The sequence below is a fragment of the Metabacillus sp. 22489 genome, from assembly GCF_052044855.1.
Lineage (GTDB): Bacteria > Bacillota > Bacilli > Bacillales > Bacillaceae > Metabacillus > Metabacillus niabensis.
Genome location: NZ_JBQENT010000029.1, coordinates 1 through 57,671 on the forward strand (window position 1 = coordinate 1; position 57,671 = coordinate 57,671).

The 57,671-nt window shown below is 35.9% G+C and carries 53 protein-coding genes, 4 pseudogenes and 1 riboswitch (1 of these 58 running past the window's edge); of the genes and pseudogenes, 14 read left to right on the forward strand and 43 right to left on the reverse strand.

Translation table 11 applies throughout. The features are described 5' to 3' along the window. Nucleotides 1-631: 631 nt before the first annotated feature. Entirely contained in the window at nt 632-1,078 is a 447-nt protein-coding gene (locus tag ACTJJ9_RS16305) for a hypothetical protein (protein ID WP_145580386.1), read from the reverse strand. A gap of 25 nt (nt 1,079-1,103) precedes the next feature. Next, nucleotides 1,104-1,229, reverse strand: coding sequence for a hypothetical protein (locus ACTJJ9_RS16310; protein ID WP_255451764.1), 126 nt, complete (start codon nt 1,227-1,229; stop codon nt 1,104-1,106). Between the two features lie 250 nt (nt 1,230-1,479). On the opposite strand from ACTJJ9_RS16310, the gene ACTJJ9_RS16315 reads away from it, so the two are divergent. The 3 genes from ACTJJ9_RS16315 (at nt 1,480) to ACTJJ9_RS16325 (ending at nt 4,502) form a co-directional block, all read left to right on the forward strand. Further along, nucleotides 1,480-2,646, forward strand: a complete 1,167-nt coding sequence (locus ACTJJ9_RS16315; protein WP_145580387.1) for an MFS transporter — start codon at nt 1,480-1,482, stop codon at nt 2,644-2,646. A 522-nt stretch (nt 2,647-3,168) separates the two neighbouring features. Next, on the forward strand, nt 3,169-3,759 hold the full coding sequence (locus tag ACTJJ9_RS16320; protein WP_095301982.1) for an SMI1/KNR4 family protein: 591 nt from the start codon (nt 3,169-3,171) through the stop codon (nt 3,757-3,759). A gap of 164 nt (nt 3,760-3,923) precedes the next feature. Beyond that, on the forward strand, nt 3,924-4,502 hold the full coding sequence (locus ACTJJ9_RS16325; protein ID WP_095301981.1) for a hypothetical protein: 579 nt from the start codon (nt 3,924-3,926) through the stop codon (nt 4,500-4,502). 216 nt (nt 4,503-4,718) lie between these two features. Here ACTJJ9_RS16325 and ACTJJ9_RS16330 read toward each other — a convergent pair whose 3' ends face one another. After that, nucleotides 4,719-5,210, reverse strand: a complete 492-nt coding sequence (locus ACTJJ9_RS16330) for a hypothetical protein (protein WP_095301980.1) — start codon at nt 5,208-5,210, stop codon at nt 4,719-4,721. Nucleotides 5,211-5,375: 165 nt separating this feature from the next. On the opposite strand from ACTJJ9_RS16330, the gene ACTJJ9_RS16335 reads away from it, so the two are divergent. From ACTJJ9_RS16335 to ACTJJ9_RS16345, 3 genes are all read left to right on the forward strand, one after another. Then, on the forward strand, nt 5,376-5,570 hold the full coding sequence (locus tag ACTJJ9_RS16335) for a hypothetical protein (RefSeq protein WP_095301979.1): 195 nt from the start codon (nt 5,376-5,378) through the stop codon (nt 5,568-5,570). A 105-nt stretch (nt 5,571-5,675) separates the two neighbouring features. Beyond that, complete coding sequence (locus tag ACTJJ9_RS16340) at nt 5,676-5,861, forward strand: hypothetical protein (RefSeq protein ID WP_095301978.1); 186 nt, start codon at nt 5,676-5,678, stop codon at nt 5,859-5,861. Nucleotides 5,862-5,968: 107 nt separating this feature from the next. After that, nucleotides 5,969-6,793, forward strand: coding sequence for a hypothetical protein (locus ACTJJ9_RS16345; protein ID WP_095301977.1), 825 nt, complete (start codon nt 5,969-5,971; stop codon nt 6,791-6,793). 616 nt (nt 6,794-7,409) lie between these two features. On the opposite strand, the gene ACTJJ9_RS16350 is transcribed toward ACTJJ9_RS16345, so the two are convergent. The 3 genes from ACTJJ9_RS16350 to ACTJJ9_RS16360 all read right to left on the reverse strand — a co-directional run bounded on the left by ACTJJ9_RS16350 (nt 7,410) and on the right by ACTJJ9_RS16360 (nt 11,638). After that, nucleotides 7,410-8,753, reverse strand: coding sequence for an amino acid permease (locus tag ACTJJ9_RS16350; RefSeq protein ID WP_095301976.1), 1,344 nt, complete (start codon nt 8,751-8,753; stop codon nt 7,410-7,412). A 155-nt stretch (nt 8,754-8,908) separates the two neighbouring features. Further along, nucleotides 8,909-8,986: riboswitch (glycine riboswitch) on the reverse strand. A 162-nt stretch (nt 8,987-9,148) separates the two neighbouring features. Then, nucleotides 9,149-10,408 carry a hypothetical protein gene (locus ACTJJ9_RS16355; RefSeq protein WP_145580389.1) on the reverse strand — a complete coding sequence of 420 codons (1,260 nt, stop codon included), beginning with the start codon at nt 10,406-10,408 and terminating at the stop codon, nt 9,149-9,151. 216 nt (nt 10,409-10,624) lie between these two features. Further along, nucleotides 10,625-11,638, reverse strand: a complete 1,014-nt coding sequence (locus tag ACTJJ9_RS16360) for a DnaD domain protein (protein ID WP_255451765.1) — start codon at nt 11,636-11,638, stop codon at nt 10,625-10,627. Nucleotides 11,639-11,786: 148 nt separating this feature from the next. On the opposite strand from ACTJJ9_RS16360, the gene ACTJJ9_RS16365 reads away from it, so the two are divergent. Then, complete coding sequence (locus ACTJJ9_RS16365; protein ID WP_145580391.1) at nt 11,787-12,890, forward strand: PD-(D/E)XK nuclease family protein; 1,104 nt, start codon at nt 11,787-11,789, stop codon at nt 12,888-12,890. Between the two features lie 129 nt (nt 12,891-13,019). On the opposite strand, the gene ACTJJ9_RS16370 is transcribed toward ACTJJ9_RS16365, so the two are convergent. The 15 genes and pseudogenes from ACTJJ9_RS16370 to ACTJJ9_RS16440 form a co-directional block, all read right to left on the reverse strand. Continuing rightward, entirely contained in the window at nt 13,020-13,754 is a 735-nt protein-coding gene (locus tag ACTJJ9_RS16370) for a DUF4261 domain-containing protein (protein ID WP_095301973.1), read from the reverse strand. A 248-nt stretch (nt 13,755-14,002) separates the two neighbouring features. Beyond that, nucleotides 14,003-14,242: pseudogene (locus ACTJJ9_RS16375) on the reverse strand (DUF4180 domain-containing protein); the annotation flags it as partial. Between the two features lie 359 nt (nt 14,243-14,601). Then, nucleotides 14,602-15,234 (reverse strand): LysE family transporter, encoded by a 633-nt coding sequence (locus tag ACTJJ9_RS16380; RefSeq protein WP_174881054.1) that lies wholly within the window; start codon nt 15,232-15,234, stop codon nt 14,602-14,604. Nucleotides 15,235-15,926: 692 nt separating this feature from the next. Next, a pseudogene (locus ACTJJ9_RS16385) lies at nt 15,927-16,327 on the reverse strand (hypothetical protein). A gap of 13 nt (nt 16,328-16,340) precedes the next feature. Further along, a pseudogene (locus ACTJJ9_RS16390) lies at nt 16,341-16,755 on the reverse strand (tetratricopeptide repeat protein). A gap of 490 nt (nt 16,756-17,245) precedes the next feature. Continuing rightward, entirely contained in the window at nt 17,246-17,620 is a 375-nt protein-coding gene (locus ACTJJ9_RS16395; protein ID WP_095301971.1) for a hypothetical protein, read from the reverse strand. Nucleotides 17,621-17,636: 16 nt separating this feature from the next. Continuing rightward, complete coding sequence (locus tag ACTJJ9_RS16400; RefSeq protein WP_255451766.1) at nt 17,637-17,894, reverse strand: hypothetical protein; 258 nt, start codon at nt 17,892-17,894, stop codon at nt 17,637-17,639. 700 nt (nt 17,895-18,594) lie between these two features. Next, the gene (locus ACTJJ9_RS16405; RefSeq protein ID WP_095301969.1) at nt 18,595-18,927 is read right to left on the reverse strand and encodes a hypothetical protein; all 333 of its coding nucleotides are present in this window, start codon (nt 18,925-18,927) and stop codon (nt 18,595-18,597) included. 10 nt (nt 18,928-18,937) lie between these two features. After that, nucleotides 18,938-19,204 (reverse strand): CdiA family toxin C-terminal domain-containing protein, encoded by a 267-nt coding sequence (locus ACTJJ9_RS16410; protein WP_222124763.1) that lies wholly within the window; start codon nt 19,202-19,204, stop codon nt 18,938-18,940. A gap of 201 nt (nt 19,205-19,405) precedes the next feature. After that, nucleotides 19,406-19,558, reverse strand: a pseudogene (locus ACTJJ9_RS16415) (DUF2185 domain-containing protein); the annotation flags it as partial. A 62-nt stretch (nt 19,559-19,620) separates the two neighbouring features. Further along, nucleotides 19,621-20,037, reverse strand: a complete 417-nt coding sequence (locus ACTJJ9_RS16420; RefSeq protein ID WP_095301968.1) for a hypothetical protein — start codon at nt 20,035-20,037, stop codon at nt 19,621-19,623. A gap of 1,112 nt (nt 20,038-21,149) precedes the next feature. Then, on the reverse strand, nt 21,150-21,962 hold the full coding sequence (imm47, locus tag ACTJJ9_RS16425) for an Imm47 family immunity protein (protein ID WP_095301967.1): 813 nt from the start codon (nt 21,960-21,962) through the stop codon (nt 21,150-21,152). Between the two features lie 8 nt (nt 21,963-21,970). Then, nucleotides 21,971-23,878 (reverse strand): LXG domain-containing protein, encoded by a 1,908-nt coding sequence (locus ACTJJ9_RS16430; RefSeq protein WP_145580395.1) that lies wholly within the window; start codon nt 23,876-23,878, stop codon nt 21,971-21,973. Nucleotides 23,879-23,913: 35 nt separating this feature from the next. Next, entirely contained in the window at nt 23,914-24,222 is a 309-nt protein-coding gene (locus ACTJJ9_RS16435; RefSeq protein WP_145580396.1) for a DUF5344 family protein, read from the reverse strand. A gap of 211 nt (nt 24,223-24,433) precedes the next feature. Then, a complete protein-coding gene (locus tag ACTJJ9_RS16440) occupies nt 24,434-26,674 on the reverse strand; it encodes an excinuclease ABC subunit UvrA (protein WP_145580398.1) in 2,241 nt (746 codons plus the stop codon). Nucleotides 26,675-26,924: 250 nt separating this feature from the next. On the opposite strand from ACTJJ9_RS16440, the gene ACTJJ9_RS16445 reads away from it, so the two are divergent. Genes ACTJJ9_RS16445 through ACTJJ9_RS16455 form a run of 3 tightly spaced genes read left to right on the forward strand, consistent with a single transcriptional unit; the run spans nt 26,925 to nt 28,054 of the window. After that, the gene (locus tag ACTJJ9_RS16445; RefSeq protein WP_095301958.1) at nt 26,925-27,296 is read left to right on the forward strand and encodes a group-specific protein; all 372 of its coding nucleotides are present in this window, start codon (nt 26,925-26,927) and stop codon (nt 27,294-27,296) included. Nucleotides 27,297-27,312: 16 nt separating this feature from the next. Beyond that, nucleotides 27,313-27,831, forward strand: a complete 519-nt coding sequence (locus tag ACTJJ9_RS16450; RefSeq protein WP_145580571.1) for an RNA polymerase sigma factor — start codon at nt 27,313-27,315, stop codon at nt 27,829-27,831. Further along, complete coding sequence (locus ACTJJ9_RS16455; protein ID WP_145580400.1) at nt 27,809-28,054, forward strand: hypothetical protein; 246 nt, start codon at nt 27,809-27,811, stop codon at nt 28,052-28,054. The genes ACTJJ9_RS16450 and ACTJJ9_RS16455 overlap by 23 nt, the downstream gene beginning before the upstream one ends. A 64-nt stretch (nt 28,055-28,118) precedes the next feature. On the opposite strand, the gene ACTJJ9_RS16460 is transcribed toward ACTJJ9_RS16455, so the two are convergent. Next, nucleotides 28,119-29,162, reverse strand: coding sequence for a flavin-containing monooxygenase (locus tag ACTJJ9_RS16460; RefSeq protein ID WP_145580401.1), 1,044 nt, complete (start codon nt 29,160-29,162; stop codon nt 28,119-28,121). A 119-nt stretch (nt 29,163-29,281) separates the two neighbouring features. Then, on the reverse strand, nt 29,282-29,527 hold the full coding sequence (locus ACTJJ9_RS16465; RefSeq protein WP_255451772.1) for a hypothetical protein: 246 nt from the start codon (nt 29,525-29,527) through the stop codon (nt 29,282-29,284). Between the two features lie 239 nt (nt 29,528-29,766). On the opposite strand from ACTJJ9_RS16465, the gene ACTJJ9_RS16470 reads away from it, so the two are divergent. Next, the gene (locus ACTJJ9_RS16470; RefSeq protein WP_145580403.1) at nt 29,767-30,582 is read left to right on the forward strand and encodes an undecaprenyl-diphosphate phosphatase; all 816 of its coding nucleotides are present in this window, start codon (nt 29,767-29,769) and stop codon (nt 30,580-30,582) included. A 114-nt stretch (nt 30,583-30,696) separates the two neighbouring features. Here ACTJJ9_RS16470 and ACTJJ9_RS16475 read toward each other — a convergent pair whose 3' ends face one another. Beyond that, a complete protein-coding gene (locus ACTJJ9_RS16475) occupies nt 30,697-30,915 on the reverse strand; it encodes a hypothetical protein (protein WP_145580405.1) in 219 nt (72 codons plus the stop codon). 85 nt (nt 30,916-31,000) lie between these two features. After that, nucleotides 31,001-31,567, reverse strand: coding sequence for a nitroreductase family protein (locus ACTJJ9_RS16480; RefSeq protein ID WP_145580407.1), 567 nt, complete (start codon nt 31,565-31,567; stop codon nt 31,001-31,003). 225 nt (nt 31,568-31,792) lie between these two features. On the opposite strand from ACTJJ9_RS16480, the gene ACTJJ9_RS16485 reads away from it, so the two are divergent. Beyond that, the gene (locus ACTJJ9_RS16485) at nt 31,793-32,680 is read left to right on the forward strand and encodes a MerR family transcriptional regulator (protein WP_145580409.1); all 888 of its coding nucleotides are present in this window, start codon (nt 31,793-31,795) and stop codon (nt 32,678-32,680) included. Nucleotides 32,681-32,829: 149 nt separating this feature from the next. Here the strand turns inward: ACTJJ9_RS16485 and ACTJJ9_RS16490 are convergent, their stop codons facing one another. From ACTJJ9_RS16490 to ACTJJ9_RS16515, 6 genes are all read right to left on the reverse strand, one after another. Further along, the gene (locus tag ACTJJ9_RS16490; RefSeq protein WP_255451767.1) at nt 32,830-33,942 is read right to left on the reverse strand and encodes a DUF1648 domain-containing protein; all 1,113 of its coding nucleotides are present in this window, start codon (nt 33,940-33,942) and stop codon (nt 32,830-32,832) included. A 2-nt stretch (nt 33,943-33,944) separates the two neighbouring features. Next, nucleotides 33,945-34,325 (reverse strand): GntR family transcriptional regulator, encoded by a 381-nt coding sequence (locus ACTJJ9_RS16495; RefSeq protein ID WP_145580411.1) that lies wholly within the window; start codon nt 34,323-34,325, stop codon nt 33,945-33,947. Nucleotides 34,326-34,684: 359 nt separating this feature from the next. Then, nucleotides 34,685-35,308 (reverse strand): class I SAM-dependent methyltransferase, encoded by a 624-nt coding sequence (locus ACTJJ9_RS16500; RefSeq protein WP_145580413.1) that lies wholly within the window; start codon nt 35,306-35,308, stop codon nt 34,685-34,687. Nucleotides 35,309-35,962: 654 nt separating this feature from the next. After that, nucleotides 35,963-36,865: a TIGR01777 family oxidoreductase gene (locus tag ACTJJ9_RS16505; RefSeq protein ID WP_145580415.1), complete on the reverse strand. Its 903-nt coding sequence runs from the start codon at nt 36,863-36,865 to the stop codon at nt 35,963-35,965. A 252-nt stretch (nt 36,866-37,117) separates the two neighbouring features. Further along, on the reverse strand, nt 37,118-38,557 hold the full coding sequence (pdxR, locus tag ACTJJ9_RS16510; RefSeq protein WP_145580418.1) for a MocR-like pyridoxine biosynthesis transcription factor PdxR: 1,440 nt from the start codon (nt 38,555-38,557) through the stop codon (nt 37,118-37,120). 71 nt (nt 38,558-38,628) lie between these two features. After that, nucleotides 38,629-38,820, reverse strand: coding sequence for a hypothetical protein (locus tag ACTJJ9_RS16515; protein WP_095301945.1), 192 nt, complete (start codon nt 38,818-38,820; stop codon nt 38,629-38,631). Between the two features lie 327 nt (nt 38,821-39,147). Between ACTJJ9_RS16515 and ACTJJ9_RS16520 the strand changes: the two genes are divergently transcribed. After that, entirely contained in the window at nt 39,148-39,561 is a 414-nt protein-coding gene (locus tag ACTJJ9_RS16520) for a YfmQ family protein (RefSeq protein ID WP_145580420.1), read from the forward strand. Between the two features lie 57 nt (nt 39,562-39,618). Here ACTJJ9_RS16520 and ACTJJ9_RS16525 read toward each other — a convergent pair whose 3' ends face one another. The 8 genes from ACTJJ9_RS16525 to ACTJJ9_RS16560 all read right to left on the reverse strand — a co-directional run bounded on the left by ACTJJ9_RS16525 (nt 39,619) and on the right by ACTJJ9_RS16560 (nt 52,259). Beyond that, nucleotides 39,619-43,332 carry a GH32 C-terminal domain-containing protein gene (locus ACTJJ9_RS16525; protein WP_440768768.1) on the reverse strand — a complete coding sequence of 1,238 codons (3,714 nt, stop codon included), beginning with the start codon at nt 43,330-43,332 and terminating at the stop codon, nt 39,619-39,621. A gap of 145 nt (nt 43,333-43,477) precedes the next feature. Next, complete coding sequence (locus ACTJJ9_RS16530; RefSeq protein WP_440768764.1) at nt 43,478-44,437, reverse strand: carbohydrate kinase family protein; 960 nt, start codon at nt 44,435-44,437, stop codon at nt 43,478-43,480. A 92-nt stretch (nt 44,438-44,529) separates the two neighbouring features. Beyond that, nucleotides 44,530-45,987: a glycoside hydrolase family 32 protein gene (locus tag ACTJJ9_RS16535; protein ID WP_440768765.1), complete on the reverse strand. Its 1,458-nt coding sequence runs from the start codon at nt 45,985-45,987 to the stop codon at nt 44,530-44,532. Nucleotides 45,988-45,998: 11 nt separating this feature from the next. Beyond that, the gene (locus ACTJJ9_RS16540) at nt 45,999-47,615 is read right to left on the reverse strand and encodes an ABC transporter substrate-binding protein (RefSeq protein WP_440768766.1); all 1,617 of its coding nucleotides are present in this window, start codon (nt 47,613-47,615) and stop codon (nt 45,999-46,001) included. Between the two features lie 23 nt (nt 47,616-47,638). Next, nucleotides 47,639-48,517: a carbohydrate ABC transporter permease gene (locus ACTJJ9_RS16545; RefSeq protein WP_440768767.1), complete on the reverse strand. Its 879-nt coding sequence runs from the start codon at nt 48,515-48,517 to the stop codon at nt 47,639-47,641. Between the two features lie 16 nt (nt 48,518-48,533). Next, nucleotides 48,534-49,481: an ABC transporter permease gene (locus ACTJJ9_RS16550; protein WP_440768769.1), complete on the reverse strand. Its 948-nt coding sequence runs from the start codon at nt 49,479-49,481 to the stop codon at nt 48,534-48,536. Nucleotides 49,482-50,191: 710 nt separating this feature from the next. Further along, nucleotides 50,192-50,836 carry a Bax inhibitor-1/YccA family protein gene (locus ACTJJ9_RS16555; RefSeq protein WP_145580428.1) on the reverse strand — a complete coding sequence of 215 codons (645 nt, stop codon included), beginning with the start codon at nt 50,834-50,836 and terminating at the stop codon, nt 50,192-50,194. A 538-nt stretch (nt 50,837-51,374) separates the two neighbouring features. Further along, nucleotides 51,375-52,259, reverse strand: a complete 885-nt coding sequence (locus ACTJJ9_RS16560; RefSeq protein ID WP_145580430.1) for a MurR/RpiR family transcriptional regulator — start codon at nt 52,257-52,259, stop codon at nt 51,375-51,377. 281 nt (nt 52,260-52,540) lie between these two features. Here ACTJJ9_RS16560 and ACTJJ9_RS16565 point away from each other — a divergent pair, with 281 nt between their 5' ends. Next, nucleotides 52,541-53,947, forward strand: a complete 1,407-nt coding sequence (locus tag ACTJJ9_RS16565) for a 6-phospho-beta-glucosidase (protein WP_145580431.1) — start codon at nt 52,541-52,543, stop codon at nt 53,945-53,947. Between the two features lie 428 nt (nt 53,948-54,375). On the opposite strand, the gene ACTJJ9_RS16570 is transcribed toward ACTJJ9_RS16565, so the two are convergent. The 4 genes from ACTJJ9_RS16570 to ACTJJ9_RS16585 all read right to left on the reverse strand — a co-directional run. Continuing rightward, nucleotides 54,376-54,981, reverse strand: a complete 606-nt coding sequence (locus ACTJJ9_RS16570; RefSeq protein ID WP_145580432.1) for a methyltransferase domain-containing protein — start codon at nt 54,979-54,981, stop codon at nt 54,376-54,378. A gap of 180 nt (nt 54,982-55,161) precedes the next feature. Beyond that, the gene (locus ACTJJ9_RS16575) at nt 55,162-55,938 is read right to left on the reverse strand and encodes a sulfite exporter TauE/SafE family protein (RefSeq protein ID WP_145580434.1); all 777 of its coding nucleotides are present in this window, start codon (nt 55,936-55,938) and stop codon (nt 55,162-55,164) included. Nucleotides 55,939-56,227: 289 nt separating this feature from the next. Further along, the gene (locus ACTJJ9_RS16580) at nt 56,228-57,355 is read right to left on the reverse strand and encodes an MBL fold metallo-hydrolase (RefSeq protein WP_145580436.1); all 1,128 of its coding nucleotides are present in this window, start codon (nt 57,353-57,355) and stop codon (nt 56,228-56,230) included. Nucleotides 57,356-57,398: 43 nt separating this feature from the next. Further along, on the reverse strand, nt 57,399-57,671 hold the 3' portion of the coding sequence (locus tag ACTJJ9_RS16585; RefSeq protein WP_095303241.1) for a DsrE/DsrF/DrsH-like family protein. Its footprint extends 123 nt past the window's final position; only the last 273 of its 396 coding nucleotides appear in the window; the start codon falls outside the window, past its right edge — the gene reads right to left on this strand; the stop codon is at nt 57,399-57,401.

Here is a 57,671-nt window from a genome sequence, read left to right on the forward strand (position 1 = left end):
ATGCGAACACCACCTAGAGTTTATATATCTATTATAAATGAAAAGAGCGAAGGCTTCCTCATAATATCGAGGAAGCCTTCGCTTTATTAAAGATATAGAGACTTTTTCAGTGGCCTCGAACATTCTCATCTCCTTTTATAATATAAGCACCCAAACTTAAAAACTTCTTCAGCTAACCTACCCCTCTAGTTAAAGAAGGCCTAATATATTGATAATTAAAACGGCACTGAAATTGACAAGAGTTTTCGCTGTCCTTTTTAATTGTACGATTCTCATTTACAGCTTTTAGAAACTCCACAACATTTAAACCAGCTGAATCACATCTATCTAATATCAATTTGATGCTGAACAAATAATGCATGGAGTGGTGCATTAAAAAGCCTGAGAAAAGTAATTTATAATTAATGGAATTTTTTCAGAATATCAGACACCTTATTTGGTAACGTCAGATATTCTTTTTTTATGTATAGGGAAATTAAAGATACGCTTTGCAAAAGATTGTGAACTATTGTACCAAGTTATGAGTGCAAGAGCCGATGATAAAATTTGCTTCAACATCCTCCCTTTTAAAGTGCTAACAAATTAATTTAATAAGGGGTAAATGACTAACCAGTCTTTTCTTCTTGAAATACTATGAATCCATTGCGAATGATTTAGGTTTCCAATGAAACGGAACTGTTGTGTTATGATGTTTAGCCCATTGTAGAAAGCTATCTATATTTCGAATGCCAAATTCTAATACAGCTTGATAAATAAAGATTGATGAGTACTCTTCATTAAGCTGAAGTAATGCTTCTTTAATATCTAAAATTGCTTTTCTTGTATCTTCTGTTAAATTTTCTTTCATAAAAGGTACTAACTCTTTTGAAAGTGCCCCCTTCCGTTTATTTGAGAACAACCACATATCAATATTCCACTCGATTTCCCCTGCTTGATAAATCAGTTTAAAATAATGACCATTAAAATCTGTACCCGTGTAATCTCTATATTTAAGTTCTACTACGTTTTTATTTAGCGTGAGCAATGACAATTCACTCATAATATCAGAAGGATTCGGCGCTTCACAAAATGTTTCCAAGTCAATATCTGGTTTTACGATTAAATCATAAGCAGCTGCTCCGACTATAAAAACAGTTCCCTACTGCATTCCATTTCTCTATTAATTGTAATTCATTTAATATTTCCATCGCTTGCTGCTTTCGTAAGGCTGCTCTTTCTAAACTGTTCATATATCCACCTTCTCTTTAAATTTTGAGTAATATAACAGAGTACAAAATATCATCATTAAATGCAAGTAAGGTTTTTAAGATTGGCACATAGTTGAATAATTATTTATTTTCAATAACACATTTTTTCATAGTAATTTTAAGTCAGCTGCTAAATAGGTGACTTTTATCAAAAGTAGTTTACTTAAGCAAAAGTCCCTTTTTATTCCTCTAAAGAATATACATGTAACAATAATTGTAAATGGGGGATGTAATGAAGTTCAGAGGGTGGGTATGTTTAAGTGTCGGGTGGATAACTTTGTTTTTAATGGGAATTGACTTATTTGTCGTATCACCGTTACTACCGTTCATTGCGGAAGCCTATAATGTTAGTTCAGCGATGACTGGATGGATGGTAACAGTTTTTGCGGTCACATATGCTTTGGTCGCTCCTTTCTTTGGGTGGCTTTCGGATAAAAATGGACGGAGAGCAATGATTACATTTGGCTTATTGTTGTTCGTCATGTCTAACATACTAACTGCTTTTGCTCCTTCATTTTTTTGGTTAATTGTTAGTCGTATTTTAGCTGGTTTATCCGTTGCTTCCATTACTCCTTTGATATACGCAATCATTGGAGATATTGCACCAGCAAATCGGACAGGGACATGGCTTTCAATTGTTGTTTCAGGGCACTTAACAGCTCTTTGGGCAGGAGCGCCATTCGGTACGTTATTAGAGCATTTTCTAGGTTGGCGTTCAGTTTTTGTTGTTATGGCTATGATAGGAGCTATATTGGCGATCGTAAATTTCAACACGTGGAAATATGCTTCTAAAAATGATTTAACGAGGAATCTATTAGCAGGAAATCTGCTAAGAATACTAGGCTCGGTAAGTGTGACAACCTTTTGGGCGATTTCAATGTATGCTCTTTATGTATACTTAGGTGCCTCACTTTATTATGAAAATCGATTTTCAGCAACACAAATCGCATTAGCTATTACTTTTTATGGTATCGGAGCTGTGTTAGGCAGTCTTATCAGTGGACAGTTAACAGATCGATTTGGAGAAAGGAATATATCGAAGGTTACGCTCATTTTCTTGATTTTAATACTCGTTTGTTTAGGGATATTCTTCTCATCTGGTGATTGGATTTATTTCTTCTTGTTCCTATGGGCTTTGGTCGGATATGCAGGATTTACATCATACCAAGCAAGATTAGCGGTCGAATATTCAAACGAACGAGGAATTGTTATGGCGTGGAATAACACGGCTTTGTATATCGGTATTACGATTGGCTCAATGATTGGTGGTTATGTCATAACGAAATGGGGATACCCTTCCCTTCCGTATGTTTGTAGCATTGCAGCAATTCTTAGTTTTATCCTTAGTACCCAAAAAGTCAAAGAACGAAAAAAGGAAGCAGTTGTTTCAGATTCATGACCTCGAGACATGACTCACTTCGGGATGACTATGCTATAACAAGGATTTTTAATAAGAGATTTCAAGATGGGGCATTAATCGAATAAGGATTAATGCCCTTTTGTGTTGAACGAATTATAGAATAGTAGAGAAAGAATATTGGATTTTTATGGTAGAATAGAATTGAAATGGATTATAGGTTGATTAAATAAAAATGGGGTGTAAGGAAATGAAAAGTAAAGTAATAATCGTTTTTATACTTGCATTAACACTCGTAGGTATTTATCTGATTTTTAACCCAATAATTGTTTTGGAATTATTGGATTAACATTTTCCTATCCCAATCTATCATTATTACTCTACTTTCGTAGCAAGTTGAAAATTCCTTACAGAGCGCCCTATTATTATCAGCTTTATTGTTATGGTCTATTATGTTATTGATGAGATCAGGTGAACCTTTAGAGCCTGAAACTATGAATAAGATGTACTAATAGACAGATAGCCTAACATAAAAATTTCACATTTTTATTTGGAGGAAGAAATATGGATTTAATAAACGATTTTTTAAAAGGCTTGAGATCAGCATTATCAACAGATGAACTCAAGGAACTAAATAAAGCGTGCGGTGCTACTAAAGAGGATATTGCTACACTAAGAGCAGAATATCCAAATTGCCCCGAATCACTTATCTGTCTACTTGAAAATATCGATGGTACATATTGGCGGAAATATGGAGATAACAAAATTGCCGTTTGTATTTTAGGCTCAGGTGTTGAAGAAGATACATATCCATATTATTTACTGTCTACACAGCAAATGCTTGAAAGTTCAAAAGAGGAAGAAGACATCTCCTATCTTTTAGACTATCAAGATGACGAGGAAGCTGTTGATCTTAAGATAAATCGGGAAGGACTTCTCCCAGGGAAATATCTTCATTTTTCAGACTGTATGAACAATGGCGGTTCGTCAAGACTCTATATTGATTTCAACCCTTCCGATAAAGGTGTATCCGGTCAAATCATTCGCTTTATCCACGACCCTGATGAATATGAAGTGGTTGCCGACAGCTTTGATGAGTATTTACAAAATTTGATTGATGGTGGTTTTATTTATTTGGAAAACGAGGAAGGGTAATTTCTGCACTTCAAGGTGAACGAAAGATGGTACGTGCTTTTGCCTTAGATTATTTATCTAAGGCTTATTTATTTAATTAAGCCGAAAAACAAATAGTAGATATCGAGGTGCGGGTTAGTAATACATATTGAAATGATTACAATAGGCAGTTAGGAGGAAGTACAATGGAAAATTCATTATTAATGAGAACAGATGCAACTTATACTTTAAACTTTTTGATTTACCTCCAAAATATTTACATCAATCAAAATTGTAATAAAGAAAAATTAAGATTTCCGTATTATCCATCTAAATTTGTTTTTAAGGAAGAATTTGAATTAGAATTTAAAGATTTATGGGATAACGTTTCACAAAGAATATCTGACCACCATCGTAACGATCAGAAAATCTTTTATGAAGAAAAGGATTTATTTTACCAAAGTTTATTCGTGGGTAATTCCAATAGTTTTAAGAATTTTAATGAAATTTATAAATCCTACAAAGTATGGTGGGATAGCTTTGTAGGCCATTTTGCCGTAGAAAGGTCTATTGATGAAAAAGTAGAAATGATTTATGTAGAATTGGCAAAATCACTAACGCAAAAGAAAATCGTACCTAAAAAAGAATTGAGTATTAGCTTAATTTATGATGAATGCCTTTTAGTTAATTCAGAGGTTTCTTCTTACTTTGCAGTCATCTCTATCAAAGATTTTTATATTAATTATCATGAGTTGGTTCCCAGATTACAAAAGTGTATTTTTTAAGCTAACGGGCGCGCTACAACAACAAGTAGTGACACAATTTTATTCAAATAAAAGTGCAAATACTTGAATATGCACAGTGAAATAAATTGTTGTAGTGATTATTAAAGCCTATCCTTTGATATGGAAGAGATGGGCTTTTACTGAACTTCTTAAAATAGCAATTTTAATAATACTGTATAGAGTATCTATGCTGCTTATCTTTGCTAATGATCTTTTCTATTTTACTCTTATAGGAATACCACCACTTTTTTCTATAATAAATGGATCATCCTTTTTACTTGGTTTAACCTCCAATCGATATTCATAAAAAATTTCATATCTACCTGCATCTAATTTTATAGATTTAATAGATGGATAAGTATGTTTTAATTTGATCTCTTGATTATTTGCTTGATTAATTTTGTTAAAATCCGAATAAACAACTTCATTATTATCTAAGTTAGTTATCCTTATATAGGGTGAAGTACTACCTGATAATTTTTCGATTTCCTTTACTAATGACACATTGGAATCAAATTCTAAAATATTACCTTTTTTCACTCGAACTGTAAGGTTAATTTTAACAGGTATACCTTCATCTACTTGAGTATTATTATTAGTTGTTTTTGGTAGTTCTACGACTCCATCATAAGTAGTTGCATCAACATTGTAGTTTACAATTCCAATTAATAAAAAACAGAGGAATAGTATCGAATATAAACCCTTCATTATGTATCCCTACTTTTTTAATTTATTTATCTTATGTTTTTACCCAAAGAGGTGCGTTAATTCAAAAACAATACTAAAGGTACCTTCAATCAATTATATTTATACAAGGAATTACTATAATTTGGTAAAATAAAAGAAAATTGTAGAGATTGGTGATTTAATCTTATGAAAGATTTTCTTATTAGAGCAGTTTCAGGGATTGTGATTTTGCTATTTCTTTTATATGTAGTTCCTATTTTTAACATTGATTGGCTTCAAGAGGGGAATCCGAACAGAATATTCTCTGTACCAATTGCCTTAGTTGGTGGCTGGCTGAGTTTGTATTTATATAAGGCAATTAAGAAAAATAATCGAATTTAGTCATATACAAACCATTTGCTTTATTAACATGGCAGAATTGTTCAATAAAAAATGAGCTTTAATCTATGTAAAAATAAGGTTTGCTAATTTAACGGAGGTGTTTCGATGGAAAATAACATAGTGAGATTGAAGAGAACAAACATTTTCTTGGTGACACTAGCAATAATCATTACGATTATAAATCATATTGTTAATCCATTTTTATTAAAAATCCAACCTGATACTCTAGGTACAGGCTTATCTTTCATTTTTTTGGCTTCTGCCTTCTTAAATCATCTAAGGTCAAATTAAAATGCTTTTCTTTGAACTAAAGTGGGAGGTTCTGAAGAAGAAGGAATTATATTTGCATTAGTTAACAAGGTAATATTTCAAAAAAATGTACAAGGAGTTGTGATTTAATGGATAGTAATTTTGGTAAATACGTTGTACCGCCTACACTCCAACGTTTAATTGACCTACAAAATGATCTTGGTGACACTGAGGACTTTTTTAAGGGGCTTGATTTTTACCTTTCTCTGGAGAACTTTAGATATTTTAACACACCAAGTGATGTCATTGTATTTGGTAACATTGGTGCGAATGGTATACACTATGGATTTCTGACTGATTATGGATCTGTCACTGAATTGGAGGTTGCACCTATTGTTTGCGTAAGTCCAATGGATTTTGACACTCCAATTCGTATCGTTGCTAGGAATTTACGTGAATTTTTAAGAGTTAATTTGACTGACAGTGCATTGTTCTATAATCATTTTTCAAGTGAGGAGAAATATTTAGAAACGAAAGAGCGATGGACCACAGAGGAGGCGAACTCCCCGTATCAACCAACTGAAAATGAAAAACAAGTTCGGGAAAGAGTCCAAAGGTTTTTGCTGGAGAATTTTCAGTTACCTCATATTGATAATCCGTATCGTTATGTTCAGGATGTCGGATTGGCACGTCAGAGAAATGTTTGCATCCAAACAATGGATGGACTGGGCGTCACTGAACCTCTCCTTCAACACGAAAAGCACAGCCCGTTCCCGCTCTATAAAGACACAGACCCTGATTTAAAGCTATTACAGGAATATATAAATTCAGCACCATTTGCCTCAAGACTTGCCTTATTCAGAGACCTTCAGCTTTATTATATCCTGCAAGACAACCACGAACTGTATAAGATCGTAATTGATACGATGAACAATATGGGACTTACTGATGAAGCAAGCCGATTAATGCAATGAACTTTAAAAGGTAATCGTACGAGGTATTAAGCCATTGGGAATTGAGGTGAAATAATGACAACTCTAATAATATTACTCATCATATTAATATCCATTTTAGTATTTAGAGGTGTACAGAACGGAAGTATACAAGCTACATTTAAAAAGTTTGTATTGGGTTTTGCTGTAACTATCGTATTTATTAATGTCATTATGTTTTTCATATTATAAATTACCTTGTGATTTTCTTCACTTAAACAAACAGATGCTATACTTCAACAAAGGGTTATCACGGCGATGGTAGTGAAGGTATATAGCCTCATATTTACTATGGATTAGTTCAAATGGGGAAAATGTAGAGTTAGTTACGGATAGCGGTGGCTATGTGAAATTAAAAAAAGCAAGATTCAGCAGAGCTATTTGAAATTTTAACAGGAAAAGCATTACTGAAATAATTTCATCTCTATATTATTCTCCAACGAACGGGTAGCTTTATTTCAATAAGTCTTCACCTTTTGATAACAGGTATCTACTATTGCTTTTATATTTTTACACACAAAAAAATAGCCCAATTCCTATGCGAATTGGACTTATTGTAATATTACTATTTATTTTTTATTTATCAACCAAACCCGTTTTACATTGATTTCCTTCTTAATGAATACATCACATACAACAAAACAAACCACAAAGGTGTGAGCAGCAACGCCGGACGTGTCTCACTAGCAAACAGCATAATAATCAAAATCACGCCAAATAGCGTTAAAACCGCATAATTTATAAATGGGGTAAAAGGTGCTTTAAATGTTGATTTTGCATGTAATTCCGGTCTCGTTTTCTTATATTTTATATGACAAATGAGAATAACACCCCACACCCAAATAAAGCAAATCGCGCTAATCGTTGATACGATTCCAAAGGCTTGCTCTGGAATAAGCTTGCTCAAAAGGGCTCCTACTGAAACGACAATTGTTGATACCAATAACGCGTTACCAGGAACATGATTTTTATTAAGCTTTTTAAAATTTTCTGGTGCTTGATCTGTCTTGCTTAAATTAAATAAAATTCGACTTGTTGAGAACAATCCGCTGTTACAGGCAGAAGCAGCTGACGTTAAAACAACGAAATTAATTATTCCCGCAGCAATTGGGATTCCAACTAAGCTGAATGTTTTTACAAACGGGCTTTCTGCTCCATTTAGCTCTGTCCATGGGTTAATACATAATAGGATGATGATCGACCCAATGTAGAAAAATAGGATTCGTAAAGGAATCTTATTAATTGCTGATGGAATATTTTTCTTTGGATTTGCTGTTTCTGCTGCCGTTACACCGACTAGCTCCACACCAACAAAGGCAAACAGCACCATTTGGAATGAAAGCAAGAAGCCCGAAATACCATTTGGAAAAATTCCGCCATGCTCCCAAAGGTTCTGAATCGTCACTGTCCCTGCATCAGTCTTAAATCCGATCACGAGTAAAACAACACCAACAGCAATGAGAAAGAGAATTGTGATGACCTTTATAAGCGCAAACCAAAACTCTAACTCTCCAAAAAGCTTTACCGTTAAAAGATTAAAGCCTAATAAAATCAATAAACAGATAATTGCAGGTATCCATTGGGGAACATCAAACCAATAGCGGACATACACACCAACGGCAATAATGTCTGCCATCGCGATCATGATCCAGCAAAACCAATACGTCCACCCTGTGACAAACGCTGCTCGAGGTCCAAGATAGTCTTCAGCAATATCTGTAAACGATTGATAGCCAGCTTTAGACAACAAAAGCTCTCCTAGTGCCCTCATAATGAAAAATACCGCGATCCCGATGATTAAATAAGCAAAGATAATCGATGGTCCAGCTAATTGTATCGCCTTACCCGAACCTAAGAATAAACCCGTACCAATCGTGCCTCCAATTGCTATGAGCTGCACATGGCGATTCGCTAAATCCCTCTTTAATTCTTGTTGTGCCAAATCTAACTCCTCCTTAAAACCAGCCAAGCCCATTTCTTAAAAAATGAGCAAAAAACCCCTCAAAAAAAGAGATCGGAAGTCCTCCAAATCTCTTGGTCATAAGAATACTAAATAATATTTGTTATGCTAACTTAGCCAAATAACAAATAGAAATTCGATACTCTTCTGTCCTTTCGCCTGAGATAGTGAACCCTTCGGCGCCGCAAAACTGCGGTCTCTCCAGAAGCTGCTCCTGCTATAGTTTTATCCATAGCATTCATAGCTGGTAATTATTTCGTTTTATTTGCAGTAAAACTATTTTCAAATAATTTATAATTTTAATCCTACATACATCGCTTGTCAAGAAGAAGGGAATGGCTCTCTTGCACCATATTGGAAAATTAACATTACCTCTCCTATCTGACCTCAACTAACAACGCCTGAAATAGCTCATTTTTCTTTTCACCAAGCTGAAGATATGGCTGCCAGTTCATTTTATAGGAATGCGTGAGAGATATCGGTTCTTCTCGTCCTGAAGTGGTTCCTTGAGATGCTTCTTCCTTCCAAGAGCATACTCCTGCAACAACATGTCCATCATGGATATGAAATGCCTCATCGACGGGATTTTGTCTTTTTGGTTGCTGCCAGTATAAATGGTCATTTGTGATGAGAAGCGCGTAGCCTTTGACATCTGGTCTACCTTGAACCACTCGTTCCAACTTCCCAATGTCGTTTATGTAATCATACCGGGAAATATCCTGTGCACCTTGTTTCTTTAAATGCATTTCGCTATCTCCATAGATTGTTTGCAGAAGTGCTGTTTTATACCTCACTTCAATCGCCATCACTTTCGTGTCCTTTACCGCCCATAAATCAATTTTGTCCTTACCAATTTCGCGGTTTATTTGAACATTGTAGCCAATCTCATGCAAATGATTTGCTATTTTTTCAATTAAGTCTCTTTGAGAGAGCGGGATCTCTCCCTTTGTAGAGAACGATTGAAACCATGATGGATACTCAAGCTTTGCCTTATGATGAGAATCCTGTTTATATACCTGAAGCATCAGGCCGCGAAATTCACCTTTACTACTGTTGTCAAGAAGGCTGTAAGTCTCCCAGTTCATTACATACCTTCCTTTAAGATGAATAGGTTTTTCCCTGCCCTTCATTGTCCCTTTTCCTGTCTCCTCAGCCCAAAACAGACCACCGTTAACCGTCATTCCCTCATGAATGCGAAAATTCCGATCAACTGTCGTAATTTCTTGCGTAGGCATTGCATAATAGGACTTGTCGTTTGTAAGAAAAATGAGAACCCCTTCATCTGCAACACCAGCAGCGATCATTTCCTCTAACCGTTGCACATCCTTTAACACATCATATCTCCCATTATCCTGTGCTCCCTGGTTATTTAATGCAAATTCCTCATCATTAATTGTGCAATTATAGGAAAGTGTTTTATATTTTAGCTCGATCGCATATTTGCGACCTTGATAAACACATAAAATATCCAAATACACCTTTCTGTCCGCCCCAAACACTTTTGTTTCTAGGCGAATTTGACTCTCTGGATAATGCTCGCGAATTTCCCATGCTAATGATTGCTGAAAATCAGCCTCCGCATGAAAAATTGGCCTCTTTTTTGACAGTGAATCTAGTACTTTTTTTAAATTTAACATGTCTATTTCCCCCTCATAAGCAACAAAAGAAACCTCGTATTTCTGTTTATGGAATTTGCAAGGCTCCAAGCAAAATGCATAAACAATCTAATTCTATAAAAATAAATTTAATTTATACATTCTGCCAGAATTATAGGACTATTTTATCACTAGTATTCCTAGCATTATAGATGAACTTAAAAAGTCTTTCCTCACACTTTAGAAAAAAGGGCATACTTATTCCTCTTCACCAGCTGTAATATCAAGCACAAATCCACTTGGAACATCTCTTCCCGCAGAAAAGGATTCACTTGTTTGACGATGCTGTTGATAATCATATGCTTCAATTTCATCAACAGTCAGCAACGACTCATTCTCCCAGTTCCTAAGGATCCCAGCAACATAGTTCAGCCTTCGCTTATTATTAGCACAGGCTATTTCCATCGCCTTTAAAATCACATTTTTAGGCTGTAAAAAGCTAGAATTAGTTAACCACAACAACAACCGCTCTTTTGCATTTAGGTTTGAAAAACCAAAACCATTATTGTCCCAAAACTCAATAATTTCCTTCACATCATCTGTTTGTTCGGTATGTCCTTGAACCACTACGCTTGGAGTGGTATCTAAATCCTGCTCCTCCTCTATAGTTGGGGCAGGTGCTTTTTGTTTTTCTTTTTTTTGTTGTTTTTCTTTTTTATTTTCTTTTTGTTTTTCTTTTTCCCCACGTATCGTAAAATGCTGCAAAGAAGCCTCATCAGTCTCTTCACATTCTGACGCTCCAAAGATATTTTCTTCATTTTGGTTGTCCTCATCGTTATGAGATTCTTCAGGCTCACAAAACGATTCATAGAGATGGCGAACTTCTTCTTTTTCTATTGATTCTGCCACATATTGAATAAGCGAGGTATCCTTAACATCCTTTAATTCCTTCATGATGCACTCCATCACAGCCTTCCCGCATTTATGTAGGTTTTCTTTGCCCCAGTTTTTAATTGCCAGCTCTCTTGTTTCAGGATTGTAGCGAATGAGCTTGTGATGATGAATGAATCGTTCCATTAACAGTTGAACACTATCAATTGAGTATCCTAATTCAAACGCAATTTGTTTTTTCGTTATCTGATAAATACCAGTTTGTGTTGTACGTGGACCTGTTAGGAGATAAAGATAGAAATACTTATCCTCAGGAGTCATTTCTTCTAATACGATCGGATTGTCCCAAAAACTTGTCCATACCATACGATATTTTGCCATTTTCATCACTACCCTTTCTTCATAGAAATGTTATCTCATATGTTATATAGTGAGAAATGAAGAAAAAGGAGCGTTAAAACAGGGACATTTTTTCATTTTTTAAAAATTGAAACAGAAGAATCGTCCATATTTATAGGGGGAGTAATGAATGAACACATTTGATGCATTAAATATTTTTTATCGAGAGGATACGATTTCAGACTTTCTTGTGACTTGTTTCAAGGATTCACCTCCGTTTACAACTCGGTTCTTACATGAAGCTGGAATCAAGCTTGAAGAGGGTTTTTCCTTTGATGTAAAAACACGTGTAGGACTAGGTAAAACGATCGGAACTCCTGATATTGTTATCCGCGCTTCTTCTGGTGATAGAATGAAGCTAATCATAATCGAAAATAAAATGGGTGCAGCTGAAGGACATGAACAAACAAACCGTTATGAGTCTTCGGAGGCAAGAGCCCGGATTGCCAAAAGATATAAAATGCCCTTAGAGAAAATCGAATTTCATTTTATTTTCTTAGCATTGGATACAACAGCCCAACCAAAAAACTCTCAATTTATCTTTTTAAACTATCAAATTTTCTTAAAGGACAGCTGGCATGTAAATGATGAAAAGCTTCGTTTACTATTTAATGATTTTCAAGAGAAGCTAGCAATCTTCTATCGTCCAATCGAAAAGCCGCTCGAAAGCTTAGAAACAAATCTAAAAATGGACGGAATGCAGCGTAAAATATGCTGGCAGGCCATTTTATATGATGCCTTTTCTGCTAATAAGGATCTCCTTTTAAGATGGGGTGAAGTCGGAGGAGCAGGTCGAAATAACTTCCTGTTTTTAATTACGAAAACAAATTGGACAAGCAATGAATCATTCCATGAGGCAGGGCTATCCAAAACCTTTAATGTCCATATCGACACCTATATCAATATGCTAGACAACCGAAATAATAGCGTAAACGAAATCGGAATTCGTTTTGAAACATACCCTTACGTACCGCATAAAAAAATCCAAAACCACTCTGAATATCAGAGGTTTTTAGATAATAAGACTGAATTTGGTGAGAGGCTGTATGAGCTTGCTAAAAAGAAAGGAATCTCTGTTAAACGGAAAAATAGCAAATTACTTGTTTTGGCTATTCCGATTCACGGGGAAACCATTGGTGATACGGTACAGCACATGAAAACACAGGTGGAGGCGATTGAAGCTTGTGTTGATCAGGTGATTGGAGAAATGATGGGAGAGAATTTAATAAAATAAGAAAATCAGGGACAGTCCCCACTTCCAAGTCCCACTTCCAAAATGGGGACTGTCCCTTCATATTCTGGATTTCTTAATAATGGAGCATCATTATTGAGTTTTAGCTCCTCAATGGAAAATAATAAACTATTAGTCTTTTTTCACCAAAGCCCAAATGCCATACTTATTATGGAATAAGTCGTCCTCTGGGAAATGTCTACATGATGTTTGTCGCAAAATAAAACTTGGGCTGTTCTCATCAATGCTGAATGTTGAACCATCTATTAAATTTGGATTTTCTATAAGACTATACAAACAAAAAATCTGCATTAGTTCCTGTGCATAGGATGGAGATACTTGATTTTTAAAAGCAATAACATCCGGTAGCCCGAAACAGTGCATACCACATGAGTAATAAAAATCTGTATCTTCAACTACACTTACAAAGCACTCGAATAATTCCACCATGTCGTTTGCATTATTTACTTTAGACCATTTTTCTATCGTATTAGCCACTCCTGAAGATTCAACCTTAACACCAAGTCCACCAGCCTTTAATAGAGCATAGGCAACTTCTACAATTTTTGTTATCTGGTGAAACGAACCGCCTTCTCCAATTAAGTATATCGTTAAGGAATGTTTCTTTAATGTACTAAGTTCCTTTTTTGAAAAAGTTCCGTTTCCTGCTATTTCGAAAGCTTCTGCTAATTGTTCATTATAACCATCCAGCTCCACTTCAAAAAAACTATCTGTATCTTCCTTAAGCTTGCTTATGTAATTTCCTGCCAATATAAACCCATCACTTTTTCTAGCGACCGCTTCAATTAATTCACTTCTATCCTTCCATAATCCAGGGATACATAAAACTATTTTTTCATCGTTCACTCATGCTCTTCCTTTTCCCATTTATTTAGATCCCACCCTTTCTAAAGAACATAATTATATATATCTAGAATTGTACTTAGTTAATGGAGTGTTAGTTGAACAAGAATAGTGGAGGCTCTTTAAATAGAGTTTCCTTTCATTTTCTCTAATATTTATATAACGGTAATTGACTTGGTTCGAGAAATGAAAGGTAGCTATGAGAGTAATAATGGAAACGATATATTTTTCTATCCAGATGAAAAGCAGGCAATTGAAAAATTAGGTTTAGTGTTGATAAACTTTTGTAAGATTTCCCCTGCAAGCTTCGTGCTCAACTGGAAAAAATCCTCACTTATTGCCGATTTATTCAAAATGATTCGGTTACAGCCAGTTTCATACGCTACTGTCGCCATAAAATCCAATGCCGACTGAACATCTTTTATTAGTATCTCACTACTGCTTATAACAGCAATTTCAATATTATTCTGATTAACGGTTTTTATTTGCATAATAGTCCTCCACTTTGGGAATTAGTTTGTAGTACAAATCATTAATTTCTTGATTTTAGTTTGATTTTCTGGGACCTTTTGTTGAACAAACCTGCTTTCGTTTTACACATTGAATTTCGACAGTCGTAAACTGTTACCTACATATAATTAATATCATGATTGTAAAAAAATGTCATTTATCCCCTTACTCAATGTAATACCTTTGGAATGCGGAATGTGTTGCACGCATTTTTGTTGAACAATATAAAAGACAAAAGACAGATGCCTTAACACCTGTCTTTTGTCTTTTTATAGAAAATATGTATTTACTTTTCTCCTATTAGAATGGAACTGCACCACTTATTTTTTCTTTAGGTAAATCACAAAAATGCTTGAATCCCTATGTAAAATTCATATAAAAAGTAGAACCCGAATCCAAATAATAAGATTCCAGCAAGGATAGATGTCATTTTGATCATATGACGGTTCATGATTTTTCTCGTGATGGAAACGATTGTTAACAAACCAATATCATGTAATAAAATACCAGTAATAATCCCCATTGCGACAATGATGAAACTGCTAGATTCGCTGCCTGCATATGAATTTGATAAAACCGTTCCAAACACGGAAATCCAAAAAACTAAATTTCCCGGAGAAACAGCGACAAGCAAGCCATTACGATATGTTTTAAAAAGTGATTTATTGACTCTTTCTCCTGCTATCGCAATATCCTTATCCGCATTTTTTATAGAATCATAGGCAAGAAAAAATAAAAAGATAGCTCCGACAATCCATAATGGCATTTGTATATAGGGAATTGCCAATATATTGGCTAAACCAAAATACAGGGCAAAGATTAGAATCAAATCGATTGTCATTCCACCAAACCCTACTGCCCACCCATGCATAAAACCATTTTTCAAACCTTGTTTCGTCATCTCAATTGTAATGGCTCCGATTGGCATTGCAATAGCCAGACCTACCATTACATAAGCAAAATATAAACTCACTTAAACACTTCTTTCAACTTATAAGATTACTTCTTACGTCCGTTTATATGAATTATTATACATGGTATTTAATAAAAATTAAATGTGATTTATTTAGCATGGTATTTAATAAAAATTAAATGTGATTTATTTAGCATGGTATACAGTTTAAGATTTAAGAGTTGTACAACTTTTTCAAGCAACAATTTTATAATACAATGACAATCATTCCATCTCGCATGCTAACTTAGCATTCTCGTTGCTTCTTTATAGTATTTTCAAGTCTGTCTACAACCATCATGAGCTCTCAAATCTCAAACAAATCATTTTCGTATTGTCTCACGCAAATATTAGCCGATTTAATCTAAACCTAAGTAAAAAACCTTGAAAGGCATTAAGCCAATCAAGGACTAATAACTACTCAACAATTACAGAATCAAATGTAACTTCATCACTTGGAAAATCATCTGGGAATGCGTTGCATACTAATTCTTTCATAATTATTCATCATCATCAGTAAAAACTATTCCTGCATCAATAGTATCCTCATGTAACAAACTTCTAATTTAATTTTCATAACCCAAACCAAAAAACGCTCAAAAGTATTTGAGTACTCTTGATAAGCATTTGGCGATAATACAAGTCAGTAAAGAGCATTTTTATCCATGAAAATTTATTTATAACCTTATAATCGTAAATTATTGGGTTATTATTTATCCTTTAAAAAATTTTAGATACTTTCTATTTTTGCACTAAAGCATCTACCTCTTGATTTCTTATTAGCAGTATCCAAATAATCTCTAGCTTTAGATAAATCTCCTAATTCATAAGCTACTTTACCAGCCCATAATTCTCGTTCCAGTATCTCCTCTTTCAGGATCTGCAACAAATATTTTATCTACCCATTTTTTCATCCGTTCAACATCATTTAATAAATTGAAATATCTAATATCAAAAAGCTCTCGTCATAAATCACTTTATCATTTGGAAGTTCTCCCCATGCTTGCTCCAGTAAAAGAACAGACTCTTCTAAATTCCCTTTATCAAACTCTTCATTACTTTTATCCATTAACTCTTGTATATAGGCACCTTTTTCACCTGTTACATAAGCCATTATAAGCTACCTCCTAAATCTCATCTTTAATCACCTCAAAATATTTAACATCTTCACTATCAAAAATCGAATACCCTTCAAGAATATATGCCCTTAACAAATACTCTTTAGCTCTCATAGCATCTCTTAATTCATATAAACTTTCACCGAGACGCAACATAATAAACGGGTTTTCTATCCCATCAGGACAATTTATTGCATTAAATAAAAACTCTTTAGCAGCATTAAAATCTTTATTCATATAACACGTATCACCTAATGCTGTATAAATCCATGTACTCGATGCCCAATTTTTTTTAGGTTCCGGAACTAAATCTAAAGCTTTCAAGTATATTTTTATTGCATTCTCATAATCAGATAGTTCAACAAATTCATCACCTTTAGAACATAAACCTGTTATTAATATAAATCTCATCTTGTAATTCCAATATAACTACCCCCAATTATCCGATGGAATACAGTCCATCCATCAATAACATTCAGAACAAATTTTAATATAATGTTCAAAAAAATAATTATCGGTTCAAGCATCAAATCTCTACTTTTTTAGAACTTTATAAAATTGCTATAAAAATAGATATTACTTAAAAGAATCTTAGTGTAAAAATAATCAAATACTTCCTACATATAATTAATATCATTATTATAAAGAAAAAAGGTAGTTGGAAGTTCGATTGAATTGAACTTTCAACTACCTAATTTTGTTTGGGATTTTTCCAATGTACTATCAATTTATCAGAGTCATCTCATCGCTGAAAAATTATATATCTACTTTATAGGCTCAGATCATACAGTCAATAAAAGTTTTTACTATATAAGCGACCCTCGATATCAAAAACCTAAAAACCCCAACGTTATCATAACTTTTGAGATTTCCTTTAGTAATCGTAAACTTGCTTTTCAGACTTATTCATTATTTTATAATGTTTTTAAATATTCTATTTCTTCATCTGTCCATTTTTTATGAATCAACTCACAAATTTGATCGGAGAGAGAAAAAATCTCTTTCCACTCTGAACTTTTTTTTATAGAAAGACTGTTCCATACTTTCATTTGGTCTATTAAAAAGTATACACTTTGTAATTTTTTACTTTTCCCTAAAATTTCCTCGTCTATAATTCCTTCACTCCTTAGTCTGTCAAGGGTAAATTCACTTAAATAAGCTGGCGCTTCCATTGCAAACTCTTCAAGAAGATAATACTCAATTAACTCATCTGATAATGTTAAAACATTAGAGTTCGAATGTTTTAAGGTCTCTAAAAATAGTTCAAATGATTCTCCAATTGTTATCACAATTTACTCCCCTTCTTCAATCAATTTGTATTGCAGTACCTTTATCATCAACAGTAGGAACGTAACCATCCTCGATTTTATATACCTTTACTTTTTTAGTTTTCCCATTTGAAAATCCATAGTATGAACCTTTATGGACTCCTCCACCACCATGATAGAACACACTTCCATCTGGATTAGTAAACTTCCAACCAGAACCGTTTCTTCCGTAAATTCCTTCTACCCAATTTGGACCTAAAGTTGACTTAATTTCACTTTTAGTACTTCCATACAATCTTTCAGGATTTGCAATAATATCATCAAATGACGTAGGTTTCCATTGAACATTTCCATTCCCATACTTATCTTTAAAATAATTATTCCAGTCTTGTCCAAATACTGGATTCTCTGCTCCAGAATCTATTTTAGCTCCGCTGACTGATTTATTATTACCATTCCCCTTATTCCCAACACCATTCCCCTCAACACCCTTAACCTTCTCCTTAATCTTCGGTATATCCTTCTTCGGAACAGTAATCGTTTTAGGAGGTACACTCGTATTAATATTAACTCTACCACCTCTAAAACCTGAAAAACTACTAAATACTCCACTTACGATAATCGAGTATTTCGTAACGTCTGAGATTTTCTCTCCTGTCCAGTAGATATCCCTTCCTTTGCTGCTTCGATTTGTTCGAGGTTAATATCGACGGTTTGAGGGCTTTTGTTACATCTTGACCAAGTATTTCATAGAAGCCTATTCATGTTATTTTAACTCTACTACTACTTACTAATCACGTTTTCTAATCGTTTCATATCTCTTCCGTTTTGCGCATGTAAAAAAGCTCATTCCTACTCATGTTATAAGTAGGAATGAGCTCTTGAAAGTTTTATTTTGTCCCTCCAAAAGTGCTTATTTGTTGATTTTACTAAATAATCCTAGAGCAAGAGGTAACCCTGTTTACTTTTGGTTGAAATTCCGTGCTAGTTGAAGATTATTTTAAGTTTAAAACAACCTTTATTTTGTCAATAAGTAAATACACTTGATTCTTTCGCTCTGGACTTTCATCGATAAATTCCATGCATGTTTCTTTCAAGCATTCATAAAAATCTATATTTTTCATAATGATTTCGTTATAAGTAGAAGTGGTAATAAATATCATTACACCTTCTTTAAATTCAATTTCCTCAGAATGTTCTGGAAGTTCGTATCCCATCATATGATCTTGCCATGGTTCTCCCTTGGATAAACACTCAAGAACTTCAAGTAAATCACTCTTCAAAAAGGAGAAAAAATCTTGTATGACTGGTTGTTTATCTTTTAACATCAAATCACTCCTATTTACCATATTTTTTTAATTCTAAAACAGGGTACATACTTTCTATTTCTCCTGTAGTTGGATTTTTCCACCCTTCAAATTTTAATCCATTTGATGCTGTTCCTTGTACTACCTGTTGCCCACCTCTGGTTATATATTCAGTACCATTTTCCATTGCCTCTTGAGAATATTTATACATTTGTTCATCAGTAATCAGCTCTTCATCGTAAACAGTTTTTTTATGAGTAGAAGCTTTAAATTCACCTGTGTATTCACCTTGGCCCATTGTTTATCAAACTCTACTACGTACTAATCACATTTTCTATTCATTTCATATCTCTTCAATTTTGCGCTTATAAAAAAGCTCATTCCTACTCATAATGCAAGTAGGAATGAGCTTTTAAACTTTTTATTTGTTCCTTCAAAGAGAGTATTATTGTTCCTTTTAGGATGCACAATTATCTTTTCTTGCTATTTCAAAATGAACCTAATCTTCATTACCAGTCAAATTGTCAATAATTCTAATTTTCCCATTTTCAGAAACTAATTGTAAGTCACAGTCACTACCTATTGATAAATCGTATATTCCCAATATGGCTGGTTCTATATTTGCTACAGTATTCAACCCTTGCACCATCAGAAGTTTTCGTAACAGTATAACCAAACTGTATTTCTTTTATACCTATACCTTTTAAAAATGCACTACTTCTCTAGATTAAAATATGGATTGGAAATATTATCTCCAACCTCTTCTATTGCATCCTCAATTTCTACTTTAATTTCCTGAGACATATTTCCAATACTTTCTAATAAATCTTTAATTTGGTGAAAGCATTTTTCCAAACCTAGATTTAAAACAATGGACAGAATGACATCCACTACTTCATAGGAGTTGGTATTCCATAATTTACATAGTTCCTCATCAATTTTAGACTTTATATCTGTATTCAGTAATTCATATGTCATGACTTGACGGTCTGTTAATTCATTTAGTATTTTGAGGAATTTATTTTTTTCAATATTACCTTGGTAATACTTTTCAAGGACTTCCTTAAACATAAACTCAATCTCTTCGACTGACAAAATATCTGGTAATACTTCGTAATCTCTTAACTCCATTTTTTATCTCCATTTAATTGGAATATGAACTATGTCTAAATTCTGATTCTTATACCACTTACCGTCAGAACCCAGTGATTTGTTACCAATTTTTATTTGTGCAGTCCATCTCGATCCATAACCCGAATCAGGATATAACTCGGTAGCCTTTTTATCTGGTGAATGTCATCTAATAATAGCTTTTGACCATTTTTTAGTTCGAAGGTGTACCACGAATTGAGCCAAGGATTCCGCATTTACTTCTTCTACTAACTGGTGGGTCGTTTCAGCTGTTTTTTCAAGCCTTGTTCGATTTCGGTTTCAAGAAAGCTTTCTGCGATAAATCTGTAACTTCTTAGAAAAAGTTTGCATGAATTGTTATTTCTCAAATAGGCTAAGACCTTTCAGACTCCAATAGTTTTACCTTCTCAACAGGCGATGATACTGCAAAAAAAGCTGGTGGCCCCTTAAGTAATACCTATCAACCTCCTTAGAAGATTGGTTCAAGAACATCCAGTGCTGCTACCATAGCTTGTTCTTTTTCATTATCCTTTGCTTTTTGTATATGAAAGACACTTACTTGCCTAGTTAAACAAGTAAGTGCCCTAATTGTATTTAGTAACAAATTCTATTTATATTTACAATACTTTCAAACTGCTTAGTAATTAATACCTTTCTGCAAATTTGTAAATGTTTGATTAATTATTTAAATCTATTGATGTCATAATATTTAATTAAATAAAGATATTTCTATCTTTTTATCTATTAAAAATAAAACTCTGCACACCTTAAAACTACTCAGTAATTTCAATATAGTCCTTTGTTGTACTATTTTGTCTTTCATTGTACTCGATTTTATCGCCACGAGCTTTGTCATTCTCGTCCTGCTTGTTAACTATGCCATGTCGTTAACTACCCCTAGCATATAAAATGTCATCTCACTAAATTCTCGTTCTATTCTCGCTATCCCAGTATTAAAATGGCATAACCCTCATGAGTTCCTGATTTCTACATACTTCTATTTTATGACTCTCTCTGCTATTATTCTTGGTCATGCAACTTATCTAGAAATTCGAAAATGTTGCTGCAACGTAAAGTGATAACTGTAAATACCATTTGCCACATTCTAATATCTAAAGCTTGTATCCGTAAAAATATTTTTCTCCCTTTTCCCAGTTTTTAATTGAAAGTCCATTTATATAATCAATAAAATTTTTATAATTGCTTGCACTAATGATAGTATTATAATCTCCAGGCACTTTTTCACCAGTCCAAATTGATAATAAAGATGGAATTAATTCCATTCTTAATGGCTCCTCATTATTTGCTGCAATCATAACTCTCTGGATTAATTTTTTAGCTAATTCTCCAGGAAAAGCTAAATTTTGTTGAAAGTAATAACTTTCCGTATCATTCTCATCACAATATTTAAAATAAAAATCCCCTATTTCGTCTACAGTTGCCTCTTCCCCAATACACTCTTCAAAATTAAGAAAAAAATCAATAGAGTCTTTTATAATAATAGCTGTATTACTAATTTCATCCCACTCTTCAAGTAATGCTAATAAGTAAGGAATTATATCAAGAGAAAGTGATGTTATGGCTGATGATGCAAAAGTGTTTATTGTTTCTTCGGTACCCTCACTAAGAAATCGAAGATTATTTGAATCCCTTAAGTCATCATGTGTTGCAATAGCTAAAAATACTCTAATACATAAATTCAAAACAGATTCATCTTTAGTCTGATTCATTAATTGAATCAATAATGTTTTTTGAGTAAAATCCCCTATTTTATATAATTCTATTAAGTTAAATAAAACTTCCGTTTCTGTAACAGCTTTTAAAATATTTTCTTTGATTTCAGATTGAGATAGAGTTGATTTTTCTTCAAACCATATACTATTCATAAGGTTTCCTGTTTCTCTCACAAATACACCTACTTTCATTCATTAAATTATCTTTTTCCATTGTCTCTTTGCCATTTCAAAACTTTATTTTGGAAATTAGTAACCTCGGTATGTTTTGGATTATTACCAAATACAATAATACCATTTTCATTCTCATGTATTTTTAATACCTTAGCATTCTTTTTACCATAACCCATCTCGTGATAAAAATCCAAATTCAAATCAGCAATTTCCTTACGGCGAATAGATGATTCTCCTGTTTTCTGTATGTTTGAATTTACATTTTCTCCTCCAAAAGCTAAACCTTGTCTATGATGACCTTGTTCAAGTTCTCCTCTTCTAATTAATGCTCGATAGTCTGCTCTTGCTTCCTTTAGTTCTTTTCCCTTTACTATAGTAGATTCATCAGGGTTAGGATACCAATCAGGATTATTTTCATGTAATTTTTTAGCTTCATCATAATATGAACCATAAACATCCTTACCAGAAACATTATTACCATTACCAGTACCCTTATTCCCAACACCATTCCCCTCAACACCCTTAACCTTCTCCTTAATCTTCGGTATATCCTTCTTCGGAACAGTAATCGTTTTAGGAGGTGCACTCGTATTAATATTAACTCTACCACCTCTAAAACCTGAAAAACTACTAAATACTCCACTTACGATAATCGAGTATTTCGTAACGTCTGAGATTTTCTCTCCTGTCCAGTAGTTATACCCTTCCTTTGCTGCTTCGATTTGTTCGAGGTTAATATCGACGGTTTGAGGGACTTCTGGTTTGATTTTACCACTTTTAATGGCCTCGTTGTAGGCTATTGTTGCTCCTGCTACATCTTGGCCTGTTGTACCATTTTTACTTAGCATCCACATGTTTCCGACAAATTTCTTATCGTATTCGCTAAAATCATAGGTTATTTTCCCATTTGTTGTATCTCGTCCAGGGATGCTTTGAACAAATTCATAGGTACCGGATGAGACTTTGACGATTAGTCCATCATCGTATAAATAATACTTTTCGACTGAATCAACACCATTTTTAATCTCAACCATGTCCACAAGCCGCTCTTCTAAACTCTCAAACTCTTCCTTCGTGATCTTCGTATCTGTTAGCTCATTTATTATACTCGCTGCTTCAATTCGATCTTCAATCGAATCTCTGTATCTATTTTTCATTAACATATCCAAATGCGCATTTGGGCCAGGGTATCTTGCTTCGACATACGTATTTGGCAGATATGGGGATGTTCCGTATAGCTCATCGAGTGTATAGTGTGCGTTTTGCTCGATTTCGCTTAGGACTTCCTTGTATGTAGCATTTGTTGCGAATTTCCTGAACGTATAATTTGAGATTGTTACGTCTTTTGATTGGAACATACTTCTTATTTCCGTTATGTACTTTTGAAGAAGCTGTAGGTCTGTTTCTGTGTCAGTTAAATCTTGTGCTCTACCGTGATCGGTTTGATGTAATTGATTAATTGTTCTTTGTGTAAATCTCTTGGCACGTTGAACGTCCATGTAAAAGTTTTCATCGGTTAGATGCTTTATTGACATAATATCGCGAATCGAGCCAAGCGCGTCATTTACGTCCTCTACTAATTGGTGGGTTATTTCAGCTGCTTTTTTCAAGCCTTGTTCGATTTCGGTTTCAAGGAAGCTTTCCTCGATATATCCGTCATCAGCTGGTTCAAATAAGAAAAATAATTTCTCAGCAACATTTAATGCCGCTTTATATTGCCTTATCGTTTGTTCAAATAAGAGAATAAATGGAATATGTACTTCTTGATAAAACATGCGGATTGATTTTCCACTTTTTCCAGTAAAATTATCATCTAGTCCTGTAAAATAATCGATTTGCTTTCTTAAATCTTGAAGCTGATTCTCTAATGTATCGATTGACTGTTTCACCTGTTTTATACCAGAATCAAGATTGCTTGCGTTAAAAAGTTTCACGCTCTACCATTTCACCTCCATCGATAACAAGCACCCTACTCTTTCTCTAAGGCCTGCTTCACTCCTTGTGAAAATGAGTCCATCAATGCTGCTAACGATTCATCAATAAGTTTAAGCGCCTCTAGCGATTGCTCCACTTGTTGATTATGCTCCTTTAATAGCTGCTTATATTGTTCAGCTAGTTGAGTAATCATCGTATTTACTTCATTCATCTTATTCACAAACTCTAATCTATTTTGTTCGGCGATTGAGCTCGTCTTATACTGTAAGGCATTAGCTGATTGGTTAATTGAAGTTAATGCCTTGCTTACCTCCTCATAGGAGACCTTTATTTTTTCACTCATCGGTCATGCCTCCTATCTTCATCGTCTCATGTTCGATCCTATAAAAATGGTAATATTATGTAAATAGGATCATTATCCTGAAATAAATAAAATTTACCAAATACGCTACACCTTTATAACTACGATACTTTACAGAAATAGGATAATAGTCACCAAAAAAATAGGGACAGTCCCCTCACTTCCTAAATCGGAAGCAAGGGAACCGTCCCTCTCATACATACTTCGCAGTGACAGAACGTTCGCAAGCTACTATTCCTGCTAGTGGGCCTTCGTAAAGGATTTCCCCTCCACCAGTACCACCATCTGGTCCTAAGTCAATGATCCAATCGCTATTGCGAATGACGTCTAGGTTATGTTCTATTACTAAAACTGTGTTACCTTTATCTACTAATTTATTGATAATACGTAAAATATTTGCTACATCAGACATATGCAATCCAGTCGTTGGTTCATCTAGTATATAGATGTTACCTTTTGTGTTTAGCTCCTTAGCTAGCTTCAACCTTTGACATTCACCACCGGATAATGTGTTTAGCGGTTGGCCTAATGATAGATAGCCAAGGCCGACTGTTTCCATGCTTTTTAGCTTCGTTTGAATGCTTTTCACATCAAAGAAATCTAGTGCAGCTGTGACAGACATATCCATGACTTCGACAATGTTTTTTCCTTTATAGTTGTATTGGAGCACATCCTGCTTGAAGCGACTGCCCTTACATTCGCTGCATTCTACCTCCATGACATCCATAAACGATAGATTGAGCTGTACCGTTCCAGTTCCACCACATGTTTCACAGGCGCCCTTTGAATTGTAGCTAAATAGCCCTGTTTCCACATTGTTTGCAGTGGAAAATGCTTTGCGGATTGCATCCATAATCCCCGAAAAGGTTGCTGGATTCGATCGGATGTTAGCGTGTACTGGGCTTTGGTCAATGCGAATCGCCTCTGTAATATCCTTCGCAAAAACATTGTTTACAAGTGTACTTTTCCCTGAGCCCGCAACCCCTGTTACCGTTGTGAAAACACCAATCGGCACACGAAGGCTAACGTTTTTCAAATTATGAAGGCTGCTTTTCTTGCTTTCAATAAACTCGGAAACAGGTCTTGGGTTAGAATTCAGCTCCGTTTTACTGCTTAAATACTTTGCTGTAAGAGTGTCAGATGACAATAAGCCCTCATAGCTACCACTATACATGATGTTTCCTCCGCCAGCACCTGCATGTGGTCCAACATCAATGATATGGTCTGCAATTTGGATGACGTCTGGATCATGCTCAACAACTAAAACGGTGTTGCCTTTGTCACGTAATTTAACTAGCAATTCATTTAACCTGTACACATCGCGAGGGTGAAGACCTGTACTTGGTTCATCAAATATGTACATTAACCCTGTTAGGTTGCTTGACAAATACTTCACCATTTTAACCCTTTGAGACTCACCACCAGATAAGGTTGGCGTTTCCCTTGTCAATGTTAAATAGCTTAAGCCAATATCACATAGAGTTTTTAACCGTTCAATCATATTATCGATAATTGGCTTAGCATTTGGTTCATCGATTTGCGGAAGAACGTCAATTAACTGATCCAGCTGCATCGATGTTAGGTCATAAATCGAATAGCCGTTGATTTTAGACGATAACACCTTCTCGTTGTAACGTGTCCCATCACAGGTTGGACATGTTTTCGTTGTCGTATAATCCTTTAGCTTCTTTTCAGCAGCCTTCGTCGTTTCCTTTTCCCGATTCACATTCAACCGCATAAATTTTACTGCTAAGCCTTCATAGGTCGCATTCATTTCATTATCCATGTAGTTGACCTTCACCTTTTGCGGCTCCGCATAAACAAGCTTGTCAAATTCTTCTTTTGTATAATCTTTAATTTTCTTATCATTGTCGAAGAAGCCTGATTCAGCATATGCCTTCCATTGCCAAGTCCCTGGTGCAAAGCCTGAAAGCAAAATCGCTCCTTCATTTAAAGACTTTTCCTTATCAAGTGCCGCATCTGTGTTTAACGTAATAATTTTCCCGATCCCTTCACATTTAGGGCACATCCCACTTGGATCATTAAAGGAATAGGCGTTGGCATAGCCGATTTGTGGTTGAGCAAAACGTGAAAAAAGCAGGCGCATCAATGGCTGAATGTCTGTTGCCGTTCCAAGCGTCGATCGCGCATTCCCGCCAAGTCGTTTCTGATCAACGACAATCGCAGTAGACAGATTGTGGATTTCATCTGCTTCCGGTCTGCTGTATTTCGGAAGAAACTGACGGGCAAAGCTACTAAATGTTTCGTTTAACTGACGCCCTGCTTCCTGTGCAATCGTATCAAAAACGATCGATGACTTCCCTGAACCAGATACCCCTGTAAAAATAGTAATCTTCCCTTTTGGAATCTCGAGATGAATATTTTTCAGGTTGTTCTCTCTTCCATTTACAATTTCGATAAATTCTTGCTTCATTCCTACTCACTCCTTCTCTTCGTTATATTTCGAAATTCGTATAAATCCGTGCAGCTCGCCTCTAGTTGACTCGTGAAAACCAATAATACCAATAGTTAAGCTAGTAATGCAACAAAAAATAACAAAAAATGGCGATGATTTTGATGCTTCATAAAAGCAACAAAATCGTCCCCTTTTTCAGAGTAAAAATGAACCTTTTGATCTTCCCGTTTGTATAGGTAGTAAAGAAAGAAGATTGGAGATGGTATAAATGGGGATTGGTTGGATTTTTTCCCTTATTGTTCTAGGTATATTAATGATCTTAATTTTAGCGATTACAATTCCGATGGATCGCAAACATGTTGTCCGTGAAAATGATAAAATTAACTTTAAGAAAACGAAATTATATTTACGTTGGAATGTATTTGATACACTGACACTTTGCTTAGCTATTTATTCGATTATTTGTGTGCAAATTTTATTTTATCTAATCGCTAGTGGTGAAACAGTTGAAAATGTATTTGTGCAATTTTTTACTAACCAAGCACAGGTTTGGACAATTGTATCGATTATTTATTTAGTTAGCAGAGTATCATTGACGTTAAAATCAATTAAGGAACGTTGGGGCGATGAGATTGAATGAGCGTGAGGATGAATTGATGGTTGCTTACCAAAATGGAGATGAAGCAGCGTTAGAACGAATTTATCTCCTATTAAAACCGGCGCTTTATTCATTTATTTTCCGCTATTCAAGAGATGAGCAATTAAGCATCGATATCGTCCAGGATACATTTGTTAAGCTTCAGCGTTATAAGCACAATTACAGCCGAAGCAATGGAAAACTAAAATCATATCTTTTTCAAATTGCCTACCGCTTAATGATTACAAAAGTAAATCGGCGCAAAAAGCTGCGAAGCCTTTTGCCCTTTCTCACTCCGGTAGAACCTGAGGATTTCCAGCATTCAGACAGAATGACGATTCGCGATGCTATCGCAAAGCTCCCTGAAATTCAACGTGCGGTGATTCTCCTTTCCTACTATCATGATATGCCACAGGAGGAAATCGCGAACGTTCTTGGCATTCCTAAAGGGACCGTTAAATCAAGATTACACACAGCGATCAATAAATTAAAGGAAGAATTGGAGGAAGATGAATATGAGTCACGATCCCTTTCATAAAGAACCGTATTTACAAACGAAGCTGAACGAATATCGAGTCGAGACACCCGAATTCCCAATGAAACGTAATCGCTGGGAACGATTCATTCATTTTCTCGCTTCCCCTGCAAAGGACCCGTTAGAACGATTCATTTCAGCAGCTGATGGGGTAGTGCTGTTAAAGGTAGCTCCAATCGTAGGAACTGTCATTCTTACATTAATCCAAATTTTTATTTTTCTTTAAAAATGCTTCGAAAGGTAAAGCCTACCTTCTACGTTTAATTTGAGAAGTTAGGCTTTAACAAAAATTATGAATTTTTTTCATTGATCATCGTAACAATATACTCAGCATCATATCCTACACCTTGTAATAAAGCGGAACCACGCCGATATTGCCACGGCAGGCCAATAAAATATAATCCTTCAATGCTTGATACACCTCGATTATGGATAACCTTTCCTTTCTGATCGAAAACTCCCTCGATTTGCAGCCACGGAAACTCTGTTATAAAGCCTGTTGCCCAAATAATATTGTTCACTTTTAATGTTGTGTTATCTTCAAAGACTAGCTCATTTTTCTTTGCACTGATTACCCTTTGTTTTAGCTTTACTTCATTGTTCTTAATTGCCCGCTTTAACTCATAGCCAAATAGAGGGTCTCCCTTTTTTTGAATTAGCCTGCCAAGTAACGAATGATTTGTTGCCTTTAAAATCCCTACTTTATCGAACCACCAAAAAATACTTTTACGAAGGAAGACTAAAGGTAAATAGCTTGGATGTTTGCTTACTGCTAAATAGGTCTCCCTCTCTTTCGACAATTCAACGGCTATTTGTGCTCCACTATTTCCCCCACCTACGACGATTACGTTTCCATCACCTAATTGTTTTGGGTTCTTATATTGTGATGAGTGAAGCTGCTTAATCGTCGTTGCTAGATTTGTTGAAAATCCAGGGAGATTAGGGGTTTGAAAAGGACCTGTTGCAACGACAACATTCTTCGCTCTATATTCATCACGATTAGTCTTAATAAGGAAAGCATTATCCACTTTCGAAATAGCCTTCACTTCTTCATTTAAACGAATAGGAAAATGAAACGTTTCTACATATTTCGTTAGATATGCCACTACTTCATCTTTCGTAGGAAAACCATGTTCATCACCGTGAAAAGGTAATCCAGGTAGGGCACTGTAAATCCGTGGAGTAAACAAAACTAATGAGTCATACCTCTCCCTCCAGCTCTCTCCCACTTCACTTCCTTTATCAATTAACAAAAAGGCTTTATTCCGCTTTTTTAAATAGTAGCCAATCGCAAGACCCGCTTGACCAGCCCCAATGACAATTGTATCGTACATTCCCATCCCTCATTAAATATGGTTATATGTTCATATATCAATTTTAAAGGAATGATTTTCTAAATACAACAAAAATAGGGAAGGTTCTTTTGTTTTCGGAGCAAAAGAACCTTCCACCGTTACTCGCTAATTGGCGAACCAGTCGATGTATGCTCATTTATCCATTCAAGTGATTCCTTCGAAACCGCTGACCAATTCGGAATTTGGCTGCTATGCTGCTCAACCCAGCTCATACAATATTGCGGATCAATGCTCTTTTCCTCGCATTGAGCTAAAAAGGCTTGGATGTTTTCCTCCGTACAGTTTTCCCATGAACCACATGTTTCTTTCCATATGCGTTCCATTTCTTGCTTTATGTTGTTCACCAAATTTTCTTCCTCCTTTAGTTCATGTTGACAAATTAAGTTTGTCCACTGTGGTAGCAATTTATGAAATTCAGGTTACTTTTTAAGTCAAACACGCAAGGAGAGGATGATACTTTTTGTATCGTTTATGAAACTAATTGCACAGATTCGTTAATGACAAATTTGTTACAGAATCGATAAAAGGTTTTTATTTATCGTGATTTTCTATAAAATTGAGAGGGTTTAAAAAGGAGGGCAAAATGATCGAAACAGATTTAATCGTCATACTAAAAATGATTATTATTGGGTTAGTACAAGGTTTTACAGAGCCAATTCCAGTATCTTCAAGTGGGCACGTTATGATCGCTAGTACGATTTTAGGGCTTGGGGAACAAGGCTTTACCTTTGCGATATTAACAAATACAGCTTCTTTGCTGGCAATTCTTTTTATTTATCGAAAAGATATTGCTAGATTAGCAGTTCATTCAATCAAGTATGTAAAAACGAAGGATGAGAACTACAAGAGTGATTTTCGCTTTGTTTGCTTTGTTGTAATCGGTACGATTCCAGCAGCTGTTCTCGGCGTGTTATTGAACGATTATATTGCTGAAAATGTGAGTATGACGACAATTGCGATTATGCTCTTTATTACGGGAATTGCTTTATGGTTAATCCGCAATATTAAAGGTGTGAAAGAAGAGTCAGATCTCAAGCTGAAGGATGCTATTATTGTCGGCTTAGGTCAAGCAGTTGCTTTAACACCAGGGATAAGTCGTTCAGGTGCGACGATTATCTCATCCATCGCCGTTGGAATGAAACAGGATACAGCACTTCGCTTTTCATTTATGCTGTATATTCCAATAAGTCTCGGAGGAGTTGTATTAGGCTTTTCAGACTTTTTAAATGAGCCAAATAAAGCAGAATTAGCGATCCCGTATTTATCTGCATTTCTTGCAACTCTTTTCATGACCTATTTTGCAATGAAATGGTTTATGGGAATTATGAAAAATAAGAAGCTTGGATATTTCACATATTATTGTTTTATTGTTGGAGCATTGCTACTAGTGTTTTTCTAAATACACCTATTATGTACCTAACAGGTATTGTATTTAAATAAGGTTCGTCTTGTCTAACAAGATGAACCTTATTGTTTTATCCTGTTATATCCTCATTTAAAACACTCTTACCTATTAAGCTGAAGGCTCTGATTTCTTCCCTTCATGATAATCCTTCCATAGCGAACTGATATAGCTTTCTAACGCTTTAACCATTTCATTTCTTTTGCTCTCTTCGACATTTACAACGTCATTTGCTATATCATTTTTTACTCGAATGAGCACAAATAAAGGGGGTAAGTTTGTCTCACGGAAAGCTTTAATCATGGCTTCTTCCTGTGGTGTTATCTCCATCCTTTTTTCCCTACCTCTCCCGTAAAAACTTATACTTTAAACGATTCACGTCTTATTATATATAGGGAAACCTTTATAACTCTTATTATTTAAATTTCCCTTCAACAAGTACTTCGTTTAATGGTTTACGGCTTGATGGCTGCTCACGTTCTTGAAGCTTTTCTGGTAATACCTCTTTTTCGCCCTGGTAGCCAATGGCGATAACCACTTGAGGCTCAAAATTGTCTGGGATATTTAATACTTCACGTGCTTTATCTCGTTGGAATCCACCCATCGCATGTGTCACTAATCCTTCTCTTGTAGCTTGTAAAGATAAGTATCCCCAAGCTGTACCAGCATCAAAGGAATGGACAGGGTCTTCTTTATCTGAAATGAGAACGGCTAATACGGGAGCTTTTTCACACCATATCCGATTTCCCTCATTAATAAAAGAATGGAATTTTTCTCGATCCTCCTTCGTTCTCGCGATGATAAATTTCCATGGCTGTAAATTATTTGCCGAAGGAGCCCAGCGTGCAGCTTCAAATAATTTCATTAGCACTTCCTCTGGCACCTCTTTTTCTAAGAAAGAACGAGGAGACCAGCGATTTAAATAAACTGGATCAATTTCATGCTCAGCTTGACGAAATGCCTTCGTTTTGATTTCACTCATGTCTTCTTCCACCTTTATACATTATTTTCCTACATTAACAGTTTAAGTACTTTCACTATTTTAAAGCAAATAAAACGAACTTTATTTTCTACATACTTCACCATGATAGGAAAAAAGGGTTCATCCTAAACATGTTTCATGCTATTCTTTATACAAACATTGTACAGCTTTTTATCACAAAACCAATTTGCTAAATGAAGGTATGAAGCATCATAAGGAGATATTATGACGAAAAAGATTACCTATTCTATACAACAAGTGTCTAATATGACAGGACTTTCTAAACAAGTAATCCGAAAATGGGAGGATCGGTACGGCATCATTTCTCCAGAGCGTTTAGAGAACGGCTACCGCATCTATCGTCAGGAAGAAGTTGAGATTTTACAAAAAGTGATCGCGCTAACGAAGGATGGGCAATCTGTCAAACAAGCTGCAGTCCTCCTAAAACAAAATTCCGAAGAAGCAGCAAAAGAAGCGGCTGAGCCAAAAACGAAGCAATTTCTAGATTCCCTTGTAGAAGCTGGAAGAATTGCAAACGACAGGGACATCTTCCAATTGCTCGAACAGGCTCATTATTTATTTGGACTTGAGCCTTTCTTAAAGGAAATTGTCACTCCCTTCTTAGAAAGAATAAATCAATTGCTCCGTAAAAAGGAGTGGGGAGCACATCAAGAGGCAATATGCAGTCAAACCGTTCGCGACTTTTTCATTACAATGCGTCACCGTTTTCACGTTGCTGATTCTTCTCCATTAGTTCTCGGCAGCTGTTTACCAAATGAACGGCACGAAATTCCGTTGTACATACAGCTCATTCAATCCATGGTGCGCAACTATCGAACCTTAATGCTAGGACCATCACCTGCTTCAAACACAATTGAGTCAACGGTTCGGTTAACAAATCCAAGAATTGTCCTATTATCTGGCACAACAGACGCCGTTTGGAAGGATAATGGCGCAGAAATGAGGATGCTTGATGCATTTGCTCATTCAATGCCCGATATTCATTTCTTTATTAGTGGTGATTGTCTAAAATATAAACCTAGATCTCTCAAGCTAAATCATATAAAGGAAATACATTCAATTGAAGAGGTATTTAGCTCCTTACCATCATGAGAACCTGATAAAAAACACTTCAATTTGATACATTTCATCAAAATGAAGTGTTCTTTTTTAAATAAGTTTTAAACTCTTCACTCCTTAGCAATTTAGCCAAGTTTTAGTGATTATTATCGGAATAACATCCTTCTTTTTCCCGTTCATTATTAAAATACGCTTGTAATGATAATAATTAATACAATCGGAACGACCAGAATTAAATACCCAATTGGATTGGCATAATTGATGGTAAACCCAATTCCAAAACGCTTTTCTACAAAGATAGAAGGATCGTTACGATTAAAATAGAATAAACCGCCTTTCCAATACTGATCTTCATCAATACCATCTACCTTTTTTGAAACAGAGTCCGCAACAATTTCCTTTCCTTCTAAATCTGAATCTACACTGCCGACTTTAATTGCTAACCAAACTGTTCCTCCTAAGACAATCACTAAAAAGATTATAGGCGTAATCATCATAAGTAAATTACTAATGATATTTTCATATAGAAGATTTAGGTGTAAAATCGCAAACAGCAGAGTCATTAAAATCTCAACAACAAATAGAAACCAACTGCTATATTTACGGAGGCGCAATTGCCTTAATTCTGACGATTTAACGTTCCCAGCGTTAATTTTAATACCTGAGCGTTTTGTGAAAACATTTATTCCATAAAACATCAACTGCATGATGAGCAAAATAATTGGTAACCCTAGTGCAACCATCCAGCTTTTATCACTGAATGCATCTGGTTGTCCATTTGGCCCCCAGTGTGTTGGAATTTGGCTAGGCAATTGATCGTACAAATTAATCGTTAACGCAATTAAACCAATCGAAACAATGACAGGAATAAGATAAACAAAAGAGGCAAGCATTTCATCCTTTGAACGAGTTTTTAAATCAGCATAATAAACCTTTTTCACTGAACCGAACCACTTTTCAGCTTGCTTTAATTTTGTCATTTTATAGTGAAAATAAAAATAAAGGGACAGCCCCACTAGTAGAAGACCAAAAGTGAAAACAATACCTAAAAGCGCTTGTCTAGTCTCGTTCACATTTTGTCCCTGAATCATTAGGACAGCTAAAACAGCAAGTGTAATAATCGCCGTGATAACCGCATACGTCTTCTTATAGCGAATAACTTGAGGATGTCTCACTTGTTCATAGGGAATAGAGACCCCAAAAACAACTGAACGTTTAGTAATAAACGGAATAAAAATTTGTAGTACCCCTACAAAAAGAACCGTTAAAAAGAAAATCATAAATTCCATGTCCATTATTATACCTCCTTAATTTTTTTCATAATCTTCGAAATCAATTGATGGAAATCTGCTTCATCCAACCCATACACAAGTCCCTCAGCAACAATTGGTCTCAGCTCCTCAACGATCATTTCATATTGTTCATTAGAAGCATGCTTTTCTGAATCCGCAATGATAACGGCTCCTTTTTTGGGGACAATTTCAATAATCCCTTTAGACTCAAGCTCATGATAGCTTTTATTCACAGTGTGCATATTGATTCCTAAATCGCCAGCCAATCCCCGAACTGAAGGCAAAGTATCGCCCTTCACTAGTTCTCCACGGACAATCGATTCAATTATTTGTGTTCGAAGCTGCATATATAATGGAACATTTGATTCGGAATCAAGGAAAATCATTCAAGCACCTCCATTCTCTATTCTATATGAACTATAACAGATATTGTTCTATATATACTATAACAAAACTGTTCTATTATGTATATAACAAAATGATCAAAAAGGAAAAATAGGCGCTTGGTAATATTGGAAATTTCAGGAGGGACAAGATTTTGCCTTCTGTACAATAATAAGAAAACCGAAATCTCTATTATAAAACCAAGAGATTTCGGTTCATTATTACCGATTGACTTATTAACTTTGAAATAAAAGAAATTGATAAAACCCATTGTACGGTTCCATCTTTAAAAAGCTATCTTCCCCGACGCCAGGCAATATTCACATTCTATCTTTAAAAATTCACTTTTACATTTTTCATATTATCTCTTCTTACATTTCACCATAAGAAATTTTATTGAAGGCTTATTTTTCATGTTCTTATTTTCCTCGTCAATTTCTGAAAACTCTACAAGTCCATATTTTCCAAATTCCTGTTTTATGGAGTCAAAATCATAAAAAAACATTTTTACGCCTTCCATAATCTCGAAATAGTCTTTATCCAATTGTTTCCCCTTCCCAAACATTGGGGCTTTTTTTGAAACAGCTGTAAAAACCATATATCCATTTGGCTTTAACTGGTTATAGCAATCTTTAATAAACTTCTCTCTTTCACACTTATTCAGTAAGTGAATAAGCGCATGCGAAAATATCCCATCATAAAGCTTGTTATCAAAAGGCATGTCTGTAACTGAACCATGAAAAATACGACTATCTATCCCATTTTGCCTAGCCAAATCAATCGCTGTTTTTGATATCTCAATACCTGTAACATTGATTCCATTTTCAATAAAAACCTTCGCATTTCTACCATATCCAATACCTGGTATAAGTATATCCTTAACATTCCTTTCAAGGAAAAAGTCCTTTGTTAAAATTGCAGAGTCTGTAGGTTCAAATCCCCACATCGTTTGTTTTTCTATAAAGCTCGATTCCCAGAATTCCATCTTTCCTTCTCCTTTATCGTTTAGTTTAATTGGGGAACTATTATTTAATTTTTAATTATAGATATAATAACTCTTTAATAACTATAATGGATGACCATTATCTTGTAAATAGCAATTCCATAATCATGGACTTTTAACGTTAACAGTCCACAGTTTGGACATTCGTGTTCTTATCTAATACTTCATACTAAAAAAAGGGCAAAAAAATAACCCAATTACTTAAATTGAGTCATTAGGATATACATTTTAAAGAAGAAAGAGTTTCAGAACACCGCCAAACAAATAACAACTAATTTAGATAAGTTCTCCTTTACCCTAACCAATGATTATTGTAAGCTATTATTCCTAGTATCGCTCCAATTGCTGCCCCAAACAATGACCATACTCCTTTTGACGTCTTTATCTCATTATTACTCCTTTCCATTATGACCCTCCTTATTAAACCGATGATACATTCTATACGAAATGATAAGAAAATAGTTTCACAAATTCAGCTAACCAATACCTTTAATTTGAATAAGTACCTGTTATTCTAACTTAATGCATTGGTGGTGTACCATCTTCTCCTAAACGTTATATAAAAAGAAACAACACTACCATAACTAGGATGTCCTATATTTCTGTAAAAGCCTACCGTTAAGCACTCCCCTCTCCCTAGACTTTAAGAAGATCCTCTAAAGCAGTTTGAAGCGATGGAAACATAAATGAAAATCCATTTTCTACTAACACCTGTGGTAAAACATGCTGCCCTTCAAGAACAAGTGCACTTTTTTGTCCAAGGACGATTTTCATGGCAAACGATGGTACAGGCAGCCAATGTGGACGATGTAGGACAGAGCTTATCTCCTTCCCAAAATCCTTCATCTGTACGGGAGTGGGTGCTGTGACATTTACAGGTCCTTTGATTTCTTCATTGTTCATAACAAAATGAATTGCTCGTACGACATCGGCGACATGAATCCAGGAAACCCATTGCTTCCCATGACCTAATGTACCTCCGACAAATAGTTTATATGGCAATACCATAAGAGGGAGTGCTCCTCCTTGATTCCCAAGAACAACGCCAAATCTCATAAAAACTGTCCGAACACCAAAAGCTTCAACTTGCTTCGCCTTCGCTTCCCAATCAAATACTGTCTTACCTAAAAAATCATCTGACACATCTAATGAGTCCTCCGTATAAACAGCATCTATTGAGGCTGGATAAATGCCAATCGCACTTGCATTTATAAATACTGACGGTTTTTTCGGCAATAAAGAGATGATTCGCAATAGCTCATCTGTCGCTTCCATTCGACTATGATAAATTTGCTTCTTATGCTTCTCACTCCACCGTCCGTCATTAATCGAAACTCCTGCTAAATTGATAACAACGTCGGTATCTCCTATTTCCTTTTCAGGAGATGCTGCTCCATCAAGCCATTGAATATACTGAACGTTCCCTGAGCTTTGTTTAGCCTTCCTTGTTAAAATCTTAATATAATGCCCTTCATCAAGAAGGAGCTTCGTTAATTTCTCCCCGATAAACCCTGATCCACCAGCAATAACAATCTTCATATTCTCCCTCCAACCTTCGGATACTTCCTTCAATAAATTTTCTTAAATAGCCACTCTATTGAACAAGCTATGTTCATGCTTTTCATTAATCTCAATATATAGGAAAAAAGGGTACATTGCTTCCTATATGATTCGGGATCTAACGTTACATTCCTGCGGAGAAATTTCAAAAATGCTTATCCTGCTTTCGTATCGTTGTCTATTGATACAAAAAAGCCAATGCTCTTATAAAAAGCATTGACTTCTATCTAGCTAATGATTCGTTATCCGCTCTACCGCTTCTGCAAACCTTGCTATTCCCTTTTGTATTACGTCTGGTTCGCTCCTACCAAATGTAAAACGCATATATCCCCGTTTGGAACCTAATATACTTCCTGGAACAAATGCAACACCATTTTTAATCGATTCCTTCAATAATTGATATTCATCAATCGATGGGTCTATTTTTCCCAAAAGATGAATCCCACCTTTAGGAGTGATAAATTCGATCTTATCCCCCATCTGTTTTTTTAAGCTTGTCGTAATCGCATAGTTTCTAAGCTCTAGCTGTGAGCGAAGCCTATCAATATGATTGGAAAAGTCAGCAGAATTTAAAAATTGATTCGCAATCCATTGGGGAAATACACTATGTCCAAAGTCTACCTGCTGTTTTGCATCAGCTAACCGCTGAATGACCTGTTTGGGACCGATAATCCAGCCAATACGTAATCCTGAGGCAACAATTTTTGATAACGAGCTAATATATAGAATATTCCCATTTGCGTCCATTGATTTAAGGGTTGGATTTATCTCACCGTTATAGGAGGTTAAACTATACGGATCATCCTCGATAATCGGGATACCGAGTTCTACTGATATGTCCAATATTCTTTTACGCCGGCTTAAATGAAGCACGGTCCCAGTAGGATTTTGATAATCGGGATTTAGAAAAACCATCCTTATCCGATGCTTTTTATGTAATGATAAGAGATCATCGGGATTTATCCCGTCTTTATCTACTGGTAAAAGAAAGGTTCTTAAGCCTGCTGATTGAAATAACGGCAATGAATAACAATAGGAAGGATCTTCAATTGCAACAGCATCACCTGGTTTAAGCAAACATTCGACAATGAGATGAAGGGCTTGCTGTGCTCCAGACGTAATAAGAATCGAGGCGGGATTTGTCTTGATATTTTTGAACTGCTTAACATGTGATGAAATTGTCGCCCGCAGCATTTCGTTCCCTTGCGGATGGTCATAGCCAAGGTTTTCGGTAAAAGGATTTGCCGAAAGAATGTTGCTAAGCTGGACATTTGGCATTAAACGCGGTGACAGCTCGCCACTTGCTAAATTTACTAAATCACGATTTTGAACCTCTGAACGGATTTGTTGTACCAATGGTGAGTTAGGGAGAAATGAGCCACCCTCCACATATCGTCCCCAATTAGGAATTCGCTTATGGAAGGTCCCCCATATATCTGTACTAACCCGCGTTCCACTTCCTTTTTTCCGCTCGACTATCCCAAGTGCCACGAGCTCATCATAGGCTGAAACGATTGTGCTACGGTTTACACCAAGATCTCTAGCTAAATTGCGTTCTGATGGCAATCGGCTATCAGCTGGAAAAACACCCGATGAAATGCCTTGTTCAATATAATCAGCTATTTGTTTATAAATCGGTTTTTTGTCATTTCGATCAGGCTTCCAATCCATATGTGAACATCCTTATATTACAATTTGTTTTTGATAAAGTTATTACAAAGCATACTTTAAAATAGTTTTACTTATCTCATTACGATATATACTCCAACAGCAATGACTGAGATGACGATGACAACAGCATAAATTGACGTTAATCTCGTTACATTTCCCTTTGTTTTTTTATTATAGTTAACATCTCTATCATTTGCGACAAAAATGGTCCCAACTAAAGCCAATAGTGCAAGTAAAATAATGATCATAATGGCGAAGGTCATGACAAATTCTCTCCTTTTTGAGTGTTAAAACGCGAATTATCTACCTTCATATTAATTTATATTTATAACGTGCTAACCATCCAATTCTTTACTATTTACCCCATCCACTTTAATAGTGAATGTTCTAAGTGACAAAAATGAGATACTTTTTTTATTTTGAGCTATCAATCTAGCAGCAACCATAAGTTCATTTTTTAAAAGTGGATGAGGAAAACAATCGTAAAGTGGATGGTTATTTTTCAGCAAAAACAATTATGATAGATGAGATGTTTCATTATACAAGTCCTGTGTAATGAATCGAACTAAACATAACGGAGATGATCAACGATGACATGGACTTTTGTGCTTGTCTTAATAGTTGCTGGTTTACTAAAAGTAATTATGACATGTCTTCCAACTTCTGTAGTAGAATCGATTGTTCATAGATTTGAAGTACATCCAACACTAAATGAAGCTGCGGTCACCGTAACATTCGGCGGAAAAAGCTTGGAAGGTGAAAGGAAAAAACAGCTTATAGACCATTTTAATCAGGCGCTATTTTTAGAAAAATATTATTACGTACCATCAGAAACTAGTAAAGCTCCATTCGTTATTCAGACGACAACTGCCAAAAATAACATAACCTTCTTTCTTTATAGCTACGAGGACCATATCGATGTTATTAAAAAATATAAAAAGAAGGAAATCTCGTATAGCGTAAAATCTAGTTTTCTTCAGGATTTACCTCAACTAGATTTGTGAAACGAAGATAGAAAAATAGCCTCGGACGCTTATGCCGAGGCTATTTAAATCTTATAATTAATTCAATTCAGAAGAAAGCATCCACTGCTGACGCTCTTGTCCTTGCTCCACATCATTTAGAGTCAATCTTCCCTCGGTTGATATTTCTAAAGCCTTACCGTTATGAACAGAACTGATGGTAACTGTTCCATTATCATTTTTCCTAATTACCCATCGTTGATTAACATATCCAAGATAGTTGTATAGCTGGATTTTGTTTTGTCCTGTATCAAGGTCCAGTGCTTTACCGCCTTCTATGCGTATCGAATAAGAACTATGCTCATCACCTGTTGGAATGAGCGTCCAATTTGTAGCTTTGTTTGCATCAGCAATCGTCACTGGCTCCCCGTTTTCGGAATGTGCCGCGTAAATCGCTTCACCTGTTGCTTTATTTGTAAAGCTAGTTATTGTTAATTTCGCTTCTGATACGTTGCTTATCTTGACATTCTGGTAGGATGCTTGACCTCCAAAGACATTCACACCAAAATGTCCCTCAGCAAAGGTTCCGTCGTGTAAATCGATGATTTTTTCTCCATCGACATATGCCTGGATGTGTGGTCCTTTCGCAATAATTTTCACTTTATACCTCTTTCCAGGCTGGATAAATGCTGATACTTTTCCGATGACCATCCGTTCCTCAAAGCTTCCATCTATTTTATAAAAAAGTCGAAATGCCTTCATATTTGGATCAAGATTGAAGTAATATCCGCTCCGTCCATCCTCACTAGCTCGGAATAAAATCGAACCTGCTCCTCCATCCTTTCCTAGCATCATTTCAGCTTCATATGTAAAATCCCCTGCTGTTTCCTGAGCTACATAGTTTGCATCACTACTGTAGGTGCCTCTTATTCCGTTTTCAGTCACGATCCATTTCGCTGCAGCAAGATCTGCCTTCCATCCAGTCAAATTCGTGTTAAATTTCCCTTCATATACTTTGACTGCTATCGTTTTCGTAGCTTTCCCATTTGGTGTAGATACTGTTATATTTGCTTCCCCTTTGCTACCTGCTTTAAGGATCGCTTTGGAATTCGTGGACGATTCAATTTTGACGACATTCGAATTGCTAGATTTCCAAATCAAAGGCTCGGTTCCCTTTCCTTTTCCATGTGCAACAGAAGCATGCAAAGTGAGTGTATCACCGCTTCCCATCTCTCTTTGACTAGTATCCATGATCACCTCAGGCTCTTTATCCTCATTTTGATTCCAACTATTTGCAAGGGAATGGATCTTTAAGGATACAATCTTCATATCCCCTCCTTTTGTATAAAAGCTCATACCTCGACTTGAAGGATCAGGAAAAATAACATCAGAAAAAACAACCTTTCCATCATTAGCGAATACTTCAATGGATGAATCATCGACAAAGATATTCAACTTAATCCGTTGATTTTCCGGTTTTAAAGCTGCTTCATGTAAGGTGGAAAATAAATTCGAAAAATCCGTTTCTCCCGATTCAGTACGATCGACAAATAGTTGATTATCTGCCGTTTTGTATCCGACGACTGTTTTTTGCTCATTCCCTTCACGAACGTGAAAACCAAATTCTGTTGCTGTACTTGTAGAAGGAATTTCAAGCTCTGCTTCAATTTCAAACGCTCCTTGGGAGATCCCCTTTAACAGATTTGCCGAATTATCTGGATTGATGATTTTGTTTTCTGCTTGAAAAATCGTATTTCGTAGCTGCTGCAGTTCTGCTATCGGCCTTTGTGCAAGTCTTATTCCTTCCTCTGTCGTTACTAATCGAACTTCCCTTGGAATGGTTAGCTCTCCTTTCCAGCCTGTTGTTGGAAACGCAAATGGGTAATCCCAGTTCGTCATCCACGCCATCATGACACGTCGGTTATCAGGCATATTAGAAAAGGACATCGATGCATAAAATTCCTTTCCGTAATCTGTTTTCAGGACGTTCCCTGCAGGATTGTCACTTATGAATTTACCATCTGCCGTTAACTGACCTACAAAATACTCAGCATCAGATCCCTTTGTTTTCGGATTTGTCCCTGTGCTTATCATCAATACCCATTTTTTCTCTCCTGTGCCATCTACCTCAAGCTGAAAAAGATCAGGGCATTCCCAGACACCACCACGAACATAATCACCATATCCAAAATTATCTGTATGCTTCCAATCGATTAAATTTGTGGAGGTAAAGAAACGAATATGATCTCCTCCAGAAACAACCATCACCCAGCGATTGTTCGCCTCATCCCGAACGACCTTTGGATCACGGAAGTCCCAGCTCCCTAAGTCCTCGCCATTCTTACCAGGATTCTCAATGACAATTGGATGCTCAGCAGAATACTTCCAAGTACGTCCTTGATCCGTACTGTAGGCAAGGCCTATACGCTGATTCCCGTTTCGTCTATCTGGATGAAAGGAGGTATAGTATGCAATAAGCCCTTTACCATCTGAATTTGTAAATAAGCCTGAGGCATTATCTAAATCCGCTACAGCAGATCCTGACCAAACATGGCCATGTTCATTCCACGGCAACGCTATAGGTAACCGCTTCCAATTCACTAAATCTTTACTTACTGCATGTGCCCACGTTCCACCATCCTGATGAAACAAATGATACTCCCCTTCAAAGTAGACGAGCCCATTCGGATCACTGACAGAGCCGCGAGCTGGAGTATAATGATAATCAGGTCGATATTTTTCATTGTAATACTTCGTTAATGGGATGAGATAAACATCCTGAAAATAAGCAGAACCCTCTGCTACTGTCATCCCAACAAATCCCGTAAGCTCGCTCTTATCAGTCACTTTCACGGCAGCCTCAGAAAAGCCATCAACATAAAGTTCTATTTGCTCACCGTTTGCCATAATTTCAAGATGATGCTTCGTCCCTTCCTCCGTTTTATACGTCTTGTCAGATGTTTTCAAAACGGTTCCATCAGCCTTTTGCAATTGGGCTTTAACGGTATTTCCTTCTTTTATAAGCGTTGCCAAGTAACCTGTCGTCCCTAGTTCATTTGTTCGAAAGGCAAGCGCTGCTTCTGATTGATTTTCGTCAAACGTGATGTTTCCTTCGAGAACAAAGTCACGTTCGTTATTGCGATAAATTTGCTTTGCTCCTCCATCCCCAGCATAAATTCCCTTCAGTCCTTTAAGCGCTGGCTCCCAGCTGCCTTCTTTATATTGAGATGTAGAAAGGTTTGTGGAAAATTCGCTAACCTTTACGTGCTGAAATAATGCGGAACCATCTGATACGTGAAGACCAAGAAGCCCTTTCTCATAAGCAGAATCCGTCACACTCATAATCGGCGAATATTGATTCTCCCAATAAACGAAAATAGTATTTTCTTCGACCTTCACCTTTAAATGATAGATCTCTCCCTCTTGAACGGTAACATTATGTTCGTCATTTAATCTCGTTTCATCACGAGAGTCACGAAGACGAATTTTCCCTTCAATCGGATCAATTTGCAGCATGTATGCGTCTTTACCATCCTCACTCGAACGGAATACTAGGCTTAAATCGGCATTCTTGTCGAGTATTTTTACATCTGCTTCATAAATAAAATCTTCAGATATAACGTTTGCGATCGCCATCACATTCTCGTTAGGCTCAGAAGCTAGCAATATTCCCTGTTCTGTATCTTCTAATTTCCCCTTCCCTATAACGTTCCACTCAGTCAGATTAGTAGCTGCGTTATTTATAGCCAATCCCTCCTCCGTTTCCTGTGAATCTGCTGCAACTCCTTTTAGTGGGTGAACAGTGATTGTCATCAATGCTGAAGTTATAAGTAGAATCGTCAATATTACAGAAATCCAACTAGTTGATTTCACGCTATGTCCTCTCTTCTACATTAAAATTAAAAATCCTCATTTCCTTTCTCCATCACTTCAGGAAAACAAAACCGAGCATCTCTTTCTATTTTGAATGTGCGATAAATTCCTCTATTTGTGATAACGTCGGCATAGCCGGAATACCGCCTTTATGTTTCGCGACATAAGCGCCCATTGCATTTCCAAACCGTAAAATTTGTTCTAGACTCTCCTTTGGTAAATCTACATTTAATAATTCATTTTTTAATAGCTGATATAAAACCCCTGCAAAAAATGCATCACCACATCCCGTTGTATCAACTGCCTTTACAGTAATTCCCGGAACAAATACTAATCCGTTTTCGTTATATGCATAACTGCCTTTATCACCTAAAGTAACAAAAAGCAGGAAAAGATGATGCTTTTCAAATAGTTGCTTTGCACCAGCAGAAATATCGTCCGTATTTGTTAAAAATGCAAGTTCCTCCTCAGAAACCTTCACGATATCAGCATATTGCATAACGATTTCGATTTGCCTTTTGGCATTATCTAAATTGTCCCATAATAACGGACGAAGGTTTGGGTCAAAGGAAATCACTTTATTCCTCTCTTTTGCATGGTTTAAGGCTGTTAACGTTGCCTCCCTTACCGGTTCATCTGTCATCGAGATCGAGCCAACATGAAAAATACGAGAATGAGAGATTAGCTCTAAATGTAAATCCTCCTTTGCAAGCATCATATCTGCCCCAGGCTGACGATAAAAATCAAATGAGCGTTCACCTTGCTCATCAATATGAACAAACGCCAGTGTTGTCTTTACGTTCGAATAAACAATTCCATTTGTCTGAACACCTTTTGAACGTAATGCAGCTACTAACAATTGTCCAAAATGATCCCTACCAACACAGCCAATGAATTCCGTTTCCAGCCCTAAACTAGCTAAAGAAACGAGCACATTGCTAGGAGCCCCACCTGGATTTGCTTCAAATCTAGGATTGTCCTGTTCTCCTCTACCACTTGGAGTAAAATCGATTAAAAGCTCTCCCAATGCTGTTACATCTTTCATTTCAATCCACCTACTTTATGATCATTTATATACATTCCGTTAAAATCAGCCAGAGGGATATTGCTCTTTCCTCTGGCTGCATCGAACAATCTTTAATTTTTTGCGGGAATCGACAGCTTTCCGTGTACGACCTTTATTTCCCCTTCTGATGTGAACAGAGATACACCTTCACATGCTTTATCTGGATAAACTAAGCTCGTTACTACATGTTCCCCACCGTTAAGAAATAATTCTAATGATGACGAATCAACAATTAACCGAAGCTGAAGCTGCTCTGTTCCGTTAAGCTTCACCATTTGTGGCTTAGGGAAGTTATCGGAAAAATCTACATTCCCTGAATGCTTTCTCTCTAGCAATAATTTATTGTCTTTAGCATCAACTGTAATTTTTGTATATTGTGTGTTCGTATGATGAATGGTTAAGCCATACTGAGTTGCATCGATATTTTCTAGTACTAATTCAACCTCAGCATAATCCGCATGAATATTAAAATGATGCTTATCCTTTGAATTTACGATGACATGATTAAGCTCTTCTTTTTTCGTAAAAAATGGCTCTAGCTCTCTAACAGCCTTTTGAACAATTTGGATCTCGCCGTCAATCTCGATGAGCGAAAGTTCTCTCGGCAATGTCATCTGGCTTCTCCAGCCTTTAGTAGGAACGTGGTTTGCATAGCGCCAATTGCTCATCCAGCCAAGGTAGATTCTACGTCCATCCTCTTTCGGTATATCAGAAAAACTAACACCAGCATAGTTGTCCTTTCCAAAGTCTAACCATTTAATATCATCATGCTCCTCGACAAATGTATGGCCATCAAAGGAGCCGATAAAGTATTGTGTACGTGAGCCAGAATCAAATTCCGGATTGTCTCCAATACTGACAAGCAGCACCCATTTCTTCTCACTGGAATGCTCGACAGGTAGTTCAAATAAATCTGGACATTCCCATACCCCATCATGTGAGCCGATCTTTTCGCCGAACTCACTTTCAAATGTCCAATCCTTTAGATTAGGAGAAGAATAGATTGATATCGTTTGCCCTGTAGCTAAAACCATAATCCATTTATGACTTGCCTCATGCCAAAATACCTTCGGATCTCTAAAATCAATTTTCGTAGGATGTGTTAGCACAGGATTATTTTCATATTTCAGCCAAGTTCTCCCTTTGTCATAGCTATATGCTAAGCTTTGCATCTGTTTTGTTTGGGTATGATTCTTCCCCTCTAAATGATGCGTAAAAATCGCGACAAGTCCTGGCTCCTCTTGGAAAAACCCTGATGTATTGTGCCAATCAACGACGACACTGCCGGAAAAAATCGTCCCATGCTCATCTGGATATAACGCGATATCCAATTGCTCCCATTCGATCATATTTTTACTGACAGCATGGCCCCAGTGCATCGGCCCCCAAACGCTATCATTTGGATTATGCTGAAAAAATAAATGATATTCACCTTTAAAAAATACTAAGCCATTCGGATCGTTCATCCAATTTTGTTGTGGTGAAAAATGCAATGCTGGTCTGTATTTATCTAGTTTTGTAATCTTCAATTTGTGTCCTCCTATTGTTTAACCGTTCTGTCATATCCATCTTGTTTAATTTGCAGCCATTTACTTAAGCCAAGTCTTTCAAGCTCTTTTACATATTCATCCCACTCGGCATCAATATTTCCATTCGTGATCCATTCCGCACGCTTTCTATTCACATAATCAAATAAATCTGTCTCAATTTTTGCTTTTTCATCAGATTCCTCTAATGAGAAGAATACAGGTGGATAAAAGTTTTTAGATTTGATATGAGGAACGACATGCTTTTCTAACAAATCTAGCCTCCAAGCAGCATCATCAGGCTTTGTTGTATATTTACCGTAATATTCATCAAGAACAGCTAGCGGACCCGCTACATTTGTTTTCTCTCTCAATTCAACAGGTGCTGTTCCTTCTAACGGAAGATGCTTTAACATACTTGCAGCCTCATCTAGCTCAAAAATATTCGCTTGCTCTGAATCACCATATGTTCCCCAGTTGTTTTGCACAGATTGAAGTGGCTCGTAAAGCTTGTCAATCCATTTCGCTGTTAACTCTAGGTTCTTATTCGCACTAGTAATCACCATTCTGCCACGGTCAAGACCAAAGCCATTTGTTTGTGCGACATTCACTTCTCCAGAAGGACCTGCGATTGGCGGCATTAAATCATATTTATCATTCATTCCAGAAATATTCCCTTTATCCCAAGTGAAATAAAGACCATATTTCTCCTCTTTACCTTTTGCAACGTATTTATTCCAATCCTGTTCAAACGCTTCGACATCAATTAGACCTAGTTCATGGAGCTCATTAAAATATTTCAATGCCTCTTTATAGCCTTCTTGTGCAGCTGTAAAAATAACCTCACCGTCATCTGACACAACTGTATGATCATAGTTATCGCCTAATCCAAATGCCGCAAATAAAAACGCGGGATCCTCTCCACCATGATTAATCATGAAGGAAACAGGAATTTCATCTGCCTCACCGTTTCCGTTCGGATCCTGTGTTTTAAAGGCAAGTAATACTTCCTTCAATTCATCCGTCGTTTTCGGCATTTCTAACCCTAATTTATTGAGCCATTCAACATTAATCCAAGGAAGTCCATCAACGACCTGGATCCGACTTTTCCCACTCCCAAGCTCCTCAATCCACGGGAAGCTATAAATATGTCCGTCTGGTGCTGTAATCATCGATTTATATTCAGGTGCTTGTTCTAAAACCTTTTTCAAATTCGGCATATGCTTATCGATTAAATCCTCTACGGGAATAATCGTTCCATCCTTCGCATATTTTAATAAGTCGTAATCACTAAATGCTGCATCCATAATCGCATCTGGTAATTCTCCACTTGCTAAAGCTAAGTTTCGCTTTTCAACAAATTGATCCTTCGTATAGTTTTTCCATTCAATATGGACCCCTGTTTCCTCTTCTAATCTCTTAAAAATTAATTTTTCATTCGGATCTGTTGGAGCAAGCGGTGAGCTTTGTGTCATAAAGTGAAGGGTCGCCTTTTCCTTTAACGGAAACGAAACATCTGTTAGCTCCAAATCCTCAGTTGATGCACTCTTACTACTTTTTCCTCCACTGCACCCAACAAGCAAGACGCCAATTACTAGAAAAAACGAGATAAGTTTGAAGAACCTTTTCATAAAACAATCCCCCTATTTAGTTTTTATTTTAAAGACCCTACCATGACACCTTTTTCAAAGTATTTCTGGAAGAAAGGGTACATAATAAGCAGTGGTAAGCTTGAAACAACAATTGAGGCAAATTTAATCTGCTCTGCTATTTTACTTAGCTCTGCCATTGCAAGCTGATCACTAATCATCCCTGGCTGGACTTCATTTTGAATAAGGATTGAGCGCAGCACTAATTGCAATGGATGAAGCTCTTGATCCTCTAAATAGATCATTGCATCGAAATAGGAATTCCATTGTCCTACAAAGGCATATAACGCTAAAACGAAAATAATCGGTTTGGATAATGGCAAAACGATTTTTAAAAAGATCTTCAGCTCCGAAGCACCATCAATTTTCGCTGCTTCAAAAAGCTCCTTCGGCAAGCCTTTAAAAAACGTTCTAGCCAAAATGATATTCCATACACTAATTGCCCCTGGTAAAATGATCGACCATATCGTATTAAGCATGCCTAAGTCTTTTACTACTAAATAAGTAGGAATTAATCCACCATTAAAAAACATTGTGATAAGGAAAAACACCATGATGACATTTTTTCCTTTAAAGCCATTCAGTGATAATGGGTATGCCGCAAAAATCGTGACGATAATCGTGACGAGCGTAAACCCAACTGAATAGATAATCGAATTAATAAATCCTTTCACCATCAAGTCATCCTGAAAGATTCTTGTATATCCCTCGATACTCCAATCTTTTGGATTGAATGAAATTCCTTTACTTAGCAATACATTCGGATCCAAAAACGAGGCTAATAGAATGTAAAGCAAAGGCACTAACACGATTAATACGAGGAAAATTAACACAATTTTGTTCGTAAAAAGCAGCCATTTATCTGAGTTGCTATGCTTTTTCATGAGATGTTCACCCCCATCAATATAATCCTTCACCTTCATTTAATTTCTTCACAACAAAATTAACAAAAACGAGTAATATGACATTAATCACAGAGTTAAACAAGCCGACCGCTGTTGAGTATGCATAATCACCAGCCTGCAAGCCGACCTTGTATACATACGTTGGGATAATTTCTGAGGTTGGTATATTCATAGATGTTTGCATTAGGTAAGCCTTTTCAAAGCCAATCGCCATAATTCCACCTGCCCCTAAAATAAAGAGCACTGCCATAATAGGCTTTAATGTTGGTAAATCAATATGTCTAATCCTTTGCCAAAGTGATGCCCCATCAATTGTCGCAGCATCATGCAGCTGTGGATCAACATTTGCTAGTGCGGCGACATAAATAATCGACGACCATCCAGCCGCTTGCCAGATTCCTGAAAGAATATAAATAGACCGAAAATAATCTGGATCTGTCATAAATGGCACTGGCCCACTTAAAAATGATGACAATAATGAATTAACTGGTCCTGTCGGTGAAAAAAAGATAAACAACATACCTGTAATAACAACAACTGAAATGAAGTTAGGCGCATACAAGATGAGTTGAATATTTTTCTTTATTGTCGCTCTCCTTACTTGATTAAGACTAAGAGCTAAAATAATCGGAACTGGAAATCCTAGTATTAGTCCATAAACACTTAATTTAAGGGTGTTCATAAAAATATCAGCGAAATTTGGAGAGGTTAAAAAATCCTTAAAATGTTCAAAACCTACCCACTCACTTCCTAAAATCCCTTTCATAGGACTAAAATCTTTAAACGCAATAATCGCTCCATACATCGGTACGTATTTAAAAATAATGGTTAGGATAATAGCTGGAGCTAAAAACAGATACAGTGCATAGTTTCGTCTAAAGTATTGAAAAAAACTTTGCTTTTTTGTCTTCGCATGTAATTCAAGCCCTAGAGAATTGCCCATTTCTTGATTCGCTTTCTCTTTAGATGCTAGTAATCCCATAGCTTCATATTCCCCCCTTAATTTCAAAAATTTCTTTACTTCTCTCTCTTTATGTCAAGCGGTTGACATTTTGTGTTAACCGCTTTCACATTTTTATATTAAACGGTTACATTTTATATGTCAAGCGGTTGACCGAAATGTTTTTAGAGTATGTTTCTCTATCAGGCAAATAAATAGGTCTTTTGATTTTTCATGTCCACACTTAAGAGGGCATTTTCTGTTGGCTAAATAGCAAAGGACAAATTTAACGAGGAAAAGCCAATGTTTTAGCAATCATAAAATCAGGAGGTACTATGTAAATATCAGCTATAAAAAGGTACAAAGTATCGATTCGCTTCTGTCATTTTCATGTCACTCATTTTATAAAGGTAAGACTTCTGCAAAAGACTCTTAAACAATAACTAAAATAAATGTGACCTAATTTTTCTTTCAATATACTGTTTTATTCAATTTCTTTTTCCCAGGTTTCAAGTGTTATAGTTTTTCTAAAAAAATAAATAAAAGGGGCCGTCACAAAAGGTTTATCCAAAGAAAAATCCGAACTATCATTTGAAATTCTAATTTGAATTTCGTGTTAGTTCGGATTTTTCTCATTTAATGGTTTTCGTAAGGCTCAATGTTCGACCTTCATTCGGAAGATTTACATTACTTCATGCCTAGTCTCTTTCAGCTTAATCATCACTGCTTAAAATGCCAAGAATACGCAGTAAGTTGATAAACAAATTAATAAAATCTAAGTATAAAGATAGAGCCAATAAAGGTACATCCTCTTCTGTTATGGACATTCTTTTCATTTGGTTGAAATCATACACGATATAGAGAGAAAAGACAATTGCTCCAATGACAGAATAAGCTACCATACCTGACGAATTTAATGGAACAAAGATACTGTAAATCCCTACAAAGATTATCGCTAATAACGCAACTAACAGGAATGTTGATAGGAAAGATAAATCTTTCTTTGTTTTCGCTCCTATTGTTGCCATAACAGCAAATATACCAAATGTTGCTCCAAAAGCCATTAATACAACTTGAGCTCCAGCCATTGAAGCATAATGACTAACAATTGGAAATGTTGTGATACCAGATATCACTGAAAATAAATAAATGAATGTGTATCCAACGCTTTTTCTACGTCTTAGCCAAAATGCCGCGATAATCATAATTAATTCAGCGATTGCCAAAGGAATCATAAGAGCTGTTGGCACGAACTGGCCAAAGTATAACCCTGCCGTAGCGAATAATAACGAGATTACAAATGTAATCAAGACCTTCTGAAACATCGATCTGTTTTCTGTAGTTAATGCTCCTAACATAAACATCCCTCTCCTCTATTTCATAACATACATTAGTTTTTGAACTTAATAATTTGATATTATCCAGTTTATTTTTACTAAAAGATCCCTTTTGTTAGTAAAACGTAGGCACTTTTTCTTCCTTATGAAGGAATTTTTGGCATTTACTACACAATCACTATTATTTAAAATACCATTAACTATGGTCATAGGTATAGCATTTTTTTGTTTTGACATTAAATTTCCATATTCATATATTGTGAATTTTACTTTTCTCACTAGTAATTTTCACTCTATTCATATATTTTGCTACAAAAAGTTATTTCACCAGATTAAAATTATCCGTATTTTTACGTTAAAACAATTTAGATGAGGGCGCTATATAATGATATTATTTTCTGGCCAACAATCCAGCACAAAAACCTCCCCTAAGAAACTTTAATGTAAAATCACTTTTTAAAGGAGGCGATTTTAACAAATCTCTTCATATCGTTGTTTCTATATCAACATTAGCTGTTTAGTTTATTTCAGGTTGAAATAGGATTAATTTCAACCATATTTAAGCTTGATCGTGTTTCATTTCTTGCATAACTTCATTGGAACTTTTTCTACGATCAAAATATCGAGAAATTTGCGTTTTATATTCTAGGTTCTTTTTATAGTCCTTTGAAAAAACACCAGCATAGAGAACATCTAAAAGAAAGCAGATGGAATTGTTCGTAGTGAAACTGCCTATTTTAGAATACAATCTTTCCCTTGTGGTAATTCGTAAAATGCAATCCGCGAATTTTGACAGAGTATTCTCCCCAATACTCGTTAAAGCAATAATTGGTACCTTCTTTTTCTTCAAAAATGGCAACAGCCCTACAGTATCTTTACTTTCCCCACTATATGAGATCACAATAGCACAAGTATCACTATTAGAATTTACCGCTTCGAATAAAGGATCAACTGTGCATAGACTAACATGCTTTCCGATTCGATTCATTTTTGATTTAAAATCATGACAAATCAACAAATTATGATTCACAGAAAATATTTTAATATGTGATGCTTTATCAAGCATATTTGTTGCCCTTTGCAATTCATCGTAATTTAAGAGAGACAACGTGTCGCTAATTGTCTTCTGATTCAATAAAGCCATTTTATTTGCAACTGTCATAATATTATCTCGCTCATCAAAAGGATAATTTGCATCAATAGAGGAAAAATGACTATTTAAATATTCAATTTCATCAAGAAAACTGTTTTTCAACTCTACCCAACCACTATATCCTAGCTTTTTTGCAATTCTAATTAACGTGGATGGATGAGTGTAGGTTTCTTTAGAAATTTGTTTCGTTGTTTTCTCTTTAATATTCTCTCTTTCTTTAAACAAATAGTCGATAATATCCCTTTCTGATGAAGAAAAAATATTTTCCTTCATCTTCTCTGTCAGCAACATATCTATCACCTCTACTTTTATTTCCGCTTGCTAATGACATTTACAAAAATCGGTCGTTTTTGTAAATAAATTTGTAAATGAAGAATGATTCGCCTCTAATTATATTGATTATGCCTCATCATATTTTATACTAAAATTAAGAAGAGGGAAGGATAAACCTACTCATAATGACTTCCCACTTCATTAAACAAATTTACATTTTTAATAGTAATTTGTAAATACAATATTTTACTTTTCACTAGATTTAAAAATAAGCTACGAGATAAAGGAGGAGCTTGAACATGTCAAAAGGCGTAAAAATTGTAACGATTGGTGGAGGCAGCAGTTATACTCCTGAATTAATGGAAGGCTTTATTAAAAGATTCGATGAGTTACAAATTAGAGAAATTTGGCTTGTTGATATTGAAGCGGGGAAGGAAAAGCTTAAAATTGTTGGTGAGATGGCACAGAGAATGTGGGACGCTTCTCCCTATGATGTAAAGGTGCATTTGACATTAGACCGTCGTGAAGCGTTGAAAGATGCTGACTTTGTTACTACTCAATTTAGAGTTGGCTTATTAGATGCTAGAATTAAAGATGAACGAATTCCTTTATCTTACGGGATGGTAGGTCAAGAAACGAATGGTGCCGGTGGTATTTTCAAAGCCTTCAGAACCATTCCTGTCATTTTAAGCATTGTGGAAGATATGAAGGAATTATGCCCAAATGCATGGTTAGTTAACTTTGCAAATCCTAGTGGTATGGTAACAGACGCAATCATCCGCTATGGCAAATGGGAAAAGGTAATTGGCTTATGCAATGTTCCTGTTATGGCGATGATGCAAGAACCGAAATTAATTGGAAAAACAACTGATGAACTCGTGTATTCCTTCGCTGGAATAAATCATTTTCATTGGCATAGAGTGCAAGATTTAGCTGGGAATGATGTGACCTCCCAAATTATCGAAAAGCTTTATGAGAAGGATAACGGGCTTCCAGCAAATATCTTCGATGTTCCGTTTTTTAAAGAGCAATTGAAGCAAATGAACCTGATTCCGTGTGGCTATCATCGTTATTATTATCGCTATGAAGAGATGTTAAGCCATATGCTTGAAGAGTACAATGATCCGAATATTGGAACAAGAGGGCAACAAGTTAAACAAACAGAAGCAGAACTATTTGAATTATATAAAGACCCTAACTTAGATCATAAACCTGAACAGTTAGAAAAACGTGGTGGTGCATACTATTCAGATGCCGCATGTGAAACCATTGCATCGATTTATGCGAACAAAAATACACAGGTTGTCGTTTCTACGAAGAATAACGGCGCGGTTCCTGACCTTGCTCCCGATGATGTTGTAGAGGTATCCGCTTATATCGGGTCTGCAGGTGCAAGACCAGTTGCTTTTGGTTCACTTCCACCAGCTGAAAAAGGCTGGCTACAAGTAATGAAGAATATGGAGCTATGTGTAGAAGAAGCAGCTGTAACCGGTGATTACGGCTTAGCGCTACAAGCATTCACAATAAATCCACTCATCCCTAGTGGTGAAACGGCAAAACGTGTCCTAGATGAATTATTGATTGCACATAAAAACTACCTGCCACAATTCTCAGAAAAAATTGCAGAATTAGAGGCTGCAGGAATTACTATAAAAGACGAAATCGCTAGAAATCTAGCTAAAGAAGAAGTAGTTACTGTCTCATAAAACATCAAGTCGAGGTTTGGACAAAAGATTTTCAACATAAGAAAAATCCTAACTATAATTTGAAATTCTGCTTTAAACTTCGTGTCTTTTCGTAAGTGGTAATACTTGTATAAATTGTTACTTTTTACTAGTAGTCGTTCTGGTTGATTTCCGCTATAGTACTCGCTTTCCGCGGGGTGGGTGGTGAGCCTCCTCGGTGTAAACCTGCGGGGTCTCACCTCTCCCACGCATCCCGCAGGAGTCTCGCACTTACGCTCCAATCAACCTTAATAAAGTTTGCACAAATAACCGACCTCTTCGTAAAGAGTCTTTTCTTTTATAGTTTTTTTCAATAAGCAATGTTCGGTTTCATTAGAAATATTTTCCTTATGTCCCAACCTCTTTTTTTTCTTTTATTGGCACCAATTTTTTATCTATGAATTCTACCACTAACTCTCAATTGGTTTCTGTCCAACAAACTGGATGACATGTGACAAACCATTATGAAGCTCTCCTTCTTTCCGGATAACCTCTCCCATAAAGAAGTGAACAATTCTCCAATTTGAAAAAGCATTTAAGAACTCTTCAGGTCTATAAAGAAGCTCAGGATCCTGTGGTCCTCCGCTCTTGTATGGTATTTGATGAACAGAATAGACTTCTGAGATAAAATACCCTCCTGGCTTTACTGCATCTTTAACGCTATCTAGTGTCTTTTTTCGTAATTCCTTGGGAAAGTGACCGAAAATACAAATAAGTTCATCCCACTTGTCCTTATCCCATCTAGCATCATTTAAATCTACAAGCTTTGTTTTTACTCTAACATTTCTAATTTTCGCGAGTTTTTCTGTTTTGACTAACCCGGCTTCCGCATAATCCCAAGCAGTTACATTCATTCCTTGTTCCGCTAAAAAGATGGCATTACGTCCTTCCCCCTCAGCAATAGCCAATGCTTCTCCAGTTAAACTTAGCTTTCTATGGATGTCTACAAGAAATTCATTTGGCTCCGTTCCATAAACATACTTCTCATCTTTAAAACGGTTATTCCATCCATTCATATACTAGTTCTCCTTTTTGTTTTTGTTATTCCCAAACAAATAAACTCTTTTACATTTAATTGTACTTCATCTTTCTATTGCTCTAATAGTTTTTGAAAAATAATGTAAAAAAGGACTGAAAAGCCCTTTTCTTAGGATGAATATTTAAATATAAAAGATTGCTCTTATCAACAACCAAGATTATAAAATGGCTATCCAAGTCTGTACTGCTGTCGTTAATAGTAAAATAACGATTAATCCTTGCAAAACCTTCGTGTTCACTCTTTTCCCAGCATTAGCTCCTAATGGTGAAGCTATTAAACTAGCGACAACTATTATCAATGATGGGAGAATTTGTACCTGTCCTGTAGAGATTTTTCCAGAAAGTGCTCCAATTGATGAAATAAGTGTAATGGCTAATGATGAGGCGATCGTCATTCTCGTTGGAATCTTTAAAACCACAAGCATAATCGGAACTAACAAGAATGCTCCCCCTGCACCTACGATACCAGCTCCCAGACCAACAATAAAACCGAATAAAGCGGCAAGCCATTTGTTAAACTTAACTTGTTCTAGAAGGCTATCATCTTTCCCCCTTTTAGAGACAAACATCATGACAACAGCAATAAGCGCTAACATTCCATAAACGATATTCATTTCGCTTTCAGACAAGTGAGTAGAGCCAATCCCCCCAATAAAGCTTCCAATTAACGTGCTAGTTCCCATATACACAATTAACGTTTTATTTAAAAAGCCGCCCTTACGATAAGCCAAAACACCACCAATCGTCGCAAAGAACACCTGGAAGGCTGTAATTCCCGAAACCTCATGTGCTGTAAAATGACCTACACCTAATATAGCTGGAATATAAAGCAGCATTGGATAGTTGATAATAGCTCCTCCTATTCCTAACAAACCAGATATAAAAGAACCTACAAATCCAATGATAAAAAGTGTCATGATAAGATGTATATCCATGTTGCTCCCCTCTTTAGAAAAAAGGGAACCTTATTTGGGCTCCCGTTATTTTTCAGCCTTTTTTTATCCAAAATGTTAACGCTCCATTTTCATCCTCATGTTTAAATAAGTTATGCCCTCCCGATTTTTCCTAGACTGCTAAATCATTTTTTGCCCCTTTATCCGCCTAAGTGCACTTATATTACCTGACCTGTTTCAATTTCTTTCATTGCCTTTTTGTATTTTCTATCGGCATTGGGCACGCAACCCCTTCTGCATCTTCCATCACGATTTTTCCTCTTAGTTAAAATTAACGGACTGCACAACGGTTAGGCCCAATTTCCATCTCACGTTGTTTGTCCAAGTCTGGATTGATTTTCCCCATATTTGTTTCACGAATTTCTTGATAAGCATTTGGCTGCGGTGGTAGGTTTTCCGTTACTAGCTTTCTAAATTCAGTTTCATCCTCTATATTTAAACCGTGATTGTTTTTAAACAATGATCCTAATTTTTCTGATACACTACCATCATCATTTAGCTCGTCTATCATCATAAAATGTGCCGGCAGGACAATCAGTTCATCTGATAATTCTCTGTAGCGATTATATAGCGTGTTTCGTAATTCTCCCACCCAATCTTCTGCCTTCCCTGCTAGGTCTGGTCTTCCAATTGAATCAATGAACAAAATATCGCCTGAAAGCAAGAACCTTTTATCAACTACAAAGGATGTAGAACCAATGGTGTGACCTGGTGAATACAATGCAGAAATATCAATCATTGTGTTACCGATTGTTATGACTTTGCCGTCTTCTAGTGGCTCATAGTCAAACATTACTTCTGTTGCATCCTTAGGTGGTAGCCAATAGGTAGCACCCGCTTTTTCAGCAATTGTACGTCCACCGGAAATATGGTCAGCATGAAGATGTGTATCCAATACATGTGTAATTTTTGCTCCCAGTCTTTCGGCAAAATTTAGAAAGATATCCGTCATACGTGTTGCATCAATTACGGCTGCTTCTCCATTTGAAACAACCAAATAAGATAAACACCCTTTACCGATTCGAACGAATTGATAGATTTCCCCACCATCCTTTAAATCGCCCACTTTAACAAGCTCTAAATGTTCACTCCATGCTTTCATCCCACCCTTTAGGTATGAAACGTTTAATCCGGCATCAGATAGCATTTCCGCTACCATTACCGATGAACCTTCCTTAGCACAAACAACTAGCACATCTTTATTAGTAGGTATTTTCTCAATGATTTCATCTACTCCATCAAGCAATTCAAAGTAAGGAACATTTAAATGCTCAAAGCTTACTCCTTCAATTTTCCAATCGTTAAAATCACTTTCATTTCGAACATCTAGAATATATAATTCTTCTTTTTGAATAAGCTTTTTCGTCACATCTTTTGACGTCATTACATTTACAGTCATCTTAAATACCCCCATCCGTATTAATTTATTCAAAAAAATAATCTTAAAAAGTTAAAGTTACATCTGCATCATTAGCAAATTCTAAAAAAGTAACAGCGCCACCTACTTCAATGCCATCTATAAAATCTTCCTTTTCCAATCCCATAACATCCATTGTCATTTGACATCCGATAAAGGTAACACCCAATTCTTGTGCCATTGTAACCAGTTCTGGAATCGAAGGAATATTTGCCTTTGTAAACCCTTCTGCAAAATGTTCTTTTCCTTCTGGCATTTGAAGCTGTTTGTATGCTTCTTTATGGATTAAATTTAACCC

Excerpts from the sequence above, each read along its gene's own strand:
- ACTJJ9_RS16445 (WP_095301958.1), top strand. The coding sequence starts at position 26,925 with ATGGGGATTGGTTGGATTTTTTCCCTTATTGTTCTAGGTATATTAATG.
- ACTJJ9_RS16550 (WP_440768769.1), bottom strand. The coding sequence starts at position 49,481 with ATGGGCAATTCTCTAGGGCTTGAATTACATGCGAAGACAAAAAAGCAA.
- pdxR (WP_145580418.1), bottom strand. The coding sequence starts at position 38,557 with ATGGATTGGAAGCCTGATCGAAATGACAAAAAACCGATTTATAAACAA.
- ACTJJ9_RS16405 (WP_095301969.1), bottom strand. The coding sequence starts at position 18,927 with ATGTTAAAAGATAAACAACCAGTCATACAAGATTTTTTCTCCTTTTTG.
- ACTJJ9_RS16545 (WP_440768767.1), bottom strand. The coding sequence starts at position 48,517 with ATGAAAAAGCATAGCAACTCAGATAAATGGCTGCTTTTTACGAACAAA.
- ACTJJ9_RS16500 (WP_145580413.1), bottom strand. The coding sequence starts at position 35,308 with ATGGAATTCTGGGAATCGAGCTTTATAGAAAAACAAACGATGTGGGGA.
- ACTJJ9_RS16365 (WP_145580391.1), top strand. The coding sequence starts at position 11,787 with ATGAACACATTTGATGCATTAAATATTTTTTATCGAGAGGATACGATT.
- ACTJJ9_RS16440 (WP_145580398.1), bottom strand. The coding sequence starts at position 26,674 with ATGAAGCAAGAATTTATCGAAATTGTAAATGGAAGAGAGAACAACCTG.
- ACTJJ9_RS16480 (WP_145580407.1), bottom strand. The coding sequence starts at position 31,567 with ATGAGTGAAATCAAAACGAAGGCATTTCGTCAAGCTGAGCATGAAATT.
- ACTJJ9_RS16555 (WP_145580428.1), bottom strand. The coding sequence starts at position 50,836 with ATGTTAGGAGCATTAACTACAGAAAACAGATCGATGTTTCAGAAGGTC.
- ACTJJ9_RS16525 (WP_440768768.1), bottom strand. The coding sequence starts at position 43,332 with ATGACAATCACTGTTCACCCACTAAAAGGAGTTGCAGCAGATTCACAG.
- ACTJJ9_RS16420 (WP_095301968.1), bottom strand. The coding sequence starts at position 20,037 with ATGGAGTTAAGAGATTACGAAGTATTACCAGATATTTTGTCAGTCGAA.
- ACTJJ9_RS16475 (WP_145580405.1), bottom strand. The coding sequence starts at position 30,915 with ATGGAGATAACACCACAGGAAGAAGCCATGATTAAAGCTTTCCGTGAG.
- ACTJJ9_RS16540 (WP_440768766.1), bottom strand. The coding sequence starts at position 47,615 with ATGAAAAGGTTCTTCAAACTTATCTCGTTTTTTCTAGTAATTGGCGTC.
- ACTJJ9_RS16435 (WP_145580396.1), bottom strand. The coding sequence starts at position 24,222 with ATGAGTGAAAAAATAAAGGTCTCCTATGAGGAGGTAAGCAAGGCATTA.
- ACTJJ9_RS16360 (WP_255451765.1), bottom strand. The coding sequence starts at position 11,638 with ATGGCAAAATATCGTATGGTATGGACAAGTTTTTGGGACAATCCGATC.
- ACTJJ9_RS16460 (WP_145580401.1), bottom strand. The coding sequence starts at position 29,162 with ATGTACGATACAATTGTCATTGGGGCTGGTCAAGCGGGTCTTGCGATT.
- imm47 (WP_095301967.1), bottom strand. The coding sequence starts at position 21,962 with ATGAAAGTAGGTGTATTTGTGAGAGAAACAGGAAACCTTATGAATAGT.
- ACTJJ9_RS16345 (WP_095301977.1), top strand. The coding sequence starts at position 5,969 with ATGGATAGTAATTTTGGTAAATACGTTGTACCGCCTACACTCCAACGT.
- ACTJJ9_RS16355 (WP_145580389.1), bottom strand. The coding sequence starts at position 10,408 with ATGTTAAATTTAAAAAAAGTACTAGATTCACTGTCAAAAAAGAGGCCA.
- ACTJJ9_RS16325 (WP_095301981.1), top strand. The coding sequence starts at position 3,924 with ATGGAAAATTCATTATTAATGAGAACAGATGCAACTTATACTTTAAAC.
- ACTJJ9_RS16495 (WP_145580411.1), bottom strand. The coding sequence starts at position 34,325 with ATGATTTTCCTTGATTCCGAATCAAATGTTCCATTATATATGCAGCTT.
- ACTJJ9_RS16505 (WP_145580415.1), bottom strand. The coding sequence starts at position 36,865 with ATGAAGATTGTTATTGCTGGTGGATCAGGGTTTATCGGGGAGAAATTA.
- ACTJJ9_RS16330 (WP_095301980.1), bottom strand. The coding sequence starts at position 5,210 with ATGAAGGGTTTATATTCGATACTATTCCTCTGTTTTTTATTAATTGGA.
- ACTJJ9_RS16450 (WP_145580571.1), top strand. The coding sequence starts at position 27,313 with ATGGTTGCTTACCAAAATGGAGATGAAGCAGCGTTAGAACGAATTTAT.
- ACTJJ9_RS16335 (WP_095301979.1), top strand. The coding sequence starts at position 5,376 with ATGAAAGATTTTCTTATTAGAGCAGTTTCAGGGATTGTGATTTTGCTA.
- ACTJJ9_RS16570 (WP_145580432.1), bottom strand. The coding sequence starts at position 54,981 with ATGAATGGATGGAATAACCGTTTTAAAGATGAGAAGTATGTTTATGGA.
- ACTJJ9_RS16520 (WP_145580420.1), top strand. The coding sequence starts at position 39,148 with ATGACATGGACTTTTGTGCTTGTCTTAATAGTTGCTGGTTTACTAAAA.
- ACTJJ9_RS16490 (WP_255451767.1), bottom strand. The coding sequence starts at position 33,942 with ATGGACATGGAATTTATGATTTTCTTTTTAACGGTTCTTTTTGTAGGG.
- ACTJJ9_RS16320 (WP_095301982.1), top strand. The coding sequence starts at position 3,169 with ATGGATTTAATAAACGATTTTTTAAAAGGCTTGAGATCAGCATTATCA.
- ACTJJ9_RS16580 (WP_145580436.1), bottom strand. The coding sequence starts at position 57,355 with ATGACTGTAAATGTAATGACGTCAAAAGATGTGACGAAAAAGCTTATT.
- ACTJJ9_RS16515 (WP_095301945.1), bottom strand. The coding sequence starts at position 38,820 with ATGACCTTCGCCATTATGATCATTATTTTACTTGCACTATTGGCTTTA.
- ACTJJ9_RS16455 (WP_145580400.1), top strand. The coding sequence starts at position 27,809 with ATGAGTCACGATCCCTTTCATAAAGAACCGTATTTACAAACGAAGCTG.
- ACTJJ9_RS16410 (WP_222124763.1), bottom strand. The coding sequence starts at position 19,204 with ATGGGCCAAGGTGAATACACAGGTGAATTTAAAGCTTCTACTCATAAA.
- ACTJJ9_RS16340 (WP_095301978.1), top strand. The coding sequence starts at position 5,676 with ATGGAAAATAACATAGTGAGATTGAAGAGAACAAACATTTTCTTGGTG.
- ACTJJ9_RS16485 (WP_145580409.1), top strand. The coding sequence starts at position 31,793 with ATGACGAAAAAGATTACCTATTCTATACAACAAGTGTCTAATATGACA.
- ACTJJ9_RS16470 (WP_145580403.1), top strand. The coding sequence starts at position 29,767 with ATGATCGAAACAGATTTAATCGTCATACTAAAAATGATTATTATTGGG.
- ACTJJ9_RS16565 (WP_145580431.1), top strand. The coding sequence starts at position 52,541 with ATGTCAAAAGGCGTAAAAATTGTAACGATTGGTGGAGGCAGCAGTTAT.
- ACTJJ9_RS16530 (WP_440768764.1), bottom strand. The coding sequence starts at position 44,437 with ATGAAAGATGTAACAGCATTGGGAGAGCTTTTAATCGATTTTACTCCA.
- ACTJJ9_RS16315 (WP_145580387.1), top strand. The coding sequence starts at position 1,480 with ATGAAGTTCAGAGGGTGGGTATGTTTAAGTGTCGGGTGGATAACTTTG.
- ACTJJ9_RS16575 (WP_145580434.1), bottom strand. The coding sequence starts at position 55,938 with ATGGATATACATCTTATCATGACACTTTTTATCATTGGATTTGTAGGT.
- ACTJJ9_RS16310 (WP_255451764.1), bottom strand. The coding sequence starts at position 1,229 with ATGAACAGTTTAGAAAGAGCAGCCTTACGAAAGCAGCAAGCGATGGAA.
- ACTJJ9_RS16560 (WP_145580430.1), bottom strand. The coding sequence starts at position 52,259 with ATGTTGCTGACAGAGAAGATGAAGGAAAATATTTTTTCTTCATCAGAA.